Below are 56541 nucleotides of genomic sequence, written 5' to 3'. Positions count from 1 at the left end.
TAGTAGATCACCCCGATGAATACCTCCGCCTGGATCATTCGACCGGTGATACCGTCGTACATGATCTCGCGGCCGGTCTTCTGGAACCCGGACTCCACCAGAGATTGTCTGAGAGCGTCCTCGCGCTCTCCGCTGAAGGCGGTACCGTCCACCAGGCGTCCTTCGAGGGCGCCTACCTTGCCACCGATCATCTCCAGCACATGGGCCACGGTCATACGTGAAGGAATGGCATGGGGATTGATCACCAGGTCGGGAATGATCCCGTCCGCGGTAAAGGGCATGTCGGAGCTGGGGACCAGCAGTCCCACCACTCCCTTCTGTCCGTGCCTGGAGGCGAACTTGTCCCCCAGTTCCGGGACCCTTTCATCCCTGACCTTGACCTTCACCAACCGGGAGCCGTTCTCCGACTCCGTGAGCATGACGCTGTCCACCCATCCAGTCTCACCGGACCGGCAGATCACCGACGTTTCCCGGCGTTTCTGCGGCGTGAGGAAGTTCGTATCCTCCTCCTCCACGAAACGGGGGGGAGAGGTCTTTCCCACCAGGACGTCGCCTCCCATAACCTTGGTCTCCGGGGAGATCAACCCATCTTCGCCCAGGTTGCTGTAGGCCATATCGGTCCTTGCCCCTCTGACGTCTGGCGATGGGATCTCGAAATGGTCCTCCTGACCACCGGGATAGCGGCGTTCCTCGGTTCGATAGGTCCTCATGAAAGAAGAACGTCCCAGACCGCGTTGCACGCTGCTCTGATTGAGAATGAGGGCGTCTTCCATGTTGTAACCGTGGTATGACAGTACGGCCACGACGAAGTTCTGACCCGCTGGGCGGTCATTGAAGGACACGAAGTCCATGAACTTGGTCTGGACCATCGGCTTCTGCGGGTAGTGCAAAATGTGCCCGCGAGTGTCCGGGCGTTTTCGGTAATTGCTCGCCGACAGTCCCAATGATTGCTTGGCCATTCCGGCGCCCATGGTGACACGCGGAGAAGAATTGTGCTCGGGATACGGAACCATTCCGGCGCAGATCCCTAGGATGACCATGGGATCCACTTCCATGTGGGTGTGGTTCTTATTGAGTATGAAATCGACCTTCATCAGTTCGTGGCAGTGCTTGCACTTCAGCTCGGCCTTCGCATCGGATGTGCCTGGGTTCATCCAGTCCATATCCAGGGGCGAGAGGTCTCGCTCGCAATTGACGCACTTTCGGGGCACCTCGAAAGGTTCTACGGCGATGAAGGTGTCCTCCTCTTCCTCGGCGTCGACCCATTCCAGCACTCCTTCACGGACCAGATCGGACCAGTGCACCTTGCCCACACGGATGTCCTCGATGTGCTTTCTTGTGAGGGCCAATTTTCCGTCCTTTACAACGAGTAGTGCACGGCGCAATCGGCCTTCATCGCAGTTGATGATGACCTCGTCCATCTCCTCGACATAGCGGATGTTGATCTCGTCCGAGAGCAATCCGGAGCGGCGGCGGTTCCTCATCTCACTGACCAAGAAGACGTGGTTATCGTGCACACCCTTCAGGTCCCCGTTCACGTAGACACGGGTACCGGCCATCTGCTGCCCCTTGACCTCGTGTATGCCCAGGTCCTTGAGCAGGAAGGTGACGTCCTCCTCACGGAAACCCTCGGAGACGTTAATGATCAGAGCGGCGTTCTTCACTAGACCGCAGTTCTGTCCTTCCGGAGTCTCGTTCGGGCACAGTCTACCCCATTGAGTTGGATGCAGATCACGAGCTTCGAAGTGAGGCTGGCTACGGGTAAGGGACGATGTGACCCTTCTTAAATGGGAAAGGGTGCTCATGTTGGAGGTGCGGTCCAGTAGCTGGCTCACACCTGCCCTTCCGCCGACCCAGTTCCCGGTGGCCAACGCGTGCAAAAGACGGTGGGTCATGAGGTCGGGGCGTATGGCGCTGCTAATACGCAGGTCCTTTTTCCTGGCGTAGGACCTCTCCAGTTGATACTTAAGGTCCTTCATCAGGTTGGTGAAAGAAACACGGAACAGGTCCTCGATGAGGTCACCAGACAGTTTCAGGCGCTTGTTGGCATAATGGTCCTTGTCGTCCTCCTTTCGCTTTCCCAGGGAAAGCTCCAACACGGACCGGGCGATCCTGCCCAGGAATATGGCCTTCTTAAGGCGGTCCTCTTTGATATCGCCCAGATGAGGTAGCAGGGAGCGGTCGATGATGGACTCGACCTTCTTCACCCTGTACTCCTTGGCCTGGCCAGTGGCGAACTTCTTTTCCAGATATGTCAAGGCGTGCTCGGTGCTGAAAATACCGGTCGGCCCATACACCTTGGGGTCCTGGATCTCTTCCAGGTTCGCGTAAACGATGTTGGCCATCTCTGGGGCGGAGACAATGGCCTCATAGATCTCCTGGTCGTTCTCCATGCCCAGGGATTTCATTAGGGCAACCAGGGGTATCTGCCCGGATGCCGCGGGTACCGTGACCATGAGCATGCCGTCGCGCTTCTTCTCTACCAATGTCAAGGCACGGTGTCCCTCCCTCTGGGAGAACACTTTGGCCACTTCCATGCTGGTCCCGTAGCGCTCGCTGAGCTCGACCATTACCCTATTGGGTGCAAGGTCTTCCAGGGTGATCAGTACCCTCTCGGTGCCCCCGATGATGAAGTATCCACCAGAGTCCATGGGGTCTTCGCCCTTCTTCATCAGCTCGGCGCCATATTTCTCATCATCGAGTTCGTAGTCCTCTTCGAGACGCTCCCTGTGAATGTTACATTTACGGGACTTGACCATGATGGGCAGGTCACCGATGTGAACCCGTTCAGGCTCCTTCTCCAGGCCGTCCTCGATTATTGTGAAGTCCAGGTAGATGGGTGATAGGTAATTGAGGTTCCTGAGGCGTGCCTCCATGGGGTCGATGGGGTGCACATAACCGTTTGCCTCACGCACCATCGGCTTATCGATGTGCAAGGTAGGTTTGATGAGCGGGTCCACGTGCCCGGTCTTTTCATCGCGACGACGACCGACGCGGATCTGGATGACCCTGCCGTCTGTCTTTTCTGGGTCCAGCGTGATCAACCCTCTCTCGGGGTCCTCGGCCGACACCCGAACGTTGTCCACGATCTTCTGCATACGACTGTTGGGGTTTTCCTGCGTTGCTAGAAAATCATTAAAACTTGCGATGTGATGGTTGACTATGCTGCTCTCTCTAAAATAAAGTTCGACGAGGTCCCTCACTAAATTCACCCTCTTATAACGAGACGATAGATTTCCGCTATCTCGGCGGTCTCACTGTCTCTAACTATCCTCACTATGCTCCTTTCCGGGATGCTCCTACCCATGGCCTTCTCGAGCATTTTGATACAGGCATCGTTTTCCTTTATCTTAGGAAGCTGGTCCCGGGTCACCTTCAACCGTTTCAGGACCTTATCCACTTCCTCGTCGCTCAATAGTTCATGGACTGGAACCATCTTGTGGCTCAATACGTTAAATGGTACGGACTCCTCCAAATGAATCACCTCATACCATGCAGAAACCGGACTGTTCCTCCACCAATTGTCGACCTTGTAAAAATGCATCGGGAACGGGGTTTGGATACTTCGGTCTGCATATATTTTCACCTACCCAAGCGGGCCCGCGGGGATTTCCGCATACACGGAATTACCGCGTACCTTTCGAACCCCGGACCACCTGGTTAAAAGCCAGATGCTCTCTCTAGGGACCTTCGTCACCGAAGGCCCAACCTAGCTGAGCTACGGGCCCATTGGTAAGTAAGTGCCGGCGTGTGAACGAGAGAGTAAATCCTTGTATTATTTAAGATTTCCCATCCACCACAGAATCGAGGTCGTTTAGGCACGCCGATCGCCTTGGACCTCCCGGATGATTCCACTAATATCCCCATAATCAAAGTAATGTATAAGAACTTGCGCAAAACTTAATTATATATTATAATAACAAATTTTATTGCCGGCGATCTTATTACTATCACCCAATGATTTCTGGTTGTTCGGGACCCAGATAGGGACTCGACGCGTACCCTTTTTCTAGAATCACGTATATATATAAGGACTATAATCCTGCACAAAGCGATGACCTATGGAGAATGAAAAGGTTTGCAATTCATGCGGAATTCGGCTGGTGGGCAATGGCATCACCTTCTTCAAGTGCCCGATATGTGGTGTTGAAGAGATAGGCCGCTGCGCCCAATGCCGTGACCAGAGCGTCAAGTACGAATGTAAGAAGTGCGGCTTCGTCGGACCTTAAGGGTGATTGGAATGGGAACCGTAGCAGCTACGTACACCCTCATGCCCGAGGATACCGATTTCGATTTCGATACCCTGCTAACGAAGTTGCCAGGGATCGTTTCGGCCAATATCAAAGTGGCCAAGGCGGACATCCTCCCCATGGCCTTTGGACTTAAGAAATTGGAGGCCGTCTTCGTCATGGAGGACGCTGAGGGACTCATCGACACGCTCGAGGAAACCTTGCGCGCCATTCCGGGAATTCAGAACGTTGTGACCGAACAGATCACTTTGCTCTGATAGTCCGTTTTCCGGCCGAACGAGGCCCCCCTTCCTTTATTTTCAAGCGGCGAGTACATGTCCGACGTCCTGATATTCGACGGCTACATTGACGAGCCTGGTTCATTGGGAGTTCCTCCCTACATCCACCCCATGGTAAGGGCGGTGTTCGGAGCGGTGAAGGATTCCGGAAACACGCCCCATTACATGACCATTGACCAATGGCGTCATGGCCACTCAATGCCAAAGGTCGATCTATTGGTCGTCCTATCTGGAATGTCTGTACCTGGGCGCTATTTGCGCGGCATGCCGGCCTCCCACCGCGAACTGTTCCAACTGATCGATAATTTTAGGGGAGAGACAGTTCTGGGAGGACCAGCGGCCCTGGACCCGGGTTTGAAGGACCGGTTCCATCGTGCCCATTACCTAGACCCGGCCTCCGCCACCTTTGACCTTTTAGAGAAAGGCGTGGCCAAGGACCGTTGGAGGGAATTGGAGGAATGGGACCGCTGGATGATGCTGGGAGCGGATTGCGTCCTTTCTCATCCGGACCATCCCCAACCGTTGATAGCCGAGATAGAGACGTATAGAGGCTGCGTACGCTACGTGAACGGAGGTTGTTCATTCTGCGTGGAGCCGTTAAAAGGTCGTCCAATATGCCGTGAGCCTGGGGCGATAGTAGCCGAGGTACGGGCCCTTAGGGAGAGGGGTGTCGTCAATTTCAGATTAGGCTCTCAGACCTGCATCATATCCTACAAGGCCGAACTGGACGGGACTGACTGCCCCCGACCGAACCCGAAGGCCTTGGAAGAGCTGCTATCGGGGGTATCTGCGCTCAAACCCGATATATTGCATGTGGACAACGCCAACCCGGCGGTTATGGCCCGGCACCCAGAGGAAACAGAGATGATCCTACGCTCCTTGGTCAGACACTGCACCCCAGGGAACGTTCTGGCACTGGGGATGGAGACCGCGGACCCCGAGGTGGTCAGGATGAACAATCTGAACGCCACCCCGGAGGAGGTGCTGTGGTCCGTTCGGACCATCAACCGTTTGGGCGGGGAGAGGGGAAGCAACGGCATGCCCATCCTGCTGCCGGGCATCAATGTACTGGTCGGCCTGATGGGGGAAACGCCCACCTCATTGGACCTGGACCTACGTTTCCTGCAGAATATCCTTGATGAGGGTTTGCTCCTCCGCCGCATAAACATCCGGCAGGTCATGCCTGTGCGCAGGGAGTTCCCACAGACCGTGAGCCATTCAGCCTTCTTGAAGTTCAAGGAGAAGGTACGAACCCAGATCGACAGGCCCATGCTGGAGCGCCTGGTACCGGTGGGCACAGTGCTCCGAGGGATCTATACTGAGATCAGGGAGGGGAAGGTGACCTTCGGCCGTCAGATAGGGACATATCCACTGTTGGTCGGGATACCGCACCCGGTCGATCTGAACAAGTTCGTCGATGTGGCCGTGGTAGGGCACGGTTTCCGCAGCATCAGCGGTGTGACCTATCCATTGAACGTCAACAGTTGCCCCATCGCCGCCTTGGAGGCATTGCCTGGATTGGGACGCAAGAGAGCGATCAGGCTGTTCCACGCCCGTCCGCTCAAGGATGGTTCGGACCTCCGGAAGGCCTTGGACGACCCCCGTATCGCCGATTCTGTTCTGAAGTTCCTCATGTTCGATCAAGTCCAATCCTAAATAGAGGCAAAGCGAATCAGGTTCCGGCCATGGAATTTCGCGCCCTCGCTCGCTATCCGTTCCTTAAGGACGCCACCCATTTCGTAAAGGAGCGAGAGCTGGGACTGGACGATCTTCTGAAACACACCACCATGGCCGAGGCCCGGAGACGAGGAAAGGCCAGAGTGCTCTCGGCCATCAGCGATCTGACCGTGCCTAACAATCCTGTCACTTCTGAGGATGAGGCTGTGCAGGAGATACTGAGCTACCCTTACGCTCGGATACTGGTCTCCTGCATTGGGGATGACGTCCTGGTGCGACGCTACGCTTTGGCCGAAGCTAAAACCTTTAATGAGCGCCTGCGCAAGGAGGATATGGAAATGGTCGTCTTCCTGGCAGGTGAACTGGAAGTGGAGGCGGTGCGTGGCGATAACGCCTTGCGCATGCATTTCACTGATTTCCTGAACTACACATCCGGACTGAGGGGGCCGGAATGGAAGCTGGTGAATCAGGACCTCAGATCCGGTTACGTCCAACTGGAAAAGAACAAGTTCGTGCGGGTGCTGGAGCAGGCCTTGAACGAGAGGATCGAGGACGATCTACCGCTACCGGTGAACGATGAGCTTCTCACGGCCATCGAAAATGAGCTGGAAGACATCGTCGCTGCCCTTGAGGAGTTCAAGGAGAAGTATCGGGGAGAGGGCTTCGGCGAAGTAAGCATTTTAAAGTTCCCCCCATGCATGAAGAAGTTGGTGGCCATGGCGCAGGCGGGGCAGAACATGCCACACGCGGGGCGCTTCGCATTGACCAGCTTCCTTAGCTTCATAGGAATGCCAGTGGACGATATCATCAAGCTGTTCTGCAGTTCCCCGGACTTCGATCACTCCAAGACGGCGTACCAGGTCAGGCATATCACTGGTGACGGCCTAGGGAAGAGATACACACCGCCAGAATGCGCCACCATGAGGACGACCGGACTGTGCTTCGAGCCAGATGAACTGTGCAACGGGAGACGGGTCCAACATCCCCTGACATATTACAGAATACGTTCCTATGACAAGGGAAAGGAGAAGAAGGTCGAGAAGGACGCTACGCCCCCTTCAACCCCTTCCAGGTGATCGCCGCCCTTTGCACCGCGGTCAGGTTCCCTACCACGGCGAACCACAGCATCATGACCTCGAAGGCGTTGACCTCGAATCCCATTATCCCTATCTCCCGGTAGCCGAGGAGCATCATGACGAATTGGACTAAAGGTATGACGAAGGAGAGAACAATGCGGTCCGCCCGACCCAACAATCCCCCGTACATGCGCTTGACACCTACGGCCTGGGCCTGGGTACCCATATAGCTGGTGAGCAGCACACCGATTATGGCCATCATGCCTAGGTATGGACTGCACCAGGCGCTCACGGCCACGGCCCCGATCATTAATACATCGGCGTACCGGTCCAGAACGTGGTCCAGGAAATCGCCGCGCTTGTTCGCTTTCCCTGCCAGACGAGCCACTTTACCATCCAGCCCGTCGAACAACCCACTGATGATCACCAGGAAGGCGGACAATGGCAGCAGCAACTGCCAGTGATCGTATGAGAAGTAAATGCCCACTCCCGCCAGAGCTGCTAGCCCCAAAGCGGTGAAGGATATGATGTCGGGATGCACCCCCTTGAAGACGTTGGCTATCGGATCCATGATGAAGTTGACCTTGTCCCTCTTCGCGTCTAACACCATCGCAACGCCTCCTCGCTCCAGTCGATATTTCCAACTGCGTACTTTTCATTTTCCCCGGCCAGTATTGACAATGTCGCCTCCGCTGCCCCCTCAGGTGTCATCTCGGTGGTATCGATCTCAAAGACCGGAGCTTCCCCGTCCATCGATTCGGCCAGTATGATGTCCAAGGCTTCGGCCAACGCGTTCTCCCTCACCTTGGCCAGCGGCCATCCACGATCGGCGAGCCGTTCCGCGAGTTTGGACGGATGGCAGCGCAGTACGATGACCATGTCCACATCCAGGAGATGGGCAAAATGCCCCACCAGCACTCCTTCTCCGATGCCTTCCTGCACTAACGCCTGCTGCAGATCGTCCGGGTCGAGCTCAAAGCTGTCCCGGGTCATGTCCTTGCTCTTCAGCAGCCCGTATCTCTTGGCAAGTTCGTTGATCTCCAATACCTTCCAACCTTGAGATGATAGGGATCGGGCCACGGTGCTCTTGCCGGTGCCGGGCGTTCCGGTCAAAGCGATGATCATCCCACATGAATAGACTGCGGGTACAAAAGATGATGTCGAGGGGGCCCGAGGTGGCCCCCTCGCTCCCCGCGGACCTTCTCCAATCACATGAGGATAAAGGAACAAATGATACCAGGGTATATCAAGAGGGGGAGAGCATGCTACAATTAAGGTTAAATATCATTTTCCAAGCCTTTTAACGTCCATACCAGTATTTTTCAATAATAGATCGTTGAATTGCCATCGCAACCAAGCCTGGTCCTTTTCTCGGATTACCCTTTCCCTCATCGGTCCGAACGAGCTGCCGCTCATTTCCAGGCCGTGGTCCACGTCCATAAGGAACAGGCCTTCCGGCTCGGCCGTCCCCATGGACCGTCCCTCTCCTCGCAAGGCGGTCCTGATCTCTTCCAACGTCACCTTGCCTTGTCCCGCCTGGTCCAGCGCTGATACGATCCTTCGGACCATGTTGCGCATGAACTCCCTGGCTTGAAGGTCGATCACCACCATGTCGCCGATGCGTTCCACTTTGACCGAGTTCAAGGAACGCAGGGTAATCTTGCCGTCCGGCTTGCAGAACAAACGGAACTCGTGCTCGCCTTCGAACTCCTGGGCCCCCATGGACATTCGGGAAAGGTCATGCCCACGATACGGCAGGTAGTAACGATACCAACGACCACGGGCGCGACGGGGGGAGAAATTATCTGGAACTTCCGCCAGTGCTATGCAGTACACGTCCCGGCAGACTGCGTTAACCGCTCGCAGCAGCTCTTGCCGACGGAAGTTCGTATCTATAGCGAACACGTTCCCCAGGGCGCTGACCCCCCGGTCGGTTCGGCTGGCGACACGGAAACGATTCTCGTCCACGGAGGAAATGGCGCCGATATTTTTTAAAGCGGCCAGCAGTTCGCTCTCCACGGTGTGGGCGTGGGGCTGTCTCTGGGAGCCCATGAACTTTGTCCCGTCGTAAGCGAACTTAACCGCGATCCTACCGACCACGCCTCGGATATCCGAAAGCTGGACTAAATCCTTTGCAGTCGTCTTCTGAAAATCTCTATATAACGGCTGAGGTGTCCCAGGAACGATGCCGGAGGTCAAGGTGGTTCTCGTGGAGCCCAGGGTAGACGGGAACGTCGGGGCGGTGGCCAGGGCTATGGCCAATTTTGGTTTCCGTGAGCTTTGCATGGTAAACCCATGCACCTTAACGGACGAGGCGTTCAAGCGCGCTAAGCACGCTAATTACATATTGAAGGAGGCGACGATCGTCAGCAGCTTCGAGGATGCGATCGCCGATTGCTTCCACGTGGTAGGTACCAGCGGCATAGTGACCGCTGGAGAGAAACATTACATACGTATACCTCTGACACCGAAGGAGTTCACCGACCGTTTGGAGGGGGTGGAGGAGAAGATAGCATTGGTGTTCGGTCGGGAGGACATGGGCCTAAGCCAGGAGCAATTGGCACGATGCGACCTTCTGGTCAGCATACCTTCGCATGAGGAATATCCTATCCTCAACCTTTCCCACGCCGTCAGCATCGTTCTGTACGAGCTATATCAGAGATCCATCCACATCGGCTCGCCCAAGAAGGCCAGCGAACCGGAGAGAGAACGGTTGATCCAGTTCTTCGACGATCTGCTGGATGCGATAGATTATCCGGAGTTCCGTAGAGAACGGACATCCATAATGTTCCGCAGGATCATGGGAAGGGCATTACCTAGCAGATGGGAGTTCCATACTATCATGGGCGTTTTCGGTGATGCGGTCAAGATCATTAAGAAGAAGTGATTCACGGACTGTACTTTCCCAGTACCTTTCCCAGATCGTCCCCTGGAGCGAACGTGGGGGCGAAGGGACCGCTCATCTCCGAGATTCCCGTGATGATGGCGATCATTCGGATGTTTCCCTCCATCTCCTCCTCCATGCGCACCCCGAACTTGATCGTCGCATCCTCGTCCAGGACCTTGGTGATGCTGGCGATGATGCGATTCGCACGACGCATGGTCAGACCGCTCCCTCCGGCTATGTGGATCAGGGCACCAGTGCCACCGCGAATGTCCACATCCAGCAACGGATTTTCGATGGCTTCACGGACAACGGCCTCTGGATCGGCGTTCTCCCCGTAGAGAATGGTGGACACGCCACCCTGCTCCATGATCGTGCGCAGGTCGGCGAAGTCTAGATTTATGAGCGAAGGCAAGGTCAGGACATCAACGGTACCTTTGATCAGTTCAGAGATCAGCTGGTCGATCACCGCCAGTCCCTGATCGACCGGTATGTTTTCCACCATGTGCAGAAGACGATCGTTGTCCAGCACCAGCATGCTGTTCGACGCATCTCTGAGGCGCTTCAGCCCCTTCAGGGCGATATTTCGACGTGTAGCGCCCTCGAAACTGAAGGGAGTGGTGGCGATGGTGATGACCATTGAACCGCATCGTCTAGCAATGTCGGCAACCACAGGGGAAGCGCCTGTGCCAGTACCTCCACCTAGACCGGTGATTATGAACGTCAGGTCGACTCCCTGGAAGATCTTGGAAAGGAGCACCGATGCGTTTAGTGCGCATTCCTCGCCAACATCAGGACGACCCCCGGTACCTAGACCCTTGGTGTACTCCGCGCCTATCAATAATCTATTGGGACATTCCGTGACCTTGAGGGACCTCTGGTCGGTATTGATGGCGACCGTCGTAGCTGCCTCTATGCCGATCTGGTTGAGACGAGTGATGCTATTGCATCCTCCTCCCCCACAACCGACCACCAGGATGTTGAGCTCGTGCAGCTCTACCTCGGACTCGTCCAGCCCCTCGAAGCGCGACCCCATCCCTCAGCTCCTGCGACCGGCCGGGAGGTCACCTCAACTCGCTCACGGCTTTTTCCAACCTCATGCGGACGTATTCCCGAACCGCATTACGAATGGCGTCATCGATAGAAACGGAATCACCGTCCCTGATGAGGGACTCTAATTCCACCACCTTGACCTTGGGCAGCTCTACGGTCACCCTTTGAATGTGATCAGGGGTGAAGTTCGTCTCGATGAAGGAGTCAATGGCCGCTCGGATGGCGTCGGATATGGTCTGGTATTTACCGCCATCGATGAGCGCCTGTAATGCCCCTAACTTATCCGTTTGAATCCTAACGGTTATCCTCTCGCTGTCGCTCATACCAATGCCCTGACCATACTTCGTCCGACAATAAATCAATATTTGTCAGACAAATAGATGATAATCTTGAAGATATATAAATGTTGGCGACTGGCCAGGACCTGCGCTTTTAATGTTAAACCCAGGTCGTCCCACGGTGTTGTGATTTCATGTTTGCCGGTTCTCCTAATATAAGGAAATACCGCAAATCTTTATAAATGGGTATATAAATAACCTGGCGTAGGTGACCCGATTGGCCAAGATAAAAATTGAGAATGTCGTGGCTTCCACAACATTAGGGGAAGAACTTGACCTGCAGACCATCGCCCTCACCTTGGATGGCGCTGAATACGAACCGGAGCAGTTCCCTGGACTGATATACCGGCTGAAGGACCCGAAGACCGCGACATTGCTCTTCCGCAGTGGCAAGGTCGTGTGCACCGGCGCAAAGAGCCTGGAGCAAGTTGAGGTCGCCATCAAGAAGGTGGCGAAGCAGATCGAGAAGGCGGGCATCAAGCTCAAGATGCAACCAAAGCCGGATGTGCAGAACATCGTGGCCTCCTCTGACCTAGGACAAGAGATCAATCTCAACGCCATTGCCATCTCATTGGGACTGGAGCGTGTGGAGTATGAGCCCGAACAGTTCCCAGGACTTGTCTACCGCATCGATGTGCCCAAGGTGGTAGTACTGCTCTTCGGATCCGGTAAGCTGGTATGCACCGGAGCAAAGAAGGAAGAGGATGTAGAGGCAGCGGTCAACAAGATCACTGAGGAACTGAAGGCTGCGGGCTTGTTGAAGTGATTTTTCCCTTTCCGGTCCTCGACAATCACATTCATCTCCAGCCTTCGGGCCGGAATGTCGAGGCCGTCAAAGAATTTTTAAAGGTTGGTGGTACCCATCTGGTGCTCAGCCACATGCCTTATGACGAGGTGCCCATCCGATCGTCTGACGATTTCTCGATGGCATACGCGGTCACCCTGAGCCTCGCGGAGAAGGCGCGTTCTGCAGGGGCACGTACATTTGTCACCTTGGGGCCATACCCGGTAGAGCTTCTGGGGTTGGTCGAGCGCATGCCTTTGGAAGCGGCCGTGGAGGTCATGAAGGGCGGGATGGACCGCGCAGCGGATCTGGTCCGTGAAGGATTGGCAGTGGGACTGGGCGAGATAGGGAGACCTCATTTTCCAGTGTCGGACGAGATCATGACCGCTTCCAACGATATTCTGTCATACGGAATGCAATTGGCCAAGGAGTGTGGTTGTCCGGTGGTCATCCATGCAGAGAGCGCCACCCCTGACAGCATGGAGGACCTTGGAAGAATGGCGGACAAGGTCGGACTCTCCAGAGAAAAAGTTGTGAAGCATTACTGCACGCCATTGATCACCCCGGAGGAGTGCCGGGGGCTTTATCCTTCAATATTGGCATCGAGACCATCGGTGAATGAGGCTTTTGGCAAAGGGGACCGTTTCCTTTTGGAAACGGATTATTTTGACGACCCAGAACGTCCAGGGGCGGTGCTGGCAATCACCACAGTACCGAAGAGGATGCGTCAGCTAGTGGGGAAGGGTATCGACGAATCGGTCCTCTGGAAAATAAATAAGGACAATCCCGAGAAGGTCTACGACGTAGAGTTCTAGTGCAGGACCTGAAAGCCCTCTAATCCCTCAGGCTCTTCCACCTTGATGTCCATCCGGATCACCTCGGCTTTGGGGTGTTCGTTCTTGAGCTTTCTGATCAGTTCTTGTACCGCCTGACGGTGCCCTTCGAAAACTGCGTTGACCGTCCCATCGGGCATATTTTTGATATGACCGCTGATGGAGAGCACCTGTGCCCATTGCCGCGCATATTGACGGAAATAGACCCCTTGGACCCTTCCTTCGAAAACGACCGAGACGCGGTACACCATGATGATATCATCAGATTTCGGATCTATAATTATCTATCATTATCTATCCCGGTCAGTCTGGGGAGCAAGAATATTTAATATAAAGATCATATGGGAGCAGAACTCTATATTTGGCCGTGGCCAGAGGAAGGGATGGATGATGAAATCACTTGTTGAGGAAGCTCTAGCGAAGGAAGCCGCCCCAGTCAGGATGGAGGCCGCACCGAATTTCGGATACCAGCAGTTGGATTCCACGGACGCTGAGCTGGTAGAACTTTTACAGAAACTGAAAACGAACATTAAGATCTTCGGCGTGGGGGGAGGCGGTTCGAACACCATCAGCCGCATCTCCGAAGAGAACATCTCCGGGGTGGAGACCTACGCCGCCAACACAGATGCCCAGCACTTGTTGGCCGCCAGGGCGCAACACAAGATCCTACTGGGCCGCAGGAGCACCCGGGGATTGGGCGCTGGAGCGCTCCCACAGGTTGGGGAACAGTCAGCCAGAGAGGCTGAGGAAGAGATTAGGAAAGGTGTCGCCGATGCTCATATCGTCTTTGTCACCGCCGGCATGGGCGGAGGCACCGGAACCGGGGCCGCCGCCGTCGTGGCCGGGATGGCCAGGGAGATGGGGGCGTTGACCATCGCGGTCACCACTACCCCCTTCAAGGGCGAGGGGCGCATGCGCATGGAGAATGCCGAGTGGGGACTGCAGCGCCTGAGGAACTCAGCCGACACAGTAATAGTCATACCTAACGACAAGCTCATCGAGCTCTACCCGCGCCTCGGTCTAAATCAGGCATTCAAGGTGGCGGACGAGATCGTTACCAAGGCCATCAAAGGGATCACCGAACTTATCACCAAACCCGGCCTGGTCAACTTGGACTTCAACGATGTCCGAACGATAATGAAAGGAGCAGGGGTTGCCATGATCGGACTTGGAGAGAGCGATGGTCATGCCGAGGACCGGGCCAAGGAGGCCATCGAACGCGCCTTGAGCTCTCCCTTGCTGGAAGTGGATATAACCGAAGCGAACGGAGTGCTTGTCAATGTCATAGGCGGAGAGGACATGACCATTTCGGACGCCGAGTTCATCGCTGAAGAAGTGCAGAGGAGGGTCAGCCCCAACGCCAGGATAATCTGGGGTGCGGCCGTAGACCCGGCGTTGGAGCACACCATCAGGGTGATGGTCGTGGTGGCCGGGGTCAAGTCCAAGCAGATCCTGGGAACGCCCAACGACACCGAGAAGCTGCGCAAGGCCGATCTGGACTTTATCCGGTAAAATCTTCGCGGGGGCCATCCCCCGTATTAATTCTATTTTCCATATTGAAAGATGTCCTCTATCGAGACCTTGAATAATGCGGCCATTTTAAACGCCAAATTCAATGATGGATCGTATCTTTCCTTCTCTATGGCGAGGATCGTCTGTCGGGTTATACCCAACTTCTCCGCCAATTCCCTTTGCGTCAAGTTAGTCATTGATCGATAGACCCGTAGACGATTGCGCACTAACCTTCACCTGATGTAAAGCAATAGTGACTTTTTGAATATATAACATTACTTTTTGTAAAATAAACATTACTTTTTGTATATTTATATTTACATCAAACAAATATAATATTCCGTTTGGAATTATTATTCGGTTATTTTGACACTACCAGTTCAACAAATATTGTTGGAATACTATTTACAATATAATATTATTGTAAGGGTTTGGCACCGAAATGCTTTAACATATACATTGCGTCATCGTTCTCAGACGAGCGGTAGCCGAGGGCCTGAGCCTCGAGCGACGTTCGTTTGAGGCCCCTCCATGAAATCGTTCATTAGTGATGCTATGTCCCGAGCCGGTCCGGCGAACTCGATCAGCGCGCCTTCTTTCAAGGCTTCGTCCGCTGAGGACGAAGAACTTGAAAAGATCTTGATGAGCCTGAGGACCAACATTAAAATCATCGGCTGTGGAGGTGGTGGTTCCAACACCATCGACCGCCTGTACGCCACCAACATCAAGGATGCGGAACTGTTCGCCGCCAACACCGACGCACAGCACCTACTGATCACTAGAGCTCATAAAAAGATCCTGCTGGGAAGGAGAAGCACCAGAGGATTGGGCGCTGGAGCGCTCCCACAGGTGGGCGAAGAGGCAGCCCGAGAAGCGGAGGAGGATGTACGCAAGTCACTTACTGGCGCGGACATCGTTTTCGTGACCGCAGGCCTCGGTGGCGGAACTGGTACTGGAGCCGCCCCTTACATAGCGCAGATGTCAAAGGAGATGGGGGCACTGACCATCGCTATTGTCACCTCCCCTTTCAAGGCCGAGGGTTCCGTACGCGCCGAGAACGCCGAGTGGGGAATGGAACGGCTGAGATCGGTGGCCGACACGGTGATCGTGATCCCGAACGATAAGCTCCTGGACCTGGTGCCTCGCTATTCCATTAACGCCGCTTTCAAAGTGGCGGATGAGGTTCTTGTTAGGGCCATCAAAGGCATAACGGAGCTGATCACCCGTCCCGGACTGGTCAACCTTGATTTCAATGACCTCAAGACCATCATGAAGAGCGGTGGAGTGGCCATGATCGGCATGGGAGAGGGCGAGGGCGAGGACAAGGTGGAGCAATCCATAGACGAAGCGATCAACTCCCCCCTTATCGATGTGGACATCACCGGAGCGAACGGGGTGCTCATCAATGTCGTCGGTGGCGAGGACATGACCGTCAGCGAGGCCGAGAAAGTAGCTGAGATAATCCAGGGCAAGGTCAACCCCAACGCCAGGATCATCTGGGGTGCTTCCGTGGACCCAGCTCTGGAAAACAAGATGAGAGTGATGGTCGTTGTCACTGGTGTCAAGTCCAAGTTCATACTCGGACCGAAGGAGTCCGCCATGCCTAAGGGGATGACGGTCGACTTCATAAAGTAAAGAAAGGATTATTTATAATGAAGGATTAGGGCCAACTCAAGAGTGCATACAAATGGATATTGTCGAAAAATCCTGGGAGATCCAAAAAAGGATCGAGGAACGGGTCAAGAGGTTCGGGAGGGGCAGATACGGCCGAGTATTGAAGATGGCCAGGAAACCCACCAATGATGAATACATTAAAACCATTTTGATCACCGGTCTCGGTCTTGCCCTCATAGGGGGGCTTGGATTCGCCATATATCTGATAATCAGATATCTCCCTGGCCTACTCGGCTGAAGTATAAACTCAAGAGGGTTGCATATGAACGGTCAAGAAGCAACTTCATTCCCACAGAACGGGAACGGTCCGATCACCCTATCCGGGGAGAACACATCCCAGAGGGTAACCGCAGGCAGTCGGGCCGTCTGGAAATTGGTCCTCAAGCCCCGACAAGCGGGCAAGCTAAAGGTAAAGGTCTTATTGACCATCAACTACGGTACCGAGGACTCCCCTGAATGGGATGTGCGCCTCGCCGATACCTCTGGTACGCTATGGGAGAGCGCCAAGCTGACCTCGCCCGAAGTGATTTTCAATATGGACGGGGGCGGCGGAAAGGAATTGATCTTGGAGGCGGAGTCCCCCCGCGGGGCCCGCATTGACGATGAAGTACGTATGCGGATGCAGGTCTTTGCCGAGGGGCAGGAGAGCGGAAGCATGGAATTCTACGCCAACACCATGCAGTCCATCCTGATCCTTAAGACCTCCATCGGGCACGAAAGAGCTGTGGCCGACGGTGTGGCCGGAAAGGCAAAGACCGGGGACAAGGGCATATTCGCCCTGCTAGCCCCGGGAAAGCTTGACGGCTATTTGTTCATGGAAGCGATGAACACGGACCTGGTCAGGGAGACCTGTAGGGGTGTCCGCAAGGCCAAAGGATTGGTGGACGGGGAGACCAATCTTGCAGAGATAGAGCATTTCCTGACCCCCAAACCCCTTGTCTCTGGCATTTCGGAGGGTGACGTGGTGGAATTGGTCGCCGGTCCGTTCAAAGGAGAGAAGGCCAGGGTGCAGAAGATAGACGAGAGCAAGGAAGAGATCACGGTAGAGCTTTTCGAGGCCACCGTGCCCATCCCTGTCACCGTCCGCGGGGACAGCGTGAGGGTCCTCGAGAAGGAGAGATGATAAAATGGTAGAGACTATCGAAGTGTTAGTGGATGGCGGAAAGGCCACCCCAGGTCCGCCGCTTGGACCCGCCTTGGGCCCCACGGGGATCAATGTCGTTCAGGTCGTAGCCGCGATAAACGAGAAGACCAGAGGGTTTATCGGCATGAAGGTCCCGGTCAAGGTCATTATAGACCAGAAGACCAAGACCTTCGAGATCAAGGTCGGTACCCCTCCCACCTCCGCCCTGCTCTTCAAAGAGCTGGGCATCGAGAAGGGTGCTGGTGCGCCCAAGGCTGCCAAGGCCGGGAACATCACCATTCAGCAAGCGGTCAAGATCGCTCACATGAAGCAGGACTCGCTTACCGGGGCTGACATTAAAGCCCAGGTGTTAGAGGTCATCGGAACCTGCGTCTCCTGCGGCATAACTGTCGAGGGCAAAGAGCCCAAGGACATGCAACAGGATATCAAGGCCGGTAACTGGGATGACCAATTGAAAGCCTGAAACCCTTTCCAGTAAAACATTTTCTTTTCTCTTTTAATACGATATCTTTATAAATAGTAGGGTGATTAGGGGGTCTCACCAAACTGTAGGAGAACCTTCGTTGGTTCGTTGGAACTACAGGAGGGATCGAATTGGCAGAAAAATCAACTATTACGGCCGTTAAGAAAGCCTTGGGGAATTCTCCAAAGCGCAATTTTAAGCAAACGGTCGACCTGTCCATCAACCTGAAGGATGTGGACCTGTCCATACCCAAAAACAGGATACAGGAGGACATCATTCTGCCTCACGGTAGGGGAAAGCCGATCAAGGTCTGTGTAATCGGCAGCGGTGAAATGCTGATCAAAGCCAAGGAAGTGGCCGATAGGATCATTTCCGTGGAAGAGCTCGGAACCATCGCTGACGACAAGAAACAGGCTAAGAAGATGGCTAACGAGTTTGAATATTTCATCGCGGAGGCCCCGTTGATGCCCGTTATCGGTAAGAGATTGGGTATCGTACTCGGTCCTCGCGGCAAGATGCCCAAGCCCATCCCACCGGGAGCGGACCCAAAGCTCATGATAGAAAACCTTCGCAAGTCGGTGTTCATCAGGAGCAGGGACAAGATGACCTTCCACACCTCCGTCGGGACCGCGGACATGACGCCAGAAGACATAGCTGACAACATCGAGCTGATCATCAAGAGATTGGGACTCAGACTCGAAAAGGGCACCATGAACATCCGGTCCGCTTTCGTGAAGACCACCATGGGACCCTCCGAGAAGGTGATTTGAGGAGGTTCTTAGCATGGCACACGTCGCGAATTGGAAAAGGGAGAGGGTGCAGGAGCTCGTGGACCTCATGGCCCACAGCCACGTTGTCGGCATCGTCGATCTGCACGGCATTCCCGCCGCCCAGATGATCTCCATGCGCGCCGGACTGCGCGGCAAGGCCAACGTGAGCATGACCAGGAACACATTGATGGACCTGGCGATCACCGAGGCAGCCAAGCTGAGGCCGGGCCTGGAGCAACTGAGGCCGATTGTTGACGGACAGTGCGCGATCGTCACTTCGGACGTCAACCCGTTCAAGCTATTCCGCCAGATGGAGGGTACCAAGACCCCGGCCCCGGCCAAGACCGGAGATATCGCGCCGGAGGACATCGCGGTGAAGGCGGGAGACACCCCCTTCAAACCCGGCCCCATCATTGGCGAACTGCAGAAGGCTGGTATTCCCGCGGCCATAGAGTCCGGGAAGATCATCATCAAGAAGGACAAGGTCCTCGTCCCCAAGGGCGAGCCAGTCCCGGATGAGGTCGCCAAGGTATTGGCCAAGCTGGAGATCCTACCCATGATCGTGGGCATGGACCTTCGGGCCGCCTTCGAAGATGGAGTGCTCTACGGGAAGGACGTCCTAAATGTACCGGCGGACTACTACACCAACATGTTGGGGTTGGCCGCCAGGAGCGCCCTAGGCTTGAGCTTGTCTATAGCTTACGTTACGCCTCAGACTGTCACGCCCTTGCTATCCAAGGCATATCGCCAAGCGATGGCCTTGAGCGTGGCTGGCGCATTCCCGACCAGGGAGAGCATCGGTGCTATCCTGGCCAAGGCGGATGCGCAAATGATGACTTTGGCTTCGATCATCGGTTTAGAAGATGAGAGGATTAAGAACCGCATGGCTGCGGTGCCCGCAGCCCAACCGGTGAGCGAAACCAAGGCCGCAGAGGCTAAGAATGAAGAAGAAGAGGAACAGGTCAGCGAGGAAGAAGCCGCAGCTGGTCTGAGTTCTCTGTTTGATTGAGGAGGTAAGGAAATGGAATACATATACAGCGCTTTGGTCCTTCACGCCGCTGGAAAGCAGGTTTCTGAGGATGCAGTCGCCGTTATCTTGAAGAGCGCCGGTGTCGAGCCGGATGCATCCAGGATAAAGGCCTTGACCGCTTCCCTAGAGGGTGTCGACATCGATGAGGCTATCGCCTCCGCGATGGTTGCCGCCGCACCTGCCGCCGCTCCGGCTCAGGCCGCCGCGGCCGCTCCGGCCAAGGAAGAAGTCAAGGAAGAAGAAGCTGTGACCGAGGAAGAGGCCGCTGCCGGTCTCTCCGCTCTGTTCGGCTGAAAAAGCCAGAAAGGGTCGGTCTCCAGTTACCGAACCTTCTCAGGCCTTTCAAACCATTTACTTTTTCATATTTTTCATACTGCGAGCGTAGCTTTTGTCCGGCGGACAGAAATCAATTTATGAGCCGCACCCATCTTATCCGTTCAGTTGAAGCTCCAGGACATCTTCCGGTTCGCCATCCAATTGGCCAAGGAGATGTTCAAGAAGCTGGCCGATGCCGGAGTATGCGTAGTGGTGCTCATGCATATACCAGAGGCGCGTTCAGAGGAAGAGAGGAAGAACCACCTGAATGTGGTCATCTCCAGGCACGTGGCCTCGAGCCCCCGGTACATGAACCTGCTAGCTTACAGATCGGAAGAACGGGGTTAGATCCCCTGTTCCGGACCCATTCGTGTGAGAAGGTCGGAGTAAGATATGCGCAACCCACGCCTGTTCAAGGACCAATCCAAGCTTTCATTCGATTACGTTCCAGAGAAGCTGTGCCATCGTGAGGCTCAGCTAGAGAAGCTGGAGATGATATTCCGCCCAGTGCTGGAAGGTATAATGTCGCAGACGGCGTTCCTGATCGGCAGCGTGGGTACGGGAAAGACCGCCACCTCAAAACGCTTCTGCCTGGACCTGATGAGGACCGCCCATGAGAAGGGACGGATGATGGATTATATCATCGTCAACTGCCGGCAGCGCTCAACCGAGGTTGCGGTACTTCGCCGCATCGTCATGCATTTCGACGAGAACTTTCCAGACAGAGGTTTCTCCACCGAGGAGATGTTGCGCTCCATTCGCAAGCATCTTGAAAAGCGCCGCATGCACCTGGTGGTAGTTCTGGACGAGGCTGACGTGCTGTTGGTGAAGGGGGCAAGCGACATCATCTATCAACTGACGCGCTTCGATGAGGAGGTGGTGAGAGGTAGACCGTCAATGTCGGTCATCATGATCTCACAGAAGAACGTGTTGGATATGCTGGATGCGGCATCCACATCCACCTTCCGTCGGGCCAACACCATCCGCTTCGATCGGTATGGCATAAAGGAGCTTTCGGACATCCTGCGCTTTAGGACGGACCTGGCCTTCTTCCCCGGGGCGGTGCGACAGGATTCACTGGACCTGATGGCCGATATCGCCTCCGAATTCGGCGACGCCCGCTTCGCCATTGAACTGCTGGATAAGGCGGGGATGCTGGGCGAGGAGGAAGGCGCTGAACATCTAGCTCCAGAACATGTACGGGGCGCCAAGGCGCTGACGTACTCCGTGGTCACCGAGTCCAAGATCGAAGACCTGGACAAGCAACGCAAGATGGTATTGCTAGCCGTCGCGCGCAGCATCAAGGACCAGGCGTACGTACGTACTCCAGAGGCGGAGGCGGTGTATCACATCGTAGCGGAAGAATACGGGGAGAAGGCCAGAGGGCATACCATGTTCTGGTCCTACCTACAGGACCTCTCCAACCAAGGGCTGGTCGGTACCCGTGTGGCCAACGAGGAGAGCGGGGGACGGACGACCTATATCTCCCTGCCGGACGTTCCGGCAAAGGTGGTACGCGTCAGGCTGGAGGAGAGCCTTGGCGCCCATTAACGGAAAGGTTTTGATAATTTGCACCCCATTGTGGAAATGAACATATGAAGAGGACCCCGCTTTACCCTGAACATCTGGCCCTGGGAGCCAGGATGGTCGAGTTCGTAGGATGGGAGATGCCCATTCAATACACTGGCATCATCGAGGAGCACGGTATCGTCCGTCGTCAAGCCGGGATCTTCGACGTTTCCCATATGGGAGATCTGCTTATTCGCGGACCGGACGCCGCTCGACAATTGGATGGATTGTTGACCAATCCCTTGGGCAAGGCCCCGGTGGGCAAGGCGGTCTACGGACACCTGCTAAATGATGATGGCCACATCATCGACGACGTCATTAACTATCATATGGCCGAGGGGCAGTATCTCATGGTCCCCAACGCCTCCAACGTGGACCGGGTACGCGAATGGGTGAAGAGCAGGACCGAGGGATTGGAGGTGGTGGACCTGTCCACCCGACTGGCCTGCATCGCGGTCCAGGGACCACTGGCCCCGGGGATCCTGCAACGATTGTGTTCCAGCGATCTTACTAGCATGAAACGCTTCCAAGGTCGATTCGCCTTCATGAACGGACCGGACTCGACTTTTCTTGAGGACCTACTACCTCAGACCGGAAAGGGGGTGGGCTGCTACATCGGTCGCACAGGCTATACTGGAGAGGACGGCTTCGAAGTACTGGTGGAGGATAGGAACGCCACCTGGCTCTGGAAAAGGCTGTTGACAGAGGGAGAGGGACACCTGAGACCGATCGGTCTGGGGGCCAGGGACACCTTGCGCCTGGAGATGGGTTATCTTTTATCTGGAACTGACTTTGATGGTAGGCAGACCTCCTTGCAGACCGGCCCCCCCTGGGTGGTCAAACTGGACCATGATTTCATCGGGCGGGACGTTCTTTTGCGACAGAAGGAGAATCCCTATGAGGTCCTGGTGGGGTTGCAACTTCTGGGCCGGGGGGTCCCCCGGCACGGTTATGATATAATTCATCGCGGGAATGTCGTTGGAAAGGTTACCAGCGGCAACATGTCCCCTTGCAAACGCGTTGGTATTGCCATGGGCTATGTGCCCCAGGACCTCTCTGGCATCGGAACGGAACTGGCGATCTCCATCCGCAATGAACATGTGCCAGCGCAGGTGGTGGAGACTCCTTTCTATCGGAAGTGATGACTTGTCCAGCGAATTGATGCATGATCTGATCGAGCTTCTCCACTTGCGGAGTGATACCAACGAAGGAAAGAAGTTACTGTTCGAGCTGGTACGGGCCAAGTTGGAGGAAATGGACCTGCGTATCGTCACCGGAGGCGTACCGGACAGCCCGGCCCTGGTCGCCGCCCATGGCGAAGGCGGAATTGCCTTCTCGGCCCACCTGGACACGGTTTCTGCCGGGAACGCGTGGACCAGGGACGACGGTGAGGTCGAAGCGGGGCGCATCTATGGACTGGGAGCGGCGGACATGAAGGGGGGAGCGACCGCCATGCTGGCCGCCGCCCGTACCCTGAAGGACGAGGGAGTGCCGTTCTACCTGCTGATCACCACTGACGAGGAGGAGCTGATGACCGGTGCGGAGTTCCTGACCAAACGCCCGGAGGTCAGGATGGCCAAAGGAATACTGGTCGGTGAGCCCACCGACCTGCGGGTCGCCTGGAAGGAGAAGGGCGTATCCAGATTGGCCTTGACAGCGCACGGCATCGCCGCCCATGCCAGTATGCCTTGGAAGGGTGACAATGCCATCATGCACATGACCCACCTGCTAGACCGGCTGGCCCCCATGCTCAGGGTGCCGAAAGGTCCCACTGATGATCTTACCCTGGTGGTCTCGACCATCAACGGGGGCACGCGCAATAACATAGTGCCCGAGAGGTGCGAAGCACATCTAAACGCCCGCTACCCCTACCCATTGACGGCAAGGGAGGTCCGTGAGAGGATCATGCGCACCTTGGAGGGGGAGACCTACGACATTGTGATGCAGTACGAACTGCCGGCCTTCGAGACCTCTCCCGATACCCCTTTGATACAAGAGCTGCTGGCCTGTGGAGCCGGTGAACTTACAACCGTACCATATGCCACCGAGGCGGCCGTCTATTCAGCGATCAACCCATTGGTGGCCGTGTGCGGCCCTGGCAGCCCAGGCATGGCCCACACCAAGGACGAGTACGTGGAAAGGTACCAGTTGGAGAGCGCCTACCGCCTCTACTGCGACCTGGCCCGCAAACTTCAGGGATAGACCCGAGAGACCGTCCTGGGATAGGGCATGGCGTCCCGGATGTGTTCCAACCCACATACCCATTTCACGATGCGTTCCACCCCCAGACCGAAACCGGAATGAGGCACGGAACCATAGCGTCTCAGGTCCAGATACCAACGATAGGGGTCTTCGGGAATGCCCTGTTCCTCAAGACGCTGTAAAAGTTTGTTGAGGTCCGTCTCCCTCTCACTGCCTCCAATGATCTCCCCGAACCCGAACGGAGCCAAGAGGTCGGCGCATTTGTACGTCCGAGGATCATCCTCATCCTCCTTCATGTAGAAGGCCTTGCATTCCTTAGGATAATTGGTCACGAACACCGGGGCGACCTCCTCTTCGGTGATGGATCGTTCCTCCAATGCCCCCAGGTCACAACCGTAGGTGATCTCGAATCCCTTTTCCTGCAGCAGATCGATCATTTTTGAATAACGCACCCGCTTGAAGGGAGCCTTTACCGCTTTTAAGGGCTCCGCGTCCCGCTTAAGCAGCCCCAGCTCCTCCTTCCTCTCCTTAAGGACCTTGGACACCATGGCCGAAACGAGCTCCTCCTGTATCCTCATATTGCCCTCGTTGTCCGTCCAAGCCTCCTCCAATTCCATGTGCCAGTACTCGGTAAGGTGTCTAGATGTTCGGGACTTCTCCGCGCGGAACGAGGGGGTGATGGAATAAACCTTCTCCAATGAGAATACTAGAGATTCCAGGTACATCTGGGCGCTCTGACTTAGGAAAGCTTCGCGATCGAAGTATTTCAGTTTGAACAGGGTCACACCGCCCTCGCAGGCGTTCTGGGTGAATATCGGGGGCGTAACCTCAGTGAAATCGTTCTCCATCAACCATTCCCGGGCCCCGGCCAGCAGGGTCGCCTTCACTTTCATCACCGCGGTCTGCTCCCGGGACCTTATCCATAGGTGGCGGTTGTCCAGAAGCAGTTCCTCGCTCTGATATTCGGTAATGGGGAAGGCCGTAGCGGTACCGACGATGTTGAAAGATGAGGCCCGTACCTCGTAACCTCCAGGCGCCCTCTCGTCCTTGTGTATCGTTCCCATGATCTCCACGGAAGACTCGATGGAAGCGGATAGCGCCCCCTCAAATTGCTGATCGGGAAGGTTGCCCTTCTTGATGGTGATCTGCATTATTCCGGTGGAATCGCGTATCACTGTGAAAACGATCTTACCACTGCTCCTGGTGCGGTATATCCATCCCCGCAACATGACCTGCCCGTCGAGGTCTGGGGTACCCAGTAGCGAGCGAATGCTCGAAAAGGACTTCATAATAAATACCTGGCCTGTAAAGAACGGCATCTATGTATTCCATAATTTCGGTCGTATGGGGGCAAATGGATATACCGGAAGGAAGGATTTCGAAGTGTGCGTACTAGATCAGGGGGTGTCAATGACCTGCCGAGCCTCATGGCATTGGAAGAGGGAGCCTTTGGTCCAAAACGGTTCTCTGAGGCGTTTGTGCTGGATCTGCTCCATGACCCTCTGGTGACCACATTGATCGTGGAAGCGGAGGGAGCGGTGGTCGCCTATGCCATGATCCGTTCGTCCCCCGCGTATCATACGGTCGAGGTTCTGTCTCTGGCCGTGTCCCCCCTCCATCGCCGGAGAGGCCTAGGGCGGGGATTGATTCAGGAGGTGGAACGATCGATCGCCGATTCTGGGACGGAGACTGTGATGCTATGCGTGCGACCCGAGAACCAGGCGGCGGTCGACCTTTACCTTTCAGAGGGGTATAAGGTGTTGGCCCGTTGCCGTAACTACTACGGAAAGGGGTCTGACGCGAACATGATGGTCAAGCATCTGGAGGAGTGAAATGGCGAAGGTGAAGACGGCAAAACTTAGTGATCTGAAATGGATGCAGGGAAAGGAGAACCTCCTCGGGGGACCCTCCTTCTCATTGTCCGTGCTGGAAATGTTCACGATGGCCCCGGACTTCACTGTGCACGTGGCCGGAGATTCAGCGATGGTCCTTTATCATGAAGGGAAGGGCGGCAAGAGCCGGCTGCTGATGCTTTTAGGCACAGCACTTACCGAACTGCTGCAGGCTGGAGAAGAGGCTGCTCGCCGAGCGGGAACGGTGAAGATCACTTTAGAAGTGGACCCAAGGAGCGAGACCATGCTCCCACTGGAATCGTTTGGTTATCAGATTAAAGGAGATTTGGCGAATTATTTTGGGAAGGATCGTCCCGCCCATTACATGGAGAAGATACTTCCATAATTTTATATATTTATAATAGTGAATATATTATTTCATCCAGATAACTGGCTCTACAAAAGTACATTCCAAGACAATTATTATATAGGGAACCAAGCATTCGCTCGAACAGACCAACGTTCACGAGATGTTGGACTGGGGTGAATGACCATGGAAGAGTCTCTTTGCAATGTTGAGTTCCTTAAAGATAACAACAATTTCATAGCACGAGTGCAAAGCGAGCTCGGAGGCCTTAGAGAATACCAGAGCCCAAATTTGGAAGAGGTTCTGGAGCAGGTCATCATCGACCTGCAAGAGGAATTCGAAAACGTGATGTGAATCATTCCGATTTTTCACCACGCCATAAATAGTATGACCATCTAGGTGGTATATCATTAGTGGCTGAGGAGGGTTGCGTATGCAACAGGACGAGAACAACTCGATATTATCCTCATACTACGGCGATGAGGAAGTAACCGTTATCATCACTCTCAAGGTAGAAACAAGGGACGCGGACCAGGTCTGCCAGAGCATATCTTTATTGGATCCGGTCGTGGACGTGTTCCTGGTGACGGGGGACACGGATATTGTGGTGAAGGCCAAATTACAGAATTATATCCATCTTAAGAAGTTTTTAGTAGAGGACCTGTCCCACATCAAAGGACTCAGGGACACCAAGACCCTCATGGCAGTAGCAACATTCAAAGAAAATGGAGAACCGAAGTACGTCGCCGATTAGGGCGTCGTGCGATATCGGTCTCAATGATGTCAATAGGATGGTGATTGTATGGAATATGATGCCAAAACAAAACTCAATCAGATAATCGACGTATTGGATCAGTTGTCGGAGGATACCTCCGTTCCCAGGAATATCAGGAGAGGGGCCACCGAGGCCAAGAGCCGGTTGAGCCAGACGACCGAGGCTATGGACGTAAAGGTTGCTGGAGTCGTAGGGAAGTTGGATGATCTGGCGAACGACCCGAACATCCCCATGCACGGGCGCACCATGATCTATAGGATCGTCTCCGAACTGGAGAACCTGTTGAGAGATGCTAACAAGTGATGTCCGATATGTCGTCAGGCACCGGGTGATAAACTATAAAAATCGGCCGGCGATGTAGTAGCCATCAGGCGGGCATAGTCTAGTGGTTAGGACTGGAGCTTCCCAAGCTTCGAACTCGGGTTCGAATCCCGGTGCCCGCACTTCATTAGTTTTTATGAGATATGGAAGGGGTTAGAACGCCTTTTTCCGATGCGGTAATAATTACGAATTGGATGTTCGAATCAAAGGTTCTTCCACTTCGAATCGTCCTTCTTACCGATCTCGTCGATCGATACCTTTTCAGGGATATCCAGATTCCGGCCGGGAGCCGGTTCAGTGCCCCAACCGGGATCGTCCCTGACCACCGGGGGATTGAACTTCGGGGCAGGCATCTTCTCCTTTTTCTTGCGCCCCTGACGACGTTCGACCGGTTTTGATGTCAAGTTAAAGGATGGCGTCCTAGTGAGATTGTAGACACTGTGGGTCATCATCATGACGATGATGAAGTAGGCCAGAAGGACGACGAAAGAAGATGGCCACCACAGGGGAAAGATGAAGGCAAGGGAGAGGATCGTCACCAAGCTCAGGCTTATGAATCCGGCGATGAAGCGGCTGATATTGCCAGGATCGCGGGTCACCACTCCGAGATTGTCGTAGTTGGTCATGCGGACGACGAGGAACAGATCGCCCTCTAGCATGCTATATGTGATCACTACCAGCGCCCCTCCGATGACGAACAGCGCCATATTATACGGGAACGACAGGACCATCACCGCCACCAAGGCCACGAAGTATAGCATCACAAGCACCTCCAGGCGGCGGGTCCTCTGGAACAGCTTAAGTGGTACTGGCAGTATGATCTTGCTCATGGTGCGGTTCATCAAAGAACCGCCATACCTCAGAAATTTGGGGGTGATCCGGGCGAGCCATCGGGTCAACCGCAAGCTCCCCTTCATCATTCCGGGGGAAATTACGCTCATGACGAAGCAAAAGGCCCCTGCGAAAGGGTTCAGCTCCGCCCCCTTGATCAACGCCGGGGAATTACTACCTACGCTGGCGTACATGACGGACTCCGCCCCGCGTCCGGTCACCGATGTGCTCATGAATATCGAGGACTTACTGGTGAATCCTAAAAGATAGGATACCACGCTCAGTACTATGACCTCGTAGAACAGCACTACCGGCACAGCGATCAACAACAGGGGGATGATGCTGCCCAGCATACGCAGGTCGATGAGCATTCCAAAGGATACGAAGAAAACCGCCACTAGAGCGTCCCTGAAAGGGGTGATGCGGTCTTCGATGCGTTCCACAAGCTTGGTCTCGGCAAACACCATGCCCAGGAAGAACGCCCCTATGATGGCCGGTACGCCCGAGACCTCGGCCAAAGCAGCGGACAGGAACACTAACCCCAGGGCGAACAGCACGAACATCTCGTTGCTCTTGATGCTGTGGAAGTAGTTCACCACCCTAGGAATGACCACGATGGCCAAAAAGATGAAGAAACCGTAGAAGGCCAATATACCGACGATGAGACGGGTCATGGTCATCTGCCCACCGACATCGCTTTTGAACATCAGTCCTCCAGCGATGGTCAGAAGCACCATGGAGAGGAAGCTCTCCACGACGACCATGCCTAGCAAGTACTCCGTCTCCGGGGTATTTATGCGCTTCATCTCTTGCAAGGCCTTCCCGGTTATGGCCACCGAACTCATGGATATGACCCCTGCCAGGAATACCGTGTCAATGATGGGCCAGCCCAGGGAGAAGCCGATGAGTATGCCTAGGAACATGCCTATTCCGACATCTATCAGCGCCAGTATGATCGCCGGGGCTCTGGTCTTCTGCAACTTGGAAATGGAGAACCCCAGCCCCACGAAGAACATCAGCAGGGTCAGACCCATGCTGGATAGGAATTGGATGAAAGTGGTGTCCTTTATAAGCCCCTCATAGACGAAACCGCCCACCTCAAAATACATGTAAGGCCCGATGAGCATTCCTGCCAGTATGTAACCGAGTATGACGCTCTGTTTGGCCTTCGTAGCCAATGCTGCTCCGATAAAGGAGACCAGCATTATGATACCGACCTCAAACATCACGTTGTCAATGGCTATCATCGTGCATACCCGGACGAATACGGCCATGCATTCTGGACGTGCCAACCTCCCTTAGATGGAGGCATACCATCCAGTGGTCGAGGGGCCCGCCTCAAGAGCGCGGTCCCTAGTGCATCCCGTTTCTCGATAGTAATACTGGCTATTAATAATTGCCCACATTTGTAGAGTCGCCGTGGCACTCACGTTTCTTGGCGAGCGTCGTATTTAATTAATTGGACGAGGGTTTAGATATGGGTCAATAATGGCGAGCGATTTCCATGCCATGAGCGGTGAGGAGACCTTGAAAACCTTGGGCAGTAGCGCTCAGGGACTATCGGTCGAAGAGGTGGCTAGGAGACTTGAGAAATATGGTCCCAACGAGCTGAGCGAAGGCCGTAGGATTTCCCCCCTCAAGATCTTCCTGGACCAGTTCAAGGACTTCATGGTGATCATTTTGATCTTCGCCGCCATCATCTCCGGCGCCATCGCTACCGTCAATGGGTCCACCGAGGAGTGGTTGGACGCGGGGGTAATCTTGGTCATCGTCATAATCAACGCCACGTTGGGATTTCTGCAGACCTACCGGGCCGAGAAGACCATGCAGGCATTGAAGGACATGGCCGCCCCCAGGGCCAATGTCATCCGGGAGGGGAGAGAGGAAAGCGTGCCCTCCAAGGACCTGGTACCAGGGGACATCGTATTACTTGCAGCGGGGGACCGGGTCTCGGCCGATGCACGTTTACTGGAGACGGTCAACCTCAAGACCAACGAGGCCTCTTTGACCGGGGAGTCGCTGCCGGTGAACAAGCGGACGGGAGACATCCTCAGCCCAGAGGTCTTCCTGGCGGAGAGGACCAATATGGTCTTCTCCGGTTGCAACGTGGACCATGGACGGGGGAGGGCGGTCGTGACCTCCACCGGAATGCAAACTCAGCTTGGCCGGATCGCTACGATGGTTCAGACCAACGACGAGAGCACTCCGCTGCAGAAGAAGCTGGACAAACTGGGTAAGCAGCTGGGCATCGGTATCCTGGGTGTTTGTATATTCATCTTCACCGTGGGGATCATGAGAGGTGTTCCGGTGGAGGAGATGTTCCTCACCTCGGTCAGTCTGGCTGTGGCGGCAATTCCCGAAGGTCTGCCGGCCATCGTGACCATCTCGTTAGCATTGGGATTGCAACGCATGGCCAAAAGAAAGGCGGTCATGAGAAAACTGCCAGCGGTCGAATCACTAGGTAGCGCCACTGTCATCTGCACAGACAAGACCGGTACCCTGACCAAGGGCGAGATGAACATCCGCGAGATCTACATGGACGACATCATCAATGTCACTGGAGAAGGTTTCGAGCCCGATGGACATTTCATGGCCCAGGGGGATCTGCTGAACGCCGCGGAGAGGGAGGACCTCTCCATGCTGCTGGTGGCCGGCGCCCTGTGCAATGATTCCTCCCTTTACCAAGAGGAGGGCAAGTGGAAGGTGCGAGGGGACCCAACGGAAGGCACCCTCGTCGTCACTGCCCGCAAAGCGGGTATCGAAGTGGAACAGTTGGCCAAGAACAGCCCCCGTATCTTCGAGATATCCTTTGATTCGGTCAAGAAACGCATGACCACAGTACACGAGGTCGACGGGAGGAAGTTGGCTTTCATGAAGGGAGCGGCCGAACGCGTGGTGCCATTGTGCACCAGGCGACGGATGGGCGACCGTACCGTGGACATCACCCCGCAGATGGCAGAAGCTGTTCAGGCAAAGAACAATGAGATGGCCGATCGAGCTTTGAGGGTCTTGGCCATCGCCATGCGTGATGTCACAGATGATGTTCTTGATGAAGTTTCTATAGAGAAGGACTTCACCCTGCTAGGCCTGGTGGGCATGATCGATGCCCCACGAAAGGAGGCGATCGTGGCCATCAAGAAATGCCACACCGCCGGCATACGCGTCATAATGATCACCGGGGACCACGAACTGACCGCCAGGGCCATAGCCATGGAGATGGGCATCGCCGAACCGGGTAAGGACCAGGTCATCAACGGAAAGATGCTGGATACAGCCTCGGATGCGGAATTGTCCGGACTACTTAAAAGCGTTAACGTCTTCGCCAGAGTAGCGCCTGAGCATAAGGTTCGCATCGTGGAAATGTTGCAGAACCAGGGGGAGATCGTGGCCATGACCGGTGACGGGGTCAATGATGCCCCGGCGCTGAAGAAGGCCGACATCGGGGTGGCCATGGGCATCACTGGCACGGACGTCTCCAAGGAAGCGTCGCAGATGATCCTGATGGACGATAACTTTGCTTCCATCGTCAATGCGGTGGAGGAGGGGCGCGGTGTCTACGACAACATCAAGAAGTTCGTCACCTTCCTGCTGTCCTGCAACTCCGGCGAGGTGGCGGCCATGTTCGCCGCCAGCCTGTTGTTCGTCGACCCTCTGTTCCTGCCATTCCTGTTACCCATCCATTTATTGTGGATGAACCTGGTGACGGACGGTTTCCCGGCCTTGGCCCTGGGCATCGACCCGACCCCGTCCAACATCATGGACCGCCCGCCTAACGACCCTAAGGAGCCGCCAGTAAACCGCAGCAACGCCATTCGCATATTGGCCGTTGGCGGTATCCTGGCAGTGGCCTCGATATTGGCGTTCCAACTGGAGTTCCAGGGGGCGCTCGAAAGCCTCGGCAAGGAAAGTGCGGTGGTTCACGCCCGGACCGTTGCCTTCTGCACCATGGTGTTCTCCCAGCTGTTCTACGCCCTCTCAGCCCGTTCGGAGAGGCAGACAATTCGTCAGATCGGGGTCTTCACCAACATGAAGCTGATCCTCGCTGTCATCGTATCGGCACTGTTGCAGCTGTCGGTGGTATACGTCCCTGGACTTAGCGATGCTTTCCGTACTGTCGCGTTGGGTTGGGAAGAATGGCTCATCCTATTGCCCATGTCCCTGTGCGCCATGGCGTTCAATGAGCTCTGGAAGGTGATGGCAGCACGCAAGCATCGGAGAACCGCATGATAGAGCTGGACGGATCTCATGGTGAAGGTGGCGGACAGGTCCTGCGTACTGCCCTCTCCCTCTCGGTGCTCACCGGAAAAGGGTTCCGTATGGAAAATATACGTGCTGGACGCGACGACCCGGGATTGAGACCACAACATCTGGCTGGAATTCGGTTGATGAATGAAATATCCTCCGCAGAGGTCACTGGTGATCAAATAGGATCGGATTCTCTGGAATTCCATCCCGGCCAGATGCGCGGCGGTCGTTATCGATTTGATATAGGGACCGCTGGTTCCCTCACGCTCCTTATGCAGACGGTCCTGCCAGCTCTGGTCGTCTCTCCCATCGAGACCGAGCTGGAACTGATCGGAGGGACCGATGTGCGCTGGTCTCCGCCCATCGACCATTACGCCCAGGTCCTTTTTCCGATACTGCGTTTGATGGGCGCCCGATTGGAGATGAACGCGAAAAGGCGCGGATTCTATCCACAGGGGGGCGGGGCGGTGCATCTTAAGGTGAGCGGAGGTAAAATAGGCGGGTTCGGTCCTCAGCAGCGTGGGGAACTGCGTCGCGTCCTAGGAACGGCCTTCGTCCAGAACCTGCCTGCAAAGGTGGGAGAGCGCCTGATGCAGGGGGCACGAACGGGGCTTCCAGGTGTTGACCTTGATATCACCCTTAACGTCTCCTCCGGTGCCTCCACCGGGGCCGGAGTGGCCTTGGCGGCGGAGTATGAGAACACCGTGCTAGGATGGAATTCGTTGGGAGAACAGGGGGTGGCCGCCGAGAGGGTCGGCCGGGTAGCGGCCGCTGGATTAATGGAGGAGATGGAGGGCGGAGGCATCTTGGACGTGCATACCGCCGACCAGCTTCTACCGTTCATGGCCATGGCCAATGAGGGTTCGTGCTTCACGGTCCGAGAGATCAGTGGCCATCTGCGAACACAGATGTGGCTCGTTCCTCAGTTCGTTCCGATCGACCTTCGGATAGGGGAAGGTTCCCCCTATCTCATAGAAGTGATCAACCGTACATGATGGAGCGCTTCTTGGCCAGCTCTTCGCTCTCTCCGGTCTTTTTCTTGATCTCCTTCAGGGTCTCCTCTATCAGCGCGGCCTCTTCCAGCAGGGGCTTGGTATCCAGCTGGGTGTGTAATAACAACTTGTCGATGGCCTCGGTGGCCGCTGCGGCCGCCCGGGCATCGGGGTAATCGGAATGCGCTTCAGAGAGTATGGAGACCACATCGAAGTTACGGTTGACCCCTTCGTTCAAAAGCACTCCTGCCAGGCCGACCACCACCCCGTTCTCGAAGATGGGGATATCGTTCTTGATCAGCATCTTTCTCGCCCTGGGCGTGGAAGCTACGGCGAACACCTTGAAATCGACCGTCTCCTCGGTCTGCGGACCCAAGATGTCATCTACCCCCTCGCCGGCCTTGTTGGCCAAGCCTTCAGGGGAGATTACCATGCGGCAACGCTTGTACTCCACCCAGTCCATGATGGCCCAGGCAAGAGGTTTGAGTATCTCCTGCGGCGGTTCGAACTCGGAGACGATGACCACGATCTTATCGCTACCTTTCTCACCAATTGTACCTGAGTATACCCGTACTGGTGAGTAGGGGACGCCGTCACGCACGATGGAAACCGACGGAAGATATGGTGAATCGATAATGGCCACCAGGTCCAGGTCCAGCAGGTTGACCAGGTAGTTAGCGGTGATGGATCCCACTAAACCTATGCTGGAGAAGCCTTCGATGACCGTAGCCCCTTTCAAATTGGACCTCTTCAGCTCGATGATGTCGAAATCATTCATCGTGGCCGATATCGATTTGGTCCTATTAATCTCCGCCCCATCATCATTATGATGATGCTCGTCGTTATCTCGGTCATGAGACCCAGGGTGATCGTCAATTGCGCCATGTCGCCGGACGGCAAGATCGCTGGCACCGAGAGGAGGCAGCTGAGGATCTCCTCACCGGAGGATATGGACAGAGTGCGACGAGTACGCTCGGAATGTCAGGCCATCCTAGTAGGCGCGGGCACCATTCTGGCCGACGACCCCCACTTGTCGGTGAAGGGGATGCCGTATGACAAGCAGCCCCTCCGAGTGGTGCTGGACCCCCGGGGTAGGGTGCCGGGGACCTCCTTGGTGCTGGACCAGCGGGCCCGTACCCTGATGGTGACCTGCGAGGAATGCATCCGCCAATATCCTGGAGCGGAAACGGCCCGTCTGGGAAAGGGACGGATCGATCTGCCGGCCTTGCTGCAGGTGCTGGAAGAAAGGGGCGTTTCCACCTTGTTGGTGGAGGGGGGCGGGGAGACCATATTCTCGTTCTTCCAGGCCGGTATGGTCGACCTGTATTCCGTCTACATAGGCGATTATATCATTGGGGGAAGGGAGGCCCCCTCACCGGTGGACGGGGGCGGTTTCCGTCCTGGAGAGCAGATACCTATGCGACTGATCTCGGTCGAAAGATTGGGCGGGGGGGTGCACTTGACCTACGAGGTCGTTAAGGATGACTGATCCATCGTTCCTGCTAGACGGCATGCTCGGCTCTTTGTCTCGGTGGCTGCGCCTCCTGGGATACGATGCCGAATACGTACGGGACGCTTCGGACAGAGAGATGCTCTCCCTGCTTCAAGGGAACGATCGTCTGCTCCTTACGCGCGACCGTCAATTGGCGGAGAGGGCCGGGGACAGGGGAGTTCTCATCACCATGACGGACCTGAACTCCCAGCTCATGTGGCTGGAGAACCGGCTTGGATTACGCCTGCAGCCGGACCTCAGGAGGTGCACTGCGTGCAATGGTGAACTGCAGACGGTGGACAAGAGCACCGTTCAGAATGAGGTGGCGGAGGGCACCTGGAAAGGATACGACGCATTTTTCCGATGCCGGATATGTGGAAAGATATACTGGCAGGGAGCCCATTGGAAGAACATACGGCGACGTTTGGATGCTATCAGCAAATGTCCCGGAAATAATCCTCGCTGAGCACCTTACCGGTGCTGGCGTTGATTATCATGACCCCTTTGGTTCCTTCGACGCACCAAATGGGTACGTAGATCATGCCCATCCGTTTTACCGACCCTTGGTCCAAACGGGGATGGACCACCACCCTTTCGGTCATGGTGACCTGCCCGTTCTCCTTCACCATGTCCCTCTCGTGCGTGTGTTCCTTCTCCACCGCCACCCGCACTAAAGCGCTGGCCTCTTCCTCGTCCAAGACCGGTTCCAGGCGTTTGTATCCCTGTTCCAGTTTGGTCACCGTTGCCGGAATTTCTTCCCAGGGCTCTACCGCATTGGTCAGAGCGTTCACGGCCAGTATGCCTTCCTTGCTGCCTATGCGCCCCTCCCCCACGTACAGCGGTGCGTTGTAACTGAAAAGGAAATGAGGTATCAGCTCCAACCGGTGGCTGAACCCGCTCACCGTCTTGGCGGAGAGTTCCACGACGGCCTGAAGGCCGATCTGCATCGGGGCGATGCGCTCCTCCTGATCTTCCTCCATGTTCTCCGCCTTCATCACCGGTGGGAAATCATCGGCGTAAAGATCGTCGATCAGGCCATGGTCCTCCTCTCCCACCATGGCTTCGATCCTAGTCCGTCCGACCTCATGCTCGATGGCCTCGCGGTCCCAGATGACGACGTCGGAAGGGATGTTGGCCAATGTGCTTTCGGCCAAGGGCACCAGGGCCGCCAATATGACCTTTCCGTTTAACCCGGGAACGGCCTTCTGGAACTCCTCCAAGGCTGCCGGTGAGTGCCGGGCGTAAGGGAAGAAGTGTAGCTCGACACCCTCCTTTCTCCCATTTACGAAGGGGCCGCTCTGATCGACCAGGAATTTCCTGGACTCGAGTATGTCCTTCAGCACCGTAGACAAGGTCGTCATAAAATCCTGTGCGGGGGAAATGCCCCTGGGAATAAATAGGTTATCGGACGCCCTCCCAAAGTTCCCGCCCGGTACAGGAATCGTTTCCCATCAGTTTCATGAACTCCAATGGATACGGTTCAAAGAACACCTGTTCCTGCAGGTACGGATCGTCATAGTGAAGGGCCCAGGCCCTCACCAGGAGCATCGGGGCGGTCAGGGGCACCTTGCCCTCCCCATACCATTCCAGCATTTGCAGGAAATGCGCTTTCTCCTTGGGTTGAAGATGGTCGGAAAAATATCCCATGGCGTGCATAAGGACGTTGTTCCATGAACGGCAACGAGGTGGACGACGCAAGGCGGTGTAAAGCTCCTCAGAATACTGCTGGAAACGTTCTACCATGGATGTGTTGGAAGCGACGATCCTCCCCATGCGTCGCAAAGCCTCTTGATGGTACCCCATGAGCAACAGTTTGTGTCTGGTATGGAAATCCATGAGGTCCCTGGACCTCCCGGTCTCCCGAGACCTCCGGAAGCGGGCGAAGGTGAATATCCTGGTGAGGAAATGGTCCGCGATACGTTCGTTGAGCAGGCGGGACTCGTCTTCCACGGCCAGGTGCGAAAAGTCCTCCATTACATTCCTGGCGAACATACCGGTGCCCTTGCTGGTGATGGGGGCCTTCTCCTCCCCTGGCGGATAGACCCTGACGTCCTTTATGCCACAGGAGGGTGACCGCCCCTTGAGAATGAACCCGTCAATGTTCTTCAGCTTGGAAAGGTGGTCATGGGTGAAGTGCACCGCCTCCTCGGTCACGTCCCGTCCGGTGGCTGGTTGGATAAGATGGTCCGCTCCATCTTTACGCACGATGCGAACGGGGTCCCGGGGAACGCCCAGACCGATGTCGGCCTCCATGCATACCGGGAAAAGATCCACATATGGCATGAGCTTTAGAACGAACAAACTGGGTATCTTGGCACCGTCGTAACGGCAGGCTTCGAACTCTATGCAACGGCTGATGACCACCCGGGGTCGGGGTAGGATCATGATAATAATTACGAATGAGTAACTAAAAAAGGGTATGGAACGATGGAAGTGCGTGGAGCGAAAACAGGGTTGGGTGATGCTCATCGCCTTGGCCGCGGCAGCCGTTGTCCTGGGTGGGGTGGCGGAGGGAAAGGGGGAGCTGGAACTCTATCTCTTCCTGATCGTACCAGTTCTGCGCGCGGACGGTTGGTGGGGAGCGGCGTCCTTGCTCTTGGCCTTCGCCGCCTTTATCGTACTTCTATCGAACTTGCTCCCTCGTGCCAGCCTCAAGGTGGAAGAGGGGCGCGATAGGCCCTCGGCCGGAGGAGTCCTGTTCATAGGGCCCATCCCCATAATGTTCGGCACTGACCGAAGTACGGCCATCATCGTTTTGATGGTGGCGGTGGCCGTACTTGCGGCCCTATTGTTCCTCTTGCTCCTTTGAGATCTGCTGGGCCGACTCCCAATCATCGAGCTTATGCTTACGGGCATGAGCGCGCACCATTTCCATGATCTCCATATAATCCTGATAGGAGAGTTCGACCTTTCGGACCTCTCGGCCGACCGCCCGCTCCAGGGAGTCGTCCCTTCGCCGCTTCTTCAGAGCTGTGGCCAGAGCACACCAGCTCTCTGCCTTCATTTAGACCAGTCCTCGACCACCTTGAGGAAGTTACGGAAAATATCCATGCCGAAATCGGTGTTCTCGACCTCGGGATGGAACTGCAGCGCGTACAACGGCCTATTCAAAGAACGCATGGCCTCCACCAGGCAGGTGTCTGAGCGAGCCAATACCTGGAACCCCTCGGGAACGACCTTCACCTCGTCATTGTGGGACTCCCATACGTCGAACTCCTTAGGCAGCCCGGAGAAGAGATGGTCCGGCTCATCGACATACAGATGGGTACGCCCGAACTCCGCCCGAATGGCCGGCCCGGTGGTGCCGCCAAAATGAGTGGCCATGAGATGCATGCCGGCGCAGATGCCCAGGATCGGGAAGTCGGCCTTGTCCAGGTACTCGCCGTTGTTCCCCATGCGGCCGGCCTCGGATGCTACGTCCGGAGCGCCCCCGGACAATACCAGGGCGTCCACCTCTGCCAGTTTCTCAAAGGGAGTGCTGTTCGGTACGATCCTGGTCTCCACCTGGAGGTATTTCAAGACACGCCATTCCCTGTGCGTCCACTGCCCCCCGTTATCGATAACGTAGACCCGCATCGTGTCAGGATTATCGATGAGAGGTATAAAGGGATTGGTCGGACTGGTGGAAGGGGCTCAGGAAACGATTATATCCTCGGTGCGGTGAATCACATCCCATATGAAAGCCGTTATCTTCGACCTTGGACACACCCTGATCGACTATTATCACGATTGGACCGGTCCAGAGGAGCGAACGGTCAGCCGCCTCTACAAACTGGTGATGGAAGCGGGATCTCAGGTCCAGGAAACGGAGTTCCGCAGGTCGGTCCTGGTCACCCTGGAACGTAACCGGGAGAGAAAGGTCAGGGACCTGTTGGAGATCCCTTTGGAAGAGGTATTGTATGACATCATGGGCTCAGCAGGCTGTCAGGTCGATGAAGATCTAATCCATGATGGCCTGGAGCTGTTCTATACCGCCCTCCAAGAGGATCGATGTCTGATCCCCGGCACCATCGAGATGCTGGAACGGGTCAGGGATAAGGGTTACGCCATCGGATTGATATCTGATGTGGCCTGGGGATTGCCTTCCGAGTTCCCACTACGGGACATACGTCATTTCCACCTGGACCGTTTCTTCGACGATATGATATTCTCCAGCGACGTGGGACTGCGCAAACCACACCCCAAGATGTTCAAGATGTCGCTTTTCAACCTAGGAGCGGAGCGGGAATTGTCGATGTACGTGGGCAACTCGCTGCAGGCGGACGTGAAAGGAGCGAAAGGGGTGGGAATGAGGGCGGTCCTAAAGAGATCTGGCTATTTCCAACCGGACGATGATATCGTACCAGATGATACCGTGGACGGCTGGGAAGAGCTGGACGGTCTTTTGGACTGATCATTCCCATTCTATGGTGGCCGGGGGCTTGTGGGTCACATCGTACACTACCCGGTTGATATTGGCCTTCATCTCGTTGGTGATGCGCAGGGAGATGCGTTCGAGCACATCGTAGGGAATGCGCGAGAACGCGGCGGTCATGCCGTCGATCGACTCCACCGAGCGTATGGCGATCGTGCGGCCATAGGCACGCCTGTCACCTTGCACTCCGACCGACTGTACCGGCAGCAGCACGGCGAAGTACTGCCAGGGGAGGACCATTTTTCCTTGATCGGCCGCCTTCTCTAGCTCGTCCTCCACGATGGCGCATGCGTCTCGCACCACGTCTACGGATTCGCGGCTAGACTCGCCCATCACCCTTATGGCCAGAGCTGGCCCGGGGAAGGGTTGCCTTTCGGAGACCTCCACACCCAGATAGCGTGCGACCAGACGTACCTCGTCCTTGTATAGGTCCCAAAGCGGTTCCACCAGTGTGAGCGCCATATCCTTGGGCAGACCACCGACGTTATGATGACTTTTTATGGTGTCTCGCAGGTCGTCCCCGCTCTCGATCCAATCCGGGGCGATGGTCCCCTGGACCAGATATTTTGCACCGAATATCTTGGCCTCCCGCTCGAACACGCGTATGAACCGTTCGCCGATGATCTTCCTCTTCTTCTCTGGATCGGTCACTCCCACGAGGGAGTCAAAGAACTCATCCCGGGCGTCCACCAGTTTGTAGTGCACGCCTAGCTTATCGAACATGCCGCGGACGTAATCGGTCTCGCCCTTTCGCATCAGTCCGGTGTCCACGTAAACGGTCAGCAGACGCTGACCTATGGCTCGGTCGACCAATACCGCCGCTACGGTGCTGTCTACACCGCCAGAGCAGGCTATGATGGCCTTTTCGGGGATCTTCGTCATCAGCTCATCTATCTTCTCTTCCACGAACGACTTGGGATCGAACATCAGGCTTGCACCTCTTTAGAATCGTTCTCCACCATATCGGCCATCTCCTTGCGGTAGCTGACAAGCTCCTTGGCCAGCCTTTGATCGTGAAGAGCGAGGATGGACAAAGCTAGTAGCGCGGCGTTGTCTCCGCGATCGAGACCCACGCAGGCCACAGGTATGCCAGGGGGCATCTGAACGATGGAGAGTATGGAATCGATCCCCAATTTTCCGGAGATCGGTACGCCGATGACCGGACGGGTGGTGAACGATGCCACCGAGCCAGGTAGTGCCGCGGCCATACCGGCCACGGCGATGAAGACGTCCGCCTCGCTCTGTGTGACCAGGTCCTTGACCCGGTCCGGAGTACGGTGAGCGGATGCTACGACCATCTTAGCCTCCGCACCGAAGCGTTTCAAAAGGTCCAGGGCCTTCCGGCCTACTTCCACGTCGCTCTTGCTCCCGAGAATGATGAGTACCGCAGGCATTATGGCCACTGACAGAGTTCAAATAAAAAAGGATTTGCCTCCCGAGGAGGTAATGATGGTGAAGGGGAAGAGCTGTTCAGCTCTTCATTATGGCCAGCAGGAACACGCCCACCGCGACCAATGCACCGATCAGCGCAGCTAGGATGTTCACGAAGGCACCCCAGATAACGTCAGAAAGGTTTACTATGATCTGGTCGGTGAAACCCGCTAGGTAACCCCAGACCAGACCTACGATCAAACCAACCACCAATAAGACGACGCCGATCATCCTGCTCTTACCGCTTCCGAAATACGCCGTAAAAACTCCAGCAAGTAGCATGAACAGGCTGAAAGTCAGCAGGAGCACCGTCAGGAAATCCATTAGTTCCATTCTTGATCACCTTTAATTGATATTACTAGGACATTGGTGTCGATGACCAGTGAGCGAAACCTTGCCTTGTCCTTCGCATCCAGTGCGGACAGGACAGACAGGACCGATCCCAATGCCATTCGTTCACCTTGGGCCGCCTCTACGGTTTTTCAGTTATTATAATTTTCTCCCCACCCATAGAGCGGATCGTGGTATCCAGCAGGTATTCAAAGGCTCATATCAGGTGCTCGGCCCTTTCCTGTACCATATCCCATGTCGGTACGCTATCCAATGATCCCCGGGCAGATATCACGAAAGATGAGGTGGCACAACCCAATAGTCCGCATTCCAGCCACCCTTTGCCTCTGTATAGACCGGCGTAGAACCCGGCCCGGAACGCGTCCCCCGCCCCGGTGGGGTCGAGAACATCGGTTCGCGCCGCGGGAACATCGACCGTTTCGTTCCTGGTGTATATGCGAGCCCCTTTTGCACCCAACGTGCTTACCAACACAGGTATCTTGGACAATAGGTCCTCTGGACTTTCCTTTCCAATATAGCGGAGGGCAGTGGCCATTTCGCTCTGATTGCAGAAGAACATGTCCGAACCGCTCAACGCCTTCTGGAAACGGACCGCATCCCAGACATGGTGAATTTCTTGCGAAGGGTCCAACGATTTTTTCTTGCGCAACATGAAAGGCTTCTCGATCAAACGTAAGTAATAATCCGGCGACCCGGTCATCATGTGCACAACCAAAGCATCCTTGGCCCCTTTGATCTGAAGAGGATGATCGCCCATATTGGCCATGGCACCCTGGAAGACATAGGCCACTTGGTCCTGATGGTCGTCAGAGGCGATCCACACCGTCGGTGTCTCCGCCCCCTCCACCTCGATCATCTCGTCCAGTATGACCCCTTTCGATGACATCAGATCTCGGAATGCCAGGGGTAGGTCCTTTCCTACATAGGAGACCAAGGCTGTCGGCACCCCCAACGCAGAGGCCATGGTGGCCAGGTTCGCGCCAGTGCCCCCGAAATGACATTTCTTGCTTAGTACGTTCCCTGAAGTGTTCTTCTCTGGCAATTCCGCCATGGTCAGTAAATGATCGATGTTCGTATGCCCATATACACACATGAATGGTTTCATTAGGTTCCCTCTTGCCAATCATCGAGATACTTCTTTTGCGTCGGGGTGAGCTCATCGATGCTGACACCCATCGTCTTGAGTTTGATCCGGGCCACCAGTTCGTCCATCTCTGGCGGCACTGAATGCACATTCGGTGCCATGCTCGCGTGGTTCCTAACCAAGTGTTCTAGGCTGAGCGCCTGTATGGAAAAGCTCATGTCCATTATCTCCACCGGGTGTCCCTGTCCAGAGGCCAGGTTCATCAATCGGCCTTCTGAGACGAGGTATACCTTACGTCCGTTCGATAGATCGTAACGTTCCACCATCTCCCTTACCCTGACCGGGGGAGTGGCTGCCTCTTCCAAGGCCTTCTTGGATATCTCGTTATCGAAATGCCCGGAGTTGCCGAGAACGCAGCCATCCTTGATGACCGCCAGGTGCTCCTTTCGCACCACGTCCTTGCACCCGGTGACCGTGATGATTATGTCCGCTAGGCGGACCGCTTGCATCATGGGCAGCACCTGGAACCCGTCCAGCTTGGCCTCGATCGCCCTTATGGGGTCCACCTCTGTGACGATCACGTTCGCCCCCAGGCCCTTGGCCCGCATGGCCACTCCCCGGCCGCACCAACCGTACCCTGCCACCACCAGTTCCTTTCCAGCGATCAACAGGTTAGTGGCGTTCATGAAACCATCGAAGGTGCTCTGCCCCGTTCCGTATCGATTATCAAAAAGGTACTTCATGCGGGCATCGTTGACCGCCATGACCGGGAACTTCAGTTTTCCGTCCCGGGCCATCGCCTTGAGGCGAATGACCCCGGTTGTGGTCTCCTCGTTCCCCCCCTTGATCTCCTCCAGCTGCTCCCTTCGCACGGTGTGCAGCATGGTGATGAGGTCCGCTCCATCGTCGATAACGAAATCGGGGCGCATGTCCAGGACGGAGTTCAGATTTTCGTAATATTCCGAATTGCTCTCCCCTCTGCGGGCGTATACCTCGATGCCTCTTTCCTCCTTCAACGCCAAGGACACCGAGTCGTCGGTGGACAGTGGGTTGCAGCTGGCCAGACGTATCTTGGCACCCGCCTTGGCCAAGGTCACCGCGAGCATGCCTGTCTTGGCCTCCACATGCAAGGCCATGCCTACTTTGACCCCTCTAAGAGATCCGTTCTTTTCCAATCGCTCTCCGATCTCCCGGAGCACGGACATATGGGCCTCGGCCCATCCTAGCCGGCGCGATCCTTTCAACAGTAATTCTCGGTCCATTTGATTCCCTCGTTTCAGTCGGAGCTTGGTTCCCGCAGATCATGACAGATACGGTCCAACACCGATGTCAGGTTCTTTCGGTTGTCGAAATTTTTCAACACCCGACCTGCTTCCTGCGGGTCCTTTCTCAGCTTACCTACCCAGGCAGAGATGTTGGGAAGGGCCCTGGTCAGTTCGTCCACCACGGCCACGGTGGCCGCTTGGCTGGTACGGGACAACGGGTTCAGGTCGATGGAGATTATTTTTTTCCCCACGCGGACCATGGCCTCGGCTCGGTCCCCGTCCTCCAGTGGGATAAGCACGACATCCGCTGCCATTAGACCGGCCCGGCAACACCTGGCTCGATCAGAGGCTATGCCTTCCAGGATACCGTCCTGTATCCGGCCCAGCACTTGCTCACCTGATCCTGCCTCAACAAAGGCGCAGACCTTCTCCATGCGTTCATCGCTGCGGTGGAAAAGGTTGACCTCCAACATTGCGTCTGAGATGCGGGACAGTTCACCCAGTTCTTTGACGGCCAGAGCAGCTGCGTTGCCGTTGACGGTGATTATCGGTCGTTCGGATAACACCAGAAGGGCAGCCGCGGCCATTTCCGCCGCCTCCGCCTCTGGGGTGGTCCTCTCTCCTAAAAGGTAATCGAACGCCTCCCCTCGGCCGTGGGCGATCAGCCCAGTAACTGAGACCACTCCCTCAGTCACCATCTCGGCCATCCTCTCCCTGGTGACCAATGATCGGTATCTGGGATGGTCCTCGGAGATGCGCATGTCAAGTAGAAAGCGTGCTCTGACATAAACTGTGCGGCCCTCTCACCCATAACGGAATTGGTCTTATCTGATAGGATTAAATACCCAAAGAAGCGAGGTTTTTGAGCAAAGAATATAAGCTTTGAGCTGTCTGATAAATATACGTTTGCGTAACCTTTATATATACATTTAATAATCCTGTTTCTCAACACCGGTTAAGAAGCGGTGAACATGGTGAACCATGCAGTTTCTTGGGAACGTACAGGAAGTGACCGTGGACGGCAAGCTAGTAGTTCGCGCAACCTTCACCCCAAAACCCCGCGACAGGGTCTGGGATAACCGTAAGAAATTGATTGGCCATATTATCAGGATCTTTGGGCCAGTGGATTCACCTTATGTGACCGTAGAACCGACCGGGGACACCAGTCTGCTTTCCGTAGCTGGAAGGCAGGTGTACATTGATGGGGTCGATGACCATGGTAAAACAAAAGGAAGGGGCAGAGGAGATAACCCGTTGCCCGGAATGCAACAGCGGACATCTAGTCAGGGACTATGAACGGGGCGAACTGATCTGCGAGGAATGCGGATTGGTCATAGATGACCAGTTCATAGACCTGGGTCCTGAGTGGAGGGCCTTTGATGTGGAGCAGGGAGAGAAGAGGGCCAGGACAGGCGCTCCCATGACCTACACCATTCATGACAAGGGATTGTCGACCGAGATCTCTTGGAAGAACAAGGACTCCTATGGTAAGAGCATCCCTACGAGGAATAGGGCACAGTTGTATCGTTTGAGAAAATGGCAGCGGCGCATCCGTGTCTCCAACGCTACGGAACGTAACCTGGCGTTCGCCCTCAGTGAGCTGGACCGTATGGCTTCGGCCATGGGACTGCCCCGCAACGTGCGCGAAACAGCGGCCATGGTATACCGTAAAGCGGTCAACAAGAACCTGATCCGTGGAAGGAGCATAGAAGGCGTCGTCGCAGCGTCGCTTTACGCCGCCTGTCGTCAGTGCAATGTTCCACGTACCCTGGACGAAGTAGCAAGCTCCAGCCGCGTCGGACGAAAGGAGATCGGCCGCACGTACAGGTTCATGACCAGGGAACTGAAGCTCAAGCTTATGCCAACCCGCCCCCAGGACTACGTACAGAGATTCTGCTCTGAACTGAAGCTTAGCGGGGAGGTGCAGGCCAAGGCCGCGGACATCCTGAAGGACGCTGCCAAGAAGGAGCTGACCTCCGGACGTGGACCTACCGGAGTGGCTGCGGCGGCCATTTACATCTCCAGTATCCTGTGCAACGAAAGGCGCACACAGAGAGAGGTAGCGGACATCGCCGGAGTGACCGAGGTCACCATTAGGAACCGCTATAAGGAACTGACGGACAAATTGGGCATAGAGATACAGCTCTGATCCGCAAACCTCTTATCTTCTTAACATTTTTACGAGAGCACAGTGTTCCCTATCGGGGTGTCTCGTATGAATGTCAAGAAGCCAATTCTGTTATTGCCGTCGGCGAGCGTGATCTTTGCCGGACTAATATTGATCATCTCCCCAGTGATGGCCGTTTTCGCGTTCAAGACCCTGGAGACGGTCACCGGCATCATGTTCATGCTGCTCTTCACAGTAGTGGGTGTCTGGGAGATATCCACGTTCCGATCCATCGCCGGAACCCGGATGGGAGAATGGTCGGGTATAATGAAGACCCTTATCGGGTCGATAGTGCTTCGTCTGATCATAATTTTCCTGACCGTGGACCTGTTGTTCATGCTCAATCTGGCCGCGCTCGGCCTGGAAGGATTGGCCGTATTACTGGTATACGTCAATAAAGTGTCCTTCATGCCGACCGCGGAGGAGGTGCAGTCGTCACTGAAACGATTTGCGAGAGTGTCGATGAAGACGGTCTCTCAATGCCCCAAGTGCTCAGCGGTCGTAGAGGCCGAATGGACCCTCTGTCCGGACTGCGGCACCCACCTGCCACGCTTTTGCGGCAAGTGCAACACCGAAGTAAAGGAGAGCGAGCTGGCCTGCTGCAAGTGCGGCACGGTCATGGAGCCGCCCGCCAGCCTGATTATCATGGTCGACACCTTTCGCAAGACCGCAGAGATGGAAGCTGCTCCTGAGACCCGCTCGGCGCGGTACGCCCGCCTAGGCGACGGCTTGCTGAAAGTTGGTCGCCTCGACGAGGCGGTGGAGGCTTTCCGCACTGCCATCCAATACACACAGTTCAACCGCAAACGCACCAACTTCATGGTCAAGATGGCCGTGGTCATGGCGAACAAGGGACGATTGCAGGAGGCAGACCAGCTTCTGGACGCCGCGATAAAATTGGACCCCGAGGACGTAGCTGGAGCTAAAAGGGTAATAGAGGAACTGAGGAAGCCCCAGACCTGCCCCGCCTAAGGTCGCACCCTGGTCAATTTGACGTAGCGGAGATACTCCCCGGAACTGGCGAACAAAATCTCCTTCTTCACCCCGTGGGCTAGCCTGACAGCCCTGGATATCTCGGCCCAGACCGTGGAATAATCATCCGGGACCACATGCACCAGGTATCGTGAGTGATGTTTGGAAGGATTCCCCTCATACACTCTGAAATGCGTACCGTATTTGAAACCGGTCTTGACCACCATTCCACGGGAGCGCAGGTCCTGGTATGCCCTCATGCGCATGGCGAAATCGGGCTGGGAGCGACGAGCGGTGCTTAGGAAACCTTTCTCCCCCATCTTTTGACCGGAACGTATGTTGCGGACCTCCAAACGACCTTTATCGATCAGATAGGCCGTCTCCAAAAGGGACAATTGAAGCATGGGGCCGATCTTCTTGCCGTAGTAACCGTTCTCGAAAAGACGGTCCGCCTCCTCCCCCAACACGATGACCGCATCGTCTATCAAGGAGCCTTCGGCCGAGGTCATGGCCTCCTCCGTTAGGCCGTGCGGTTCCGCACCTTCCACAGTATAGTAGGTGATGTCCCCCTCCTCATCCACTACCCCTAGTAGAAGGTCCTTGCGCGTTCGCTGCGAGGTCTCGCTCTTCTCCAACAGGGCGGCTATGTTGAATATGCTCCTCTCAGAGATGGCTAGCACCCAGTTCTTGGCCTGGGAGTTGTGAGGGTTGTCGCCGCGGGAATAGACACGAAAATCGAACTCGCCTTGGTCCAGCTTGACGATGAAACCCCTTTGCCTCAGGTCACGATAGACGATGTAATTGGGCTGCAGCCCTTCGACAGAGCGGGCCACTCGGCGATACAGCGAGGCGTGGTCCAGATCCTTGCCTCCAACCTCCACCTTGAGCTTGTCGCATTCCACCAGATACAAGGCCTCCAGCAGGTCTAGTTCCAGACCCCCTCCGGCACGAGGGTATCCGTAATAGCCCTTGTTGTAGATCTGGCTGCCTTCCGCCATGTCGGCGACGATCACGCTCTCGCCTACCAGCTCACCCACCATGCCACTTGAACGATGTTCCTTAGTTAAAGATTCCCGCCCAATCGGCAATTATATATACAATTTGTTCACAATTTATTGATGTAAACTTTTAGTTATGTAGTTGGTGACCATGGACGAGCTTGACATGTTGCTTTCGGTGATAGAGAACCCCACCCGCCGTCGGATACTGGAAGCATTGGTGCGAGAACCGCACTACCCTTTGCAGTTATCACGGGAACTGGGATTGAGCCAACAGGGAATAATGAAGCACTTAAGAATGCTGGAAGATTTGGACCTGGTGCGTTCGTTCTCTGAGGAGAGCGATCAGGGCGGCCCCTCCCGTCGAAGATACTTCCCTACCACCGGGTTCTCGATCGTTGTGGACATCGGACCAGGATTGTTCAATACCGAGACCACCACCCGGCCGATGGAAGTACCATCGATAGAAGGACCGGAGACACGGGGAAAGCGGAGACTGCTGGACCTCCGACAGGAACTTGTGACTATGGATCAAGAGCTGGGTGTGCTCAAGGAACGAAGGGCGCTGTTGATCACACAAAAGGAATCACTGCTTGAGGAGGTGGGTCACATTTTGGATATCGACTTCCATGATTACCTCAGCCGTAAGGTGGTGTACGAATACATACAGCACCCGGGGATAAAGATGAAGGACCTGGCCCGGGGATTGGGACTTCGAGACGATACTGTGGAACTGATACTGGCGAGTTTGGAGGTGAGCGAGGATGAGTACTGAGAAAAGCGAACTGGAGAAGTACATACATGAGATGAAGCGCATAGGATCGGACCTGGAGAAGGCCATGCGTAGCGCCGCGGGGGACATTGACCGTTTGGGCAGGGATGCAGTAAAAGAAGCGGCGGAGAATGCTAAGAAAGGAGGAGTGGAGGCGGAACGGGCATTGCGGCGTCTGGAGCAGGAGTTGAAGGAGGGCGGCCCCACCATCAAGAAGGAGATGGAAGAACTGCAACACCGCATGAACGATACCGTCGCCAAAATTGAACGGGAGATCAAGAAATATCTTAAGTAAAATTTATATAGAAGGGCTAACACTATTCTATATCACTAGGAGTAAACAACTCTTAGTTGATATGATGTATGGTGATGATTCATGATCGGTAAGAGAAAGGGATCTGTTGACCTGGTCCCCCAGAGCTGGAGCCCCGCCTCGATCTTCGAGGACGTGGAACATCTATTTTCAGATATGCGCTCCGGACTGGTGGTTCCTGGCTGGATATCGACAGCTGTTGAAGGGACAAGATTGCCGATGCTGGACATGAAGGAGGAATCGGACCGATTCCTTGTCCAGGCCGAACTTCCAGGCATGAGCAGAGAGGATGTCACCGTCGAGATGGACCGGGAGAACCTAAGAATAACTGCGTTCAAGGAGCAAGAACTGGAAGAGCAGAAGGAGGGTTACCTCCGCCGGGAGCGGGGTAGCATGCGTTTCTTCCGTCAGGTCCGCTTGCCGCAGAACGTTGACCGAGACGGCATCAAGGCCAAGCTGGAGAACGGTGTGCTTGAAATGTCCCTACCGAAGGTGCCTGTGGTCGAAGAGAAGAAAAACATGATCCAGGTGGAGTGAAAGCGCTTCACCTGAAAAAAAAGTGAATGAGATGAATTCATCAGATAAGGTATTGAAGGTCGCAGAGGCCAAGCCCAAGGATGCTGGGCGCGGTATTGCCAGGGTGGACCCTGCAGTGATGGAAGCACTTGGTTTCACCGCCGGTGATGTGGTGCAGATCGAAGGTAAGAATAAGACCGTGGCGTTGGTGTGGCCGGGGTACAATGAGGACACCAACCGTGGCGTCATTCGCATAGACGGCACGATACGAAGGAACGCCCAGGCGAGCATCGACGAGAAGGTCGCATTGCGCAAGGTGATGGTGAAGCAGGCACAGAAGATAACATTCGCTCCGACCGAGGAATTGCGGATAATGGGTGGAGAGGAATACCTGGGCCAAATGATGGAGGGCCGGGTGTTCTCGCGCGGCGACATCGTGGAGCTGAACGTCATGGGAAAGCGCATCGACCTGGTGGTCATGTCGCATTCTCCGGGAACCGAAGCGGTACTTCTGACCGCTGGAACGGAGATCAAGATCAACGAGAAACCTACTAAGGATGCGGCCTCGGGCATACCGAAGGTAACCTACGAGGACATTGGCGGCCTCGGCGACGAGGTGAAGAAGGTCCGGGAGATGATCGAGCTCCCGCTGAGACACCCCGAGCTTTTCGAGAGGTTGGGAGTAGAAGCCCCTAAGGGCGTGCTGCTTCACGGCCCCCCAGGAACAGGAAAGACCCTGTTGGCAAAGGCGGTCGCATGCGAGACTAGCGCTAATTTCGTCTCCATCGGTGGGCCGGAGATCATGAGCAAGTTCTATGGCGAGAGCGAGGAGCGTCTACGTGAGATATTCAAACAGGCGGAGGAGAACGCCCCCTCTATCATCTTCATTGACGAGATCGATTCCATCGCCCCCAAGCGGGACGAGGTTTCGGGGGAGATGGAACGCAGGATCGTAGCGCAGCTCTTAGCCCTGATGGATGGACTGCAGGCCCGCGGTAAGGTGGTCGTCATCGGCGCCACGAACCGCCCTAACGCCCTGGACCCTGCCCTGCGTCGTCCCGGACGGTTCGACAGGGAGATCGAGATCAACATCCCTAACCGCGGAGGTCGTCTGGACATAATGCAGATACATACCCGGGGAATGCCTCTGGCCGATGATGTGGACCTGGAACGTTTGGCCGACCTCACACATGGATACGCCGGCGCGGACCTGTCCGCCCTGTGCAAGGAGGCGGCCATGCACTCCCTGCGTCGCATCCTGCCGGACCTCGACCTGGAAGCGGATAGCATACCGGCTGAAGTGCTGAACCGGATAATCGTGCAAAAGGACGATTTCTTCACCGCCCTGCGGGAAATGTCTCCTTCCAGCTTACGCGAGGTGCTCATCGAATCCCCCAACCTGCACTGGGATGACATCGGCGGACTTGAGGACGTGAAGGCGGAGCTGAAGGAAGCGGTAGAGTGGCCGCTCAAGTACGCCGACCTATTCGAGCACATGAGCGCCGAACCTCCGAAAGGTGTGCTCCTGTTCGGTCCCCCGGGAACGGGCAAGACCATGCTGGCGAAGGCGGTGGCGACGGAGTCTGAGAGCAACTTCATCAGCATCAAGGGGCCGGAATTCCTGAGCAAATGGGTAGGTGAGAGCGAGAAGGCGGTGCGTGAGACGTTCCGGAAAGCGCGCCAGGCCGCACCTTGCATAATCTTCATGGACGAGCTTGACTCCATCGCGCCGACGCGAGGCGGAGATTCCGATTCCCATGTGACCGAAAGGGTCATCTCGCAATTGCTGACGGAGCTGGATGGATTGGAATCGTTGCACAATGTAGTGGTCATCGCCGCTACCAACCGTCCGGACATCATCGACCCAGCACTGCTGCGCCCGGGACGCTTCGACCGACTGATACAAGTGGGCACCCCCGACCTAGAGACCAGGAAGGCCATATTGGACGTCCACTTCAAGCGCAAGCCTTTGGCGGAGGATGTCGATCTGAAAGTGGTTGCTCAGAAGACCGACGGTTGTACCGGCGCGGACCTGGCGGCAATAGCCAATGAGGCGGTCATGACGGCCATACGTGAGGCGGTGGCCTCGGGAAAGGGCGATGACCCGGAGTTGATGAAAGAGACAGTGGTGAGCATGAAACACGTCATGGACGCGGCAGAGAAGCATCGCCCCATCTCCCTTCGGGAGTTGAACGATTTTCAAAAGATCGCCAATGATTTCGAATACGTGAGGTGATGAGATGACAATGCGGAGATACGGTGATGAATGGAACGGTCTGTTCAATTCGTTCGATGGTGAGTTCGAGGTCATGCGGGAGCAGATGGACCGCCTCATGGAATCGGCGCTGAACGGCATCGGGAGCCCGTTCATTTACGGTATCTCTATGAGGATGGGGGCAGACGGACACCCCATTGTCCAAAGGCTCGGCGATCTACCCCCGATCGAACACCATCCCTCAGACCCCGGTCAGCGTGAGCCTTTGATCGATATCATCGAGGAGGAGGCCCGGATCAAGGTGATCATTGAATTGCCCGGAGTTGACAAGGAGGACATAGACCTGCGTTCCGAGGGCCGTGATCTGAGCATTTCCGCGGATACGGAAATGAAGAAGTTCAGCAAGCGGATCGACCTTCCGTGCGATGTGATTTCGGACAGCGCGATCGCCGAATACAATAACGGAGTGTTGACCGTCGTGATCGATAAAATACCGCGGGCCGACCAGGGCCAGAGGATAACCATTAATTGAAAATCTGGCCTGGTTCTTTTTCTTAACAAACGTTATATAGAAGTTATAGCGAATTACATCCCGTGCAGCGAGAGGATCTCATTAGGTCCGTAAGGGAGCTGTTGCTCCGTTCTGGATTCAAAGCGTCCATGCCGATAAAGCTGAGGAGCATCAGCTTTGACATTGTGGCTCGCCGGGACCAGAACCTGTTGCTGATAAAGATTCTAACCAACATCGATGCCTTCTCAAAGGATAACGCCGAGGAACTGAAGGTCTTGGCAGAGGCCTTGGGCGGATCGATCGTACTGGTGGGCGAACGTTCCGGATCGGGCGATCTGGAGCAGGGCATAGTCTATTCTCGTTTCGACATACCTATAATCGCCTTCGCAACGCTGAAGGACCTGCTTGTGGACGATGAGCCGCCATTCATATTTGCCGCACCGGGCGGACTATACGTACGTCTGGACAGCGAGCTATTGCACCGCGTTCGCGAAGAGCGAAGCCTCAGCCTGGGAACACTGGCCGAGGTTGCTGGGGTCTCTCGTCGTACCATACAGATGTACGAGACCGGGATGGGAGCGATGATCGACGCCGCTTTGCGCTTGGAAGAGTACCTGGGCAAAGTGATCGTGGTTCCGGTGGACCCCCTCGGCTATAAGCCCCCGGCCCAGGAGAGCAAGGCCCTAGACATGGAAAAGTGTGATGACTTCAGCAAGAACATCTACACCATGCTAATGCAGTTGGGGCTACTGGTCAAGCCAACCGTAAAGTGTCCGTTCGAAGCGCTCACCGTCGACAGGGACCTCCTGATCCTTACTGGACTGGGCAAGGACGAGTCGCGTTTGGCGGACAAGGCGAGGATGGTGTCAGACCTGTCAAACATCACCGGCAAGGAATCGGTTATATTCATCGAGCGGTTACGCACCCGGCATAGCATCGAGGGCACGGCGCTCATAGGACGTGACGAATTGAAGAAGATCCATGAATCAGAGCGCCTGCGCAAGATGGTCAATGTCCGGAGCGAAGTGGATGCAAGAGATTAAGGTAAACGGTTCCCTGGTCAGGGTATTACCGGTCATCAAAGGATTGGTGAGCGAGGGGGAGAAGGTCCGCGCAGCGATTCTTGAGCTGCGACCGTCCGCAGTGGCAATATCTATCTCCACAGAGGAGCTGGAAGGTCTACGCACCTATCAAGGTGAAGAGATCGAGCTCAGCGAACTGGAAGAAGCATACCGAGCTGGTCTGGAGGAGTTCGGCGAAGTGCAGCTACCTCCGCCCTGTTACCTGGAGGCGCTAAAGGTCTGTGATGAACTTGGCACCCCCTTGATCCCCATCGACATGAACGAGGACATGTTCTCCGATCGGTATTGCGAGCTCATCGGCGGTATGGAGCTGGTCAAGGAGTCGTTCTTCACGCACCGCCTGGCGAAGAAAAGGTTCGATATGGAGAGCGCTGAATCCTTCGTTCTGGATTATGATCGTAAGGTTAACGGGGGCAGGGGCATTATTAAATTAAATGAAGAGCGGGAGGACCATATGACAAGGGTGGTTATCGACGTGACATCCCGTTCCAGGTTGGTCTTGGTCATTGTTGAGTTGGAAAGAAGTGCCGGCTTATTAGCTAAAATGAATGAGATTGAAAGGGTTTGAGCCTACCATCCTTTAAATGGCGAACGTGGCTGCATCCATGGAGTTCACACTATCACTTAGGTCGTCAACCAGATAGGACTGCCAACCAAAGGATGTGGTGTACCCTTCGTAATTGGCCCACATTATGATCCGACCGTCCAAGGTCCCGAAGATCAGGTCGCACCTACGATTGCCATCCACGTCCGTTGCTAACATAACGGTAATCGGCGATGTCGGCTCCATGAAATTCATGCTTAGCAATGTGCTGTAAGTTGTCCTATCGGTCAGATCGATGGCATAGACATCGTTCGAATCCGCGAACATAATATCCAGGTACTGGTCTTCGTAGGGATTGAAGAAGCTTCCAGCAACAACCGTCCATGAATCTATGGTGAGCGGCCCGTTCACTGCGGATTGGTAGTACATTTCGTGGTTATCGGACCTGAAGATTCCGCTTGTCGTGACCAATACACCATCATGCACCTCCGTGAAGACGCTGTTATAGAGCACCCATATCTGTCCGGTTCTCTCTTTTTTATTCAAGTGGTAGGTGCCTACCACTATGTCGGTGCTACCGTCCCCATCTACATCCGCTAGATCGAAGGACTGAATGACGTCGCCAATGTCTGTAGTGGTGGCTAAAGTCTCGATGTACATTTGTGACACTTTGATTCCGTTCAGGTCAGGGTCGTTATTTATGACATCGTTGGTATCGATCACCCGTACATACACCGCCCCACTGACAGCCTCTGGCAGAGATATGGTCTTTGGTGCCCCGAAGTTAATGCTGTTGATGGTGACCAGATCTAACCAGGTGCTCATATCTGTGGAATATTGGAACACGAAGGTGTCTCCATCCGTGGACACCTCGTTCATGGCAGCGAAGACTGAGAATATCTGGTCCGTCCCGGGCGTGACCTGGAACCTCCATATATGCTCTAGACCGTCACCTACCACCCAACTCGTGTTGATCTTCCAGGAATAGAACTCGACAGTATCGGCTTCGGAATCGCCCGTGTTGACAAACCTGACCCTCAGGTTTGGTAGGTCTACTGCAGTGGGGAAATATGAGGTGAGGTCCCATTCACTGATGTTGTAGGCACCGTTTGTATTCTCGATGGTCATCATGGGCATCCATACAAGATTTACCGAATCGTACCATTCGATCCTGTCACCAGCATCGTAACCATTCGTGGTGTAATTCACTACAAACTTGACGTTCAACGTAGCGAACGTTTCACTTACACCGGTCTGGTCCCAATCGAGAACGGCTGCAACATCATCATACCCTACCGTATAGGGCTGATCGTCACTATCATCCAGATCGGTCACGGCGTCTGGCACTGTATCAATTGATTCATCCGTATGTTCCGGATAGATGGAAAGACTGGTTATCGTCTCCTCCTCTGTTATTAATTCGTATAGCTGCGGATCAGGCGCCCCATGTGTGTTCAGATACGAGTAGAAATTGACCGGATACGAGCTCACAGTACCGTTGATCGTCTCCTCCGATATTGCATAATCTGATAATTGGGCTGAGGCCCCAGATAGCTGGATCATGTCGTCGACATCGTAACTGCCGATCAGGTCCGTATTTCGGTATATACGGAACTCTCCCCCGTTGGCCACCACGATGTCCATTGACCTCTCAGGGTCGTTCCCTTCGGTATCGGGCGGGTCCATATCACCCAATTGGAGACCTTCGATACCGGCCATACCATTGTCGATCATCCTTCGGGTCCACATCCCATCGTTCCTGTACAGCCAGAGCTGTCCGTTGTATGTCATGACGACGTCTAGGTCGTCATCTTGATCGACGTTCCCTATTTCTAGATTGAAGTCTAGAGGTCCCTCCCCGGTGGTGGGGAAGAGATCGATGATGATGATGCTTTGTAGCCACCCACCGTTGGGCTGGCTGATGAAGGCGTATACGTTGGTGATGCCTTTGGCACCGTAAACGGAGTCGTAGATGACCGCGATGGCATCTCCCCTCCCGTCGCCATTCATGTCGCCCGAGCGTACCAATTTTGCCTCTGGGCTATAATCGATCTTGCTCGCGGTGGATACCAGAACGGTTGGGGGGCCCCATGAATTGTCATTACTATAGTATAGCAGGGAGATGAGCCCGGACCAGGCTGAATTGGATGATGACGAAGGCAGGCTGCCTACCACCAGGTCCAATTTGGTCTTGGGAGAATCGACATGTATGACCTCGTTCAATAGATGGGTCTCTCCTGTGGTCTTGAACACATCGAATCGCAGGACGTATGAATTCTCACCGGGAATCCATGGATAAGCTTCGGTGGCATTCTGCAAATTTATTACGAAGCGGTATGTGCCTGGTGCCTTCTCAGCTGGAACTGGTAGAACCTGCCACAGGTTGCTTACCGGACCGTTCCAGGTACTGGCTATCGATGTGAGGCTTGATGTGGTTTGGAATGGTGACGCCACCGTCCTCTTTAACTGCGCATTCCAATAGAAGTCCCGTATCTCCACGTTACCAGAGTCCAAAATGTATGGATTGCTGAGATCGGTCTGCACCTCAACGTAGATCTTGTTGTTGGTGGGGGAATACGTGCTGAATTCGGTGGTTGCGTTGGTGAAACTACTATCATTATAAGTAAATAGCTTTGGATACCCAGGGGTCTCCGAGTCGGTCATGGCGACGAATATCTCGCTGGATATCCTCAATGAGTGCCCTGTTGGTTGGTAACTATCGGTGATGACTGCCGATACGGAATAATAGCTTGATATGTCGGGTAATTCGCTCGTGTGTATCGTGACGTTATAAATATAATACCCAGCGACATGTCCATAATAATCGAAATCGTTACCTGAGACCGAGGATACGCTCGCCAACACCTGCTTATTGATCGGATTCAGTACCTGGAAGGTGTTCTCCTTTTCGGTGTTGACCACCAATTTACTGATCATTACCACCACGGCGTCCTCGGCAGTCCGAACGAACTCCTTCTGCTGGGTCGCGGCTAATCCCTTTTCATCCCACTCGCTCCACTCGAATATGGCAAACCCTTGAAGACCGCTGAGATCGAAGTTGCCGAAGCCATCACCATTGGTGTAATTGTTGTCATTGGAATCGCCTGACGGGTTCACCCTAATGGTCATCAAGGCGGTTCTATATAGACCGGTCTCGTCGGTGGCATTAATCTGGATGGTCTTTTTGTTCCAACTGTAA

At 55.2% G+C, this 56541-nt stretch carries 63 protein-coding genes and 2 tRNA genes (1 of these 65 only partly in view); 40 read left to right on the top strand and 25 right to left on the bottom strand.

The features are described 5' to 3' along the window. The 3 genes from VMW85_08780 to VMW85_08770 all read right to left on the bottom strand — a co-directional run. Positions 1–3203, bottom strand: partial view of a DNA-directed RNA polymerase subunit B gene (locus tag VMW85_08780; protein ID HUT28123.1) — the 5' portion only. 394 nt of this gene lie to the left of the window's left edge; the window shows 3203 of its 3597 coding nt (coding positions 1–3203); it begins with the start codon at positions 3201–3203; its stop codon lies beyond the left edge, outside the window. Between the two features lie 5 nt (positions 3204–3208). Further along, positions 3209–3475 (bottom strand): DNA-directed RNA polymerase subunit H, encoded by a 267-nt coding sequence (locus VMW85_08775; GenBank protein ID HUT28122.1) that lies wholly within the window; start codon positions 3473–3475, stop codon positions 3209–3211. 120 nt (positions 3476–3595) lie between these two features. Further along, a tRNA-Lys gene (locus VMW85_08770) sits at positions 3596–3728 on the bottom strand. Between the two features lie 333 nt (positions 3729–4061). On the opposite strand from VMW85_08770, the gene VMW85_08765 reads away from it, so the two are divergent. Genes VMW85_08765 through VMW85_08750 form a run of 4 tightly spaced genes read left to right on the top strand, consistent with a single transcriptional unit; the run spans position 4062 to position 7281 of the window. Next, positions 4062–4229 (top strand): zinc finger domain-containing protein, encoded by a 168-nt coding sequence (locus VMW85_08765; protein ID HUT28121.1) that lies wholly within the window; start codon positions 4062–4064, stop codon positions 4227–4229. An 11-nt stretch (positions 4230–4240) separates the two neighbouring features. Then, on the top strand, positions 4241–4507 hold the full coding sequence (locus VMW85_08760) for an elongation factor 1-beta (protein ID HUT28120.1): 267 nt from the start codon (positions 4241–4243) through the stop codon (positions 4505–4507). 57 nt (positions 4508–4564) lie between these two features. Further along, positions 4565–6184: a radical SAM protein gene (locus VMW85_08755; protein ID HUT28119.1), complete on the top strand. Its 1620-nt coding sequence runs from the start codon at positions 4565–4567 to the stop codon at positions 6182–6184. Positions 6185–6213: 29 nt separating this feature from the next. Further along, positions 6214–7281: a DNA primase large subunit PriL gene (locus VMW85_08750; protein ID HUT28118.1), complete on the top strand. Its 1068-nt coding sequence runs from the start codon at positions 6214–6216 to the stop codon at positions 7279–7281. Here the strand turns inward: VMW85_08750 and VMW85_08745 are convergent. From VMW85_08745 to truA, 3 genes are all read right to left on the bottom strand, one after another. Next, complete coding sequence (locus tag VMW85_08745; protein HUT28117.1) at positions 7253–7891, bottom strand: CDP-alcohol phosphatidyltransferase family protein; 639 nt, start codon at positions 7889–7891, stop codon at positions 7253–7255. The two genes, VMW85_08750 and VMW85_08745, sit on opposite strands and share 29 nt — an antisense overlap. Beyond that, positions 7882–8406, bottom strand: a complete 525-nt coding sequence (locus tag VMW85_08740) for an adenylate kinase family protein (protein ID HUT28116.1) — start codon at positions 8404–8406, stop codon at positions 7882–7884. The genes VMW85_08745 and VMW85_08740 overlap by 10 nt, the downstream gene beginning before the upstream one ends. Before the next feature lie 159 nt (positions 8407–8565). Further along, positions 8566–9381: a tRNA pseudouridine(38-40) synthase TruA gene (truA, locus tag VMW85_08735; GenBank protein ID HUT28115.1), complete on the bottom strand. Its 816-nt coding sequence runs from the start codon at positions 9379–9381 to the stop codon at positions 8566–8568. An 85-nt stretch (positions 9382–9466) separates the two neighbouring features. Between truA and VMW85_08730 the strand changes: the two genes are divergently transcribed. Next, complete coding sequence (locus VMW85_08730) at positions 9467–10168, top strand: RNA methyltransferase (protein ID HUT28114.1); 702 nt, start codon at positions 9467–9469, stop codon at positions 10166–10168. A 1-nt stretch (position 10169) separates the two neighbouring features. Here VMW85_08730 and ftsZ (VMW85_08725) read toward each other — a convergent pair whose 3' ends face one another. Together ftsZ (VMW85_08725) and VMW85_08720 are read right to left on the bottom strand one after the other, a co-directional pair. Then, positions 10170–11201 (bottom strand): cell division protein FtsZ, encoded by a 1032-nt coding sequence (gene ftsZ, locus VMW85_08725; GenBank protein ID HUT28113.1) that lies wholly within the window; start codon positions 11199–11201, stop codon positions 10170–10172. A gap of 28 nt (positions 11202–11229) precedes the next feature. After that, entirely contained in the window at positions 11230–11541 is a 312-nt protein-coding gene (locus tag VMW85_08720; protein HUT28112.1) for a ribbon-helix-helix domain-containing protein, read from the bottom strand. 232 nt (positions 11542–11773) lie between these two features. On the opposite strand from VMW85_08720, the gene VMW85_08715 reads away from it, so the two are divergent. Further along, positions 11774–12322, top strand: coding sequence for a TATA-box-binding protein (locus tag VMW85_08715; protein HUT28111.1), 549 nt, complete (start codon positions 11774–11776; stop codon positions 12320–12322). Beyond that, a complete protein-coding gene (locus VMW85_08710) occupies positions 12319–13155 on the top strand; it encodes a TatD family hydrolase (protein ID HUT28110.1) in 837 nt (278 codons plus the stop codon). The genes VMW85_08715 and VMW85_08710 overlap by 4 nt, the downstream gene beginning before the upstream one ends. Here VMW85_08710 and VMW85_08705 read toward each other — a convergent pair. Continuing rightward, positions 13152–13424 (bottom strand): acylphosphatase, encoded by a 273-nt coding sequence (locus VMW85_08705; GenBank protein ID HUT28109.1) that lies wholly within the window; start codon positions 13422–13424, stop codon positions 13152–13154. The genes VMW85_08710 and VMW85_08705 overlap by 4 nt on opposite strands. 136 nt (positions 13425–13560) lie before the next feature. On the opposite strand from VMW85_08705, the gene ftsZ (VMW85_08700) reads away from it, so the two are divergent. Then, complete coding sequence (gene ftsZ, locus VMW85_08700; GenBank protein ID HUT28108.1) at positions 13561–14685, top strand: cell division protein FtsZ; 1125 nt, start codon at positions 13561–13563, stop codon at positions 14683–14685. Positions 14686–14717: 32 nt separating this feature from the next. Here the strand turns inward: ftsZ (VMW85_08700) and VMW85_08695 are convergent, their stop codons facing one another. Further along, the gene (locus VMW85_08695) at positions 14718–14912 is read right to left on the bottom strand and encodes a helix-turn-helix transcriptional regulator (GenBank protein ID HUT28107.1); all 195 of its coding nucleotides are present in this window, start codon (positions 14910–14912) and stop codon (positions 14718–14720) included. 304 nt (positions 14913–15216) lie between these two features. Here VMW85_08695 and ftsZ (VMW85_08690) point away from each other — a divergent pair, with 304 nt between their 5' ends. From ftsZ (VMW85_08690) to VMW85_08640, 11 genes are all read left to right on the top strand, one after another. Beyond that, entirely contained in the window at positions 15217–16320 is a 1104-nt protein-coding gene (gene ftsZ / locus VMW85_08690) for a cell division protein FtsZ (protein HUT28106.1), read from the top strand. Between the two features lie 52 nt (positions 16321–16372). Then, positions 16373–16597 (top strand): protein translocase SEC61 complex subunit gamma, encoded by a 225-nt coding sequence (locus VMW85_08685; protein ID HUT28105.1) that lies wholly within the window; start codon positions 16373–16375, stop codon positions 16595–16597. Positions 16598–16621: 24 nt separating this feature from the next. Next, complete coding sequence (locus tag VMW85_08680; protein ID HUT28104.1) at positions 16622–17482, top strand: transcription elongation factor Spt5; 861 nt, start codon at positions 16622–16624, stop codon at positions 17480–17482. Positions 17483–17486: 4 nt separating this feature from the next. Next, positions 17487–17966 carry a 50S ribosomal protein L11 gene (locus tag VMW85_08675; protein HUT28103.1) on the top strand — a complete coding sequence of 160 codons (480 nt, stop codon included), beginning with the start codon at positions 17487–17489 and terminating at the stop codon, positions 17964–17966. A gap of 131 nt (positions 17967–18097) precedes the next feature. After that, complete coding sequence (locus VMW85_08670) at positions 18098–18736, top strand: 50S ribosomal protein L1 (protein HUT28102.1); 639 nt, start codon at positions 18098–18100, stop codon at positions 18734–18736. 13 nt (positions 18737–18749) lie between these two features. After that, positions 18750–19745, top strand: a complete 996-nt coding sequence (locus tag VMW85_08665; GenBank protein HUT28101.1) for a 50S ribosomal protein L10 — start codon at positions 18750–18752, stop codon at positions 19743–19745. Between the two features lie 12 nt (positions 19746–19757). Beyond that, entirely contained in the window at positions 19758–20060 is a 303-nt protein-coding gene (rpl12p, locus tag VMW85_08660) for a 50S ribosomal protein P1 (GenBank protein ID HUT28100.1), read from the top strand. Positions 20061–20207: 147 nt separating this feature from the next. Beyond that, positions 20208–20429: a hypothetical protein gene (locus VMW85_08655; GenBank protein ID HUT28099.1), complete on the top strand. Its 222-nt coding sequence runs from the start codon at positions 20208–20210 to the stop codon at positions 20427–20429. Between the two features lie 45 nt (positions 20430–20474). Next, the gene (locus tag VMW85_08650) at positions 20475–21632 is read left to right on the top strand and encodes an AAA family ATPase (protein ID HUT28098.1); all 1158 of its coding nucleotides are present in this window, start codon (positions 20475–20477) and stop codon (positions 21630–21632) included. Positions 21633–21676: 44 nt separating this feature from the next. Continuing rightward, complete coding sequence (gcvT, locus tag VMW85_08645; GenBank protein ID HUT28097.1) at positions 21677–22792, top strand: glycine cleavage system aminomethyltransferase GcvT; 1116 nt, start codon at positions 21677–21679, stop codon at positions 22790–22792. 4 nt (positions 22793–22796) lie between these two features. After that, positions 22797–23852: a M20/M25/M40 family metallo-hydrolase gene (locus tag VMW85_08640; GenBank protein HUT28096.1), complete on the top strand. Its 1056-nt coding sequence runs from the start codon at positions 22797–22799 to the stop codon at positions 23850–23852. Here VMW85_08640 and asnS read toward each other — a convergent pair. Beyond that, a complete protein-coding gene (asnS, locus tag VMW85_08635; GenBank protein ID HUT28095.1) occupies positions 23843–25141 on the bottom strand; it encodes an asparagine--tRNA ligase in 1299 nt (432 codons plus the stop codon). The two genes, VMW85_08640 and asnS, sit on opposite strands and share 10 nt — an antisense overlap. Before the next feature lie 96 nt (positions 25142–25237). Between asnS and VMW85_08630 the strand changes: the two genes are divergently transcribed. The 6 genes from VMW85_08630 (at position 25238) to VMW85_08605 (ending at position 27269) form a co-directional block, all read left to right on the top strand. After that, positions 25238–25684, top strand: a complete 447-nt coding sequence (locus VMW85_08630) for a GNAT family N-acetyltransferase (GenBank protein HUT28094.1) — start codon at positions 25238–25240, stop codon at positions 25682–25684. 1 nt (position 25685) lies between these two features. Then, positions 25686–26090 (top strand): hypothetical protein, encoded by a 405-nt coding sequence (locus tag VMW85_08625; protein ID HUT28093.1) that lies wholly within the window; start codon positions 25686–25688, stop codon positions 26088–26090. A 147-nt stretch (positions 26091–26237) separates the two neighbouring features. After that, entirely contained in the window at positions 26238–26405 is a 168-nt protein-coding gene (locus VMW85_08620) for a hypothetical protein (protein ID HUT28092.1), read from the top strand. A 79-nt stretch (positions 26406–26484) separates the two neighbouring features. After that, positions 26485–26805, top strand: coding sequence for an Lrp/AsnC ligand binding domain-containing protein (locus VMW85_08615; protein ID HUT28091.1), 321 nt, complete (start codon positions 26485–26487; stop codon positions 26803–26805). A 48-nt stretch (positions 26806–26853) separates the two neighbouring features. Next, a complete protein-coding gene (locus tag VMW85_08610; GenBank protein ID HUT28090.1) occupies positions 26854–27129 on the top strand; it encodes a UPF0147 family protein in 276 nt (91 codons plus the stop codon). Between the two features lie 68 nt (positions 27130–27197). Then, positions 27198–27269, top strand: a tRNA-Gly gene (locus VMW85_08605). Between the two features lie 81 nt (positions 27270–27350). Here VMW85_08605 and VMW85_08600 read toward each other — a convergent pair. After that, positions 27351–29225 (bottom strand): cation:proton antiporter, encoded by a 1875-nt coding sequence (locus VMW85_08600; GenBank protein ID HUT28089.1) that lies wholly within the window; start codon positions 29223–29225, stop codon positions 27351–27353. Between the two features lie 241 nt (positions 29226–29466). Here VMW85_08600 and VMW85_08595 point away from each other — a divergent pair, with 241 nt between their 5' ends. After that, positions 29467–32205 carry a cation-translocating P-type ATPase gene (locus VMW85_08595; GenBank protein HUT28088.1) on the top strand — a complete coding sequence of 913 codons (2739 nt, stop codon included), beginning with the start codon at positions 29467–29469 and terminating at the stop codon, positions 32203–32205. Beyond that, positions 32202–33218 (top strand): RNA 3'-terminal phosphate cyclase, encoded by a 1017-nt coding sequence (rtcA, locus tag VMW85_08590; protein ID HUT28087.1) that lies wholly within the window; start codon positions 32202–32204, stop codon positions 33216–33218. The genes VMW85_08595 and rtcA overlap by 4 nt, the downstream gene beginning before the upstream one ends. On the opposite strand, the gene VMW85_08585 is transcribed toward rtcA, so the two are convergent. Then, positions 33205–33993: a PAC2 family protein gene (locus tag VMW85_08585; GenBank protein ID HUT28086.1), complete on the bottom strand. Its 789-nt coding sequence runs from the start codon at positions 33991–33993 to the stop codon at positions 33205–33207. The two genes, rtcA and VMW85_08585, sit on opposite strands and share 14 nt — an antisense overlap. A gap of 48 nt (positions 33994–34041) precedes the next feature. Between VMW85_08585 and VMW85_08580 the strand changes: the two genes are divergently transcribed. Both VMW85_08580 and VMW85_08575 read left to right on the top strand, forming a co-directional pair. After that, entirely contained in the window at positions 34042–34704 is a 663-nt protein-coding gene (locus VMW85_08580; GenBank protein HUT28085.1) for a 2,5-diamino-6-(ribosylamino)-4(3H)-pyrimidinone 5'-phosphate reductase, read from the top strand. Further along, positions 34697–35173 carry a Mut7-C RNAse domain-containing protein gene (locus tag VMW85_08575; GenBank protein ID HUT28084.1) on the top strand — a complete coding sequence of 159 codons (477 nt, stop codon included), beginning with the start codon at positions 34697–34699 and terminating at the stop codon, positions 35171–35173. Before VMW85_08580 ends, VMW85_08575 begins: the two co-directional genes overlap by 8 nt. Here VMW85_08575 and VMW85_08570 read toward each other — a convergent pair. Together VMW85_08570 and VMW85_08565 are read right to left on the bottom strand one after the other, a co-directional pair. Next, on the bottom strand, positions 35142–36068 hold the full coding sequence (locus tag VMW85_08570) for a hypothetical protein (GenBank protein HUT28083.1): 927 nt from the start codon (positions 36066–36068) through the stop codon (positions 35142–35144). The genes VMW85_08575 and VMW85_08570 overlap by 32 nt on opposite strands. Positions 36069–36108: 40 nt before the next feature. Beyond that, complete coding sequence (locus tag VMW85_08565) at positions 36109–37092, bottom strand: DUF523 and DUF1722 domain-containing protein (protein HUT28082.1); 984 nt, start codon at positions 37090–37092, stop codon at positions 36109–36111. 34 nt (positions 37093–37126) lie between these two features. Between VMW85_08565 and VMW85_08560 the strand changes: the two genes are divergently transcribed. After that, positions 37127–37516: a DUF131 domain-containing protein gene (locus tag VMW85_08560; protein ID HUT28081.1), complete on the top strand. Its 390-nt coding sequence runs from the start codon at positions 37127–37129 to the stop codon at positions 37514–37516. Here the strand turns inward: VMW85_08560 and VMW85_08555 are convergent. After that, positions 37493–37711 carry a hypothetical protein gene (locus VMW85_08555; GenBank protein ID HUT28080.1) on the bottom strand — a complete coding sequence of 73 codons (219 nt, stop codon included), beginning with the start codon at positions 37709–37711 and terminating at the stop codon, positions 37493–37495. The two genes, VMW85_08560 and VMW85_08555, sit on opposite strands and share 24 nt — an antisense overlap. Beyond that, positions 37708–38283, bottom strand: a complete 576-nt coding sequence (locus tag VMW85_08550) for a GMP synthase subunit A (GenBank protein ID HUT28079.1) — start codon at positions 38281–38283, stop codon at positions 37708–37710. The genes VMW85_08555 and VMW85_08550 overlap by 4 nt, the downstream gene beginning before the upstream one ends. Positions 38284–38383: 100 nt before the next feature. On the opposite strand from VMW85_08550, the gene VMW85_08545 reads away from it, so the two are divergent. Further along, complete coding sequence (locus VMW85_08545) at positions 38384–39100, top strand: HAD family hydrolase (protein ID HUT28078.1); 717 nt, start codon at positions 38384–38386, stop codon at positions 39098–39100. Here the strand turns inward: VMW85_08545 and guaA are convergent, their stop codons facing one another. The 6 genes from guaA to VMW85_08515 all read right to left on the bottom strand — a co-directional run bounded on the left by guaA (position 39101) and on the right by VMW85_08515 (position 44013). After that, positions 39101–40048, bottom strand: coding sequence for a glutamine-hydrolyzing GMP synthase (gene guaA / locus VMW85_08540; GenBank protein ID HUT28077.1), 948 nt, complete (start codon positions 40046–40048; stop codon positions 39101–39103). Then, a complete protein-coding gene (gene purE, locus VMW85_08535) occupies positions 40048–40515 on the bottom strand; it encodes a 5-(carboxyamino)imidazole ribonucleotide mutase (GenBank protein HUT28076.1) in 468 nt (155 codons plus the stop codon). Before purE ends, guaA begins: the two co-directional genes overlap by 1 nt. 76 nt (positions 40516–40591) lie before the next feature. Next, entirely contained in the window at positions 40592–40885 is a 294-nt protein-coding gene (locus tag VMW85_08530) for a hypothetical protein (protein ID HUT28075.1), read from the bottom strand. 214 nt (positions 40886–41099) lie between these two features. Beyond that, entirely contained in the window at positions 41100–42008 is a 909-nt protein-coding gene (locus VMW85_08525) for a carbohydrate kinase family protein (GenBank protein ID HUT28074.1), read from the bottom strand. Continuing rightward, positions 42008–43249: an adenosylhomocysteinase gene (locus tag VMW85_08520; protein ID HUT28073.1), complete on the bottom strand. Its 1242-nt coding sequence runs from the start codon at positions 43247–43249 to the stop codon at positions 42008–42010. Before VMW85_08520 ends, VMW85_08525 begins: the two co-directional genes overlap by 1 nt. Positions 43250–43263: 14 nt before the next feature. Next, complete coding sequence (locus tag VMW85_08515; GenBank protein ID HUT28072.1) at positions 43264–44013, bottom strand: phosphopantothenate/pantothenate synthetase; 750 nt, start codon at positions 44011–44013, stop codon at positions 43264–43266. A gap of 455 nt (positions 44014–44468) precedes the next feature. Here VMW85_08515 and VMW85_08510 point away from each other — a divergent pair, with 455 nt between their 5' ends. Then, positions 44469–45401, top strand: coding sequence for a transcription initiation factor IIB (locus tag VMW85_08510; protein ID HUT28071.1), 933 nt, complete (start codon positions 44469–44471; stop codon positions 45399–45401). Positions 45402–45467: 66 nt separating this feature from the next. Beyond that, positions 45468–46391 (top strand): zinc ribbon domain-containing protein, encoded by a 924-nt coding sequence (locus VMW85_08505; GenBank protein HUT28070.1) that lies wholly within the window; start codon positions 45468–45470, stop codon positions 46389–46391. Here VMW85_08505 and endA read toward each other — a convergent pair. Beyond that, positions 46388–47431, bottom strand: coding sequence for a tRNA-intron lyase (gene endA, locus VMW85_08500; protein ID HUT28069.1), 1044 nt, complete (start codon positions 47429–47431; stop codon positions 46388–46390). The two genes, VMW85_08505 and endA, sit on opposite strands and share 4 nt — an antisense overlap. A gap of 109 nt (positions 47432–47540) precedes the next feature. Here endA and VMW85_08495 point away from each other — a divergent pair, with 109 nt between their 5' ends. The 7 genes from VMW85_08495 to VMW85_08465 all read left to right on the top strand — a co-directional run bounded on the left by VMW85_08495 (position 47541) and on the right by VMW85_08465 (position 53366). Beyond that, positions 47541–48164 (top strand): helix-turn-helix domain-containing protein, encoded by a 624-nt coding sequence (locus tag VMW85_08495; GenBank protein ID HUT28068.1) that lies wholly within the window; start codon positions 47541–47543, stop codon positions 48162–48164. Further along, positions 48154–48456, top strand: a complete 303-nt coding sequence (locus tag VMW85_08490) for a hypothetical protein (GenBank protein ID HUT28067.1) — start codon at positions 48154–48156, stop codon at positions 48454–48456. The genes VMW85_08495 and VMW85_08490 overlap by 11 nt, the downstream gene beginning before the upstream one ends. A gap of 81 nt (positions 48457–48537) precedes the next feature. Then, positions 48538–49011: an Hsp20/alpha crystallin family protein gene (locus VMW85_08485; GenBank protein ID HUT28066.1), complete on the top strand. Its 474-nt coding sequence runs from the start codon at positions 48538–48540 to the stop codon at positions 49009–49011. A 31-nt stretch (positions 49012–49042) separates the two neighbouring features. Continuing rightward, positions 49043–51226, top strand: coding sequence for a CDC48 family AAA ATPase (locus tag VMW85_08480; protein ID HUT28065.1), 2184 nt, complete (start codon positions 49043–49045; stop codon positions 51224–51226). 4 nt (positions 51227–51230) lie between these two features. After that, on the top strand, positions 51231–51737 hold the full coding sequence (gene hsp20, locus VMW85_08475) for an archaeal heat shock protein Hsp20 (protein HUT28064.1): 507 nt from the start codon (positions 51231–51233) through the stop codon (positions 51735–51737). A gap of 62 nt (positions 51738–51799) precedes the next feature. After that, positions 51800–52759 (top strand): transcriptional regulator, encoded by a 960-nt coding sequence (locus VMW85_08470; protein ID HUT28063.1) that lies wholly within the window; start codon positions 51800–51802, stop codon positions 52757–52759. Further along, positions 52746–53366: a hypothetical protein gene (locus VMW85_08465; GenBank protein HUT28062.1), complete on the top strand. Its 621-nt coding sequence runs from the start codon at positions 52746–52748 to the stop codon at positions 53364–53366. The genes VMW85_08470 and VMW85_08465 overlap by 14 nt, the downstream gene beginning before the upstream one ends. Before the next feature lie 12 nt (positions 53367–53378). Here VMW85_08465 and VMW85_08460 read toward each other — a convergent pair. Continuing rightward, positions 53379–56541: FG-GAP repeat protein (locus VMW85_08460; GenBank protein ID HUT28061.1), on the bottom strand; the 3163-nt coding region annotated here is incomplete at its 5' end.

It is taken from the genome of Methanomassiliicoccales archaeon (assembly GCA_035527755.1).
Classification (GTDB): Archaea; Thermoplasmatota; Thermoplasmata; order Methanomassiliicoccales; family UBA472; genus UBA472.
Note: the sequence above shows the minus strand (reverse complement) of the source record. Positions and strands in the feature narration are given on the sequence as shown.

Bases quoted from the DNA above. Each gene is read 5' to 3' on its own strand.
- guaA (HUT28077.1), bottom strand. From the start codon at position 40,048: ATGTTCGATCCCAAGTCGTTCGTGGAAGAGAAGATAGATGAGCTGATG.
- ftsZ (HUT28106.1), top strand. From the start codon at position 15,217: ATGAAATCGTTCATTAGTGATGCTATGTCCCGAGCCGGTCCGGCGAAC.
- gcvT (HUT28097.1), top strand. From the start codon at position 21,677: ATGAAGAGGACCCCGCTTTACCCTGAACATCTGGCCCTGGGAGCCAGG.
- endA (HUT28069.1), bottom strand. From the start codon at position 47,431: ATGGTGGGTGAGCTGGTAGGCGAGAGCGTGATCGTCGCCGACATGGCG.
- VMW85_08720 (HUT28112.1), bottom strand. From the start codon at position 11,541: ATGAGCGACAGCGAGAGGATAACCGTTAGGATTCAAACGGATAAGTTA.
- VMW85_08490 (HUT28067.1), top strand. From the start codon at position 48,154: ATGAGTACTGAGAAAAGCGAACTGGAGAAGTACATACATGAGATGAAG.
- VMW85_08705 (HUT28109.1), bottom strand. From the start codon at position 13,424: ATGGTGTACCGCGTCTCGGTCGTTTTCGAAGGAAGGGTCCAAGGGGTC.
- VMW85_08510 (HUT28071.1), top strand. From the start codon at position 44,469: ATGGTAAAACAAAAGGAAGGGGCAGAGGAGATAACCCGTTGCCCGGAA.
- VMW85_08485 (HUT28066.1), top strand. From the start codon at position 48,538: ATGATCGGTAAGAGAAAGGGATCTGTTGACCTGGTCCCCCAGAGCTGG.
- ftsZ (HUT28113.1), bottom strand. From the start codon at position 11,201: ATGGGGTCGCGCTTCGAGGGGCTGGACGAGTCCGAGGTAGAGCTGCAC.
- VMW85_08480 (HUT28065.1), top strand. From the start codon at position 49,043: ATGAATTCATCAGATAAGGTATTGAAGGTCGCAGAGGCCAAGCCCAAG.
- VMW85_08675 (HUT28103.1), top strand. From the start codon at position 17,487: ATGGTAGAGACTATCGAAGTGTTAGTGGATGGCGGAAAGGCCACCCCA.
- VMW85_08545 (HUT28078.1), top strand. From the start codon at position 38,384: ATGAAAGCCGTTATCTTCGACCTTGGACACACCCTGATCGACTATTAT.
- VMW85_08520 (HUT28073.1), bottom strand. From the start codon at position 43,249: ATGGACCGAGAATTACTGTTGAAAGGATCGCGCCGGCTAGGATGGGCC.
- rpl12p (HUT28100.1), top strand. From the start codon at position 19,758: ATGGAATACATATACAGCGCTTTGGTCCTTCACGCCGCTGGAAAGCAG.
- VMW85_08505 (HUT28070.1), top strand. From the start codon at position 45,468: ATGAATGTCAAGAAGCCAATTCTGTTATTGCCGTCGGCGAGCGTGATC.
- VMW85_08740 (HUT28116.1), bottom strand. From the start codon at position 8,406: ATGATCATCGCTTTGACCGGAACGCCCGGCACCGGCAAGAGCACCGTG.
- VMW85_08575 (HUT28084.1), top strand. From the start codon at position 34,697: ATGACTGATCCATCGTTCCTGCTAGACGGCATGCTCGGCTCTTTGTCT.
- asnS (HUT28095.1), bottom strand. From the start codon at position 25,141: ATGAAGTCCTTTTCGAGCATTCGCTCGCTACTGGGTACCCCAGACCTC.
- VMW85_08495 (HUT28068.1), top strand. From the start codon at position 47,541: ATGGACGAGCTTGACATGTTGCTTTCGGTGATAGAGAACCCCACCCGC.
- VMW85_08580 (HUT28085.1), top strand. From the start codon at position 34,042: ATGATGATGCTCGTCGTTATCTCGGTCATGAGACCCAGGGTGATCGTC.
- VMW85_08665 (HUT28101.1), top strand. From the start codon at position 18,750: ATGGCACACGTCGCGAATTGGAAAAGGGAGAGGGTGCAGGAGCTCGTG.
- VMW85_08585 (HUT28086.1), bottom strand. From the start codon at position 33,993: ATGAATGATTTCGACATCATCGAGCTGAAGAGGTCCAATTTGAAAGGG.
- VMW85_08615 (HUT28091.1), top strand. From the start codon at position 26,485: ATGCAACAGGACGAGAACAACTCGATATTATCCTCATACTACGGCGAT.
- VMW85_08465 (HUT28062.1), top strand. From the start codon at position 52,746: ATGCAAGAGATTAAGGTAAACGGTTCCCTGGTCAGGGTATTACCGGTC.
- VMW85_08565 (HUT28082.1), bottom strand. From the start codon at position 37,092: ATGATCCTACCCCGACCCCGGGTGGTCATCAGCCGTTGCATAGAGTTC.
- VMW85_08620 (HUT28092.1), top strand. From the start codon at position 26,238: ATGGAAGAGTCTCTTTGCAATGTTGAGTTCCTTAAAGATAACAACAAT.
- VMW85_08530 (HUT28075.1), bottom strand. From the start codon at position 40,885: ATGGAACTAATGGATTTCCTGACGGTGCTCCTGCTGACTTTCAGCCTG.
- VMW85_08680 (HUT28104.1), top strand. From the start codon at position 16,622: ATGAACGGTCAAGAAGCAACTTCATTCCCACAGAACGGGAACGGTCCG.
- VMW85_08550 (HUT28079.1), bottom strand. From the start codon at position 38,283: ATGCGGGTCTACGTTATCGATAACGGGGGGCAGTGGACGCACAGGGAA.
- VMW85_08600 (HUT28089.1), bottom strand. From the start codon at position 29,225: ATGATAGCCATTGACAACGTGATGTTTGAGGTCGGTATCATAATGCTG.
- rtcA (HUT28087.1), top strand. From the start codon at position 32,202: ATGATAGAGCTGGACGGATCTCATGGTGAAGGTGGCGGACAGGTCCTG.
- VMW85_08650 (HUT28098.1), top strand. From the start codon at position 20,475: ATGCGCAACCCACGCCTGTTCAAGGACCAATCCAAGCTTTCATTCGAT.
- VMW85_08560 (HUT28081.1), top strand. From the start codon at position 37,127: ATGGAACGATGGAAGTGCGTGGAGCGAAAACAGGGTTGGGTGATGCTC.
- VMW85_08515 (HUT28072.1), bottom strand. From the start codon at position 44,013: ATGCGCATCTCCGAGGACCATCCCAGATACCGATCATTGGTCACCAGG.
- VMW85_08595 (HUT28088.1), top strand. From the start codon at position 29,467: ATGGCGAGCGATTTCCATGCCATGAGCGGTGAGGAGACCTTGAAAACC.
- VMW85_08730 (HUT28114.1), top strand. From the start codon at position 9,467: ATGCCGGAGGTCAAGGTGGTTCTCGTGGAGCCCAGGGTAGACGGGAAC.
- VMW85_08750 (HUT28118.1), top strand. From the start codon at position 6,214: ATGGAATTTCGCGCCCTCGCTCGCTATCCGTTCCTTAAGGACGCCACC.
- VMW85_08525 (HUT28074.1), bottom strand. From the start codon at position 42,008: ATGAAACCATTCATGTGTGTATATGGGCATACGAACATCGATCATTTA.
- VMW85_08765 (HUT28121.1), top strand. From the start codon at position 4,062: ATGGAGAATGAAAAGGTTTGCAATTCATGCGGAATTCGGCTGGTGGGC.
- VMW85_08755 (HUT28119.1), top strand. From the start codon at position 4,565: ATGTCCGACGTCCTGATATTCGACGGCTACATTGACGAGCCTGGTTCA.
- purE (HUT28076.1), bottom strand. From the start codon at position 40,515: ATGCCTGCGGTACTCATCATTCTCGGGAGCAAGAGCGACGTGGAAGTA.
- VMW85_08745 (HUT28117.1), bottom strand. From the start codon at position 7,891: ATGGTGTTAGACGCGAAGAGGGACAAGGTCAACTTCATCATGGATCCG.
- VMW85_08760 (HUT28120.1), top strand. From the start codon at position 4,241: ATGGGAACCGTAGCAGCTACGTACACCCTCATGCCCGAGGATACCGAT.
- VMW85_08685 (HUT28105.1), top strand. From the start codon at position 16,373: ATGGATATTGTCGAAAAATCCTGGGAGATCCAAAAAAGGATCGAGGAA.
- ftsZ (HUT28108.1), top strand. From the start codon at position 13,561: ATGATGAAATCACTTGTTGAGGAAGCTCTAGCGAAGGAAGCCGCCCCA.
- hsp20 (HUT28064.1), top strand. From the start codon at position 51,231: ATGACAATGCGGAGATACGGTGATGAATGGAACGGTCTGTTCAATTCG.
- VMW85_08625 (HUT28093.1), top strand. From the start codon at position 25,686: ATGGCGAAGGTGAAGACGGCAAAACTTAGTGATCTGAAATGGATGCAG.
- VMW85_08610 (HUT28090.1), top strand. From the start codon at position 26,854: ATGGAATATGATGCCAAAACAAAACTCAATCAGATAATCGACGTATTG.
- VMW85_08570 (HUT28083.1), bottom strand. From the start codon at position 36,068: ATGACGACCTTGTCTACGGTGCTGAAGGACATACTCGAGTCCAGGAAA.
- VMW85_08555 (HUT28080.1), bottom strand. From the start codon at position 37,711: ATGAAGGCAGAGAGCTGGTGTGCTCTGGCCACAGCTCTGAAGAAGCGG.